The organism is Pseudomonas sp. MF08831 (genome assembly GCF_059862645.1).
This window is the reverse complement of sequence record NZ_JCBCUX010000026.1, coordinates 1-40,593: the sequence shown is the minus strand read 5'-3', so window position 1 is coordinate 40,593 and position 40,593 is coordinate 1. Positions and strand designations below refer to the sequence as shown.

Genomic DNA, 40,593 nt, shown 5'->3' with positions numbered 1-40,593 from the left:
TGAATCCGTGGGCCGCCGCGACGGGCCATCCATGGCCCAACGCGGCTAACCCGGCGTCCTGCCGGGTTACCCACGGATTCAAGCCTGCGTTCGGCCAGCGTGGTTGACGGGGCCTGTCAGATCAAGATCAAAAGCAGATCAAAAGCAGAGCACGGCGGCCTGAAAGCCGACCTGAGTGGTTGAAGCAAAAGCAGGGCAACAGCACAGCAACACACTTCTATCTGATGCACAGAGTTCTAAATGTGGGAGCGGGCTTGCTCGCGAAAGCGGTGTGTCAGTTAGCTCATGTGTAGCTGACCCACCGCCTTCGCGAGCAAGCCCGCTCCCACAAGTTGACCGAGTTCAGCTGCCAGCACCGCAGTGCTTTTGCCTTTCTGTGGGAGCTGGCTTGCCTGCGATGCAGACAACTCGGGGTGTCAGGCACAACCAGTCGATGCCATCGCAGGCAAGCCAGCTCCCACATTTGATTGAGTTCATCTTCAAGAACCAGGTCGGCTGTCAGGCCGCCTCGCCTTCGCTTTTGATCTAACCACTCAGGTCGGCTACCAGGCCGCCGTGCTCTGCTTTTGATCTTGATCTTGATCTGCTTTTGACTTTGATCTTAGGCGCCCCGTTAAACCACGCTGGCCGAACGCAGGCTTGAATCCGTGGGTAACCCGGCAGGACGCCGGGTTAGCCGTGTTGGGCCATGGATGGCCCGTCACGGCGGCCCACGGATTCAAGCCGGAGTGAGGGCACACCGAAGCGTGAGCGAGGTGCCGAGTGGTGGGGCAAGAGCCCTTTGGTTACTTTGGGGCTTTTCCAAAGTGACCCGCCGTAAGGGCGGAACCCATACCCGCCATCACCCAAATAACGGATATGGTCCCAGCCCTGCAACCACCCCAAGTCCCAGCCCTACCACCTCGCCGCAAACAATCCCGGCCCCCACGCTGAACTCACACACCACCTAAGTGGTGGCGCAAAGCTAGCATTCATCGGCCTCTGCAAATCATTCCTTTGGCTGATTTAGCTGACACATAAGCTCTCTAAAGTGCAGGTCTTCAAGCCAACACCGTGCAGTCAGATAAGGGATTCGTATGTTGCAGACCCGTGTTATCCCACCCGCCGAAGGCGCTTACCAATACCCACTGTTGATCAAACGCCTGCTGATGTCCGGGACCCGCTACGAAAAAACCCGGGAAATCATCTACCGCGACAAACTGCGTTACACCTACCCCACCCTCATCGAGCGCGTTGCGCGCCTGGCCAATGTGCTGACCGAGGCCGGGGTCAAGGCCGGTGACACCGTCGCCGTGATGGACTGGGACAGTCACCGTTACCTCGAATGCATGTTCGCCATCCCGATGATCGGCGCGGTAATCCACACCATCAACGTGCGCCTGTCGCCCGAACAGATTCTCTACACCATGAACCACGCCGAAGACCGCTTCGTGCTGGTCAACAGCGAGTTCGTGGGGCTTTACCAGGCCATCGCCGGCCACCTGACCACGGTCGACAAAACGCTGCTGCTCACCGACGGCGACGAAAAAACCGCCGAGCTGCCCAACCTGGTCGGCGAGTACGAAACCCTGCTGGCGGCCGCCAGCCCCACGTACGACTTTCAGGACTTCGACGAAAACTCCGTCGCCACCACCTTCTACACCACCGGCACCACCGGCAACCCCAAAGGCGTGTACTTCACCCACCGCCAACTGGTGCTGCACACCATGGGCGTTGCGACGATCATGGGCAGCGTCGACAGCGTGCGCCTGCTGGGCACCAACGACGTGTACATGCCGATCACGCCGATGTTCCACGTGCACGCCTGGGGCCTGCCGTACGTGGCAACCATGCTCGGTTTGAAGCAGGTCTATCCGGGCCGCTACGACCCGGAATACCTGGTGGAGTTGTGGCGCAAGGAAAAGGTCACTTTCTCCCACTGCGTGCCGACCATCCTGCAAATGGTGCTCAACGCCAAGGCGGCGCAAGGCGTGGATTTTGGCGGCTGGAAAATCGTCATCGGCGGCAGCGCACTCAATCGCACGCTGTATGAAGCCGCCAAGGCGCGCGGTATTCAACTGACTGCCGCGTACGGCATGTCCGAGACCGGGCCGTTGGTGTCGTGTGCCCACCTCAACGAAGAACTGATGGCCGGCAACGAGGACGAGCGCACCACCTACCGCATCAAGGCCGGCGTGCCCGGGCCGTTGGTGGAAGCGGCGATTGTCGACAGCGAAGGCAACTTCCTGCCCGCTGACGGCGAGTCCCAGGGTGAGCTGGTGCTGCGCGCACCGTGGCTGACCGAGGGCTATTACAACGAGCCGCGAAAGGGCGCCGAGCTGTGGGAGGGCGGCTGGATGCACACCGGCGACGTGGCCACGCTGGACGCATTTGCCGTGATCGACATTCGCGACCGCATCAAGGATGTGATCAAGACCGGCGGCGAGTGGATCTCCTCCCTGGCCCTCGAAGATCTGGTCAGCCGTCACCCGGCGGTACGCGAAGTAGCGGTGGTGGGCATCGCCGACCCGCAGTGGGGCGAGCGCCCGTTTGCGTTGCTGGTGGTGCATGATGGCCAAGTGATAGGTGCTCGCGAGCTCAAGGAACACCTCAAGCCTTTTGTCGAACTGGGCCATTTGAGCAAGTGGGCGATTCCAAGTCAGATTGCCGTTGTTACTGAAATTCCCAAGACCAGTGTCGGCAAGCTCGACAAAAAACGTATCCGTATCGACATCATTGAATGGCAGGCCAATAACAGCACGTTCCTGTCCACCCTCTGATGCCTCTCGCCGCGCCCGATCGGGCGCGGCAATGCTCTATCTCAAGCCTTCACTTGTGATTTGCCAATTTTCAGCCATCCTTGCCGCGCCGGCCTTCGTCGGCGTGGCGAAAGGACTGTGGCAGACGGGTTGGTGATGCAAATCACACTTTAGAGGGATCAAGCGGTACCCCCTGCTGGCTATAGTCCATCTCAGAGTTTTTCAAGGATGTTGCGCTTCGGGCCATGGGGGCTCGGTTGCCGTTCGGCATTGGAATCGTTGTATTCCGGCCGGTACATGCATCCAGAAGAAAGAACTCACTGCCATAACAATAATGCACATGGAGTAGCGTCGATGACCTCAGTAAACCAGTTCTGGCGCCGGGCAAGACTGCCCCTGGCCGTCAGTCTCGCTTCTACGCTCGCCGGGCCCGCATTCGGCGTCAGTTTCAACATCGGTGAAATCGAAGGTAGTTTTGACTCCTCCCTGTCGGTGGGGGCGAGCTGGTCGACTGCGGGTCGCAATAAAGACCTGATTGGCGTCAACAACGGCGGCAAGGGGCTTTCGCAAACCTCCGATGACGGCCACCTGAACTTCAACAAGGGTGATTCCTTCTCGAAGATCTTCAAGGGTATCCATGACCTTGAATTGAAATACGGCGACACCGGCATTTTTGTGCGTGGCAAATACTGGTATGACTTCGCGCTGCAAAACGAAGACCTGGACTTCAAGAACGTCAGCAACAACAACCGCAAAGAGGGCGCCAAGTCCTCTGGCGGGCAGATCCTCGATGCGTTCATTTATCACAACTACACCGTTGCCGATGAGCCAGGCAGCGTGCGCTTCGGCAAGCAGGTAGTGAGCTGGGGCGAAAGTACGTTCATTGGTGGCGGTATCAACTCGATCAACCCGATCGACGTGTCTGCATTCCGCCGTCCGGGCGCCGAGATCAAGGAAGGCTTGATTCCGGTCAACATGTTCTACGTGTCCCAGACCCTCACCGACAACCTCTCCGCAGAGGCGTTCTACCAGTTGGAGTGGGACCAGACCGTTGTGGATAACTGCGGCACGTTCTTCTCCCAGCCAGACGTGATTGCCGACGGTTGCAGCAATAACCTGCGGGTCTTGAACAAGCGTTCCACCATCCCTGGCGCGGCCTTGCCGACATTGAATGCTCTGGGTGTGGACGTTAACAATGAGGGCGTGCTGGTAAAACGTGGCGGTGACCGCGATGCGCGTGACAGCGGCCAGTTCGGCGTGGCCATGCACTACAACTTTGAACCGCTGGACACCGAGTTCGGCGCGTATTTCATGAACTACCACAGCCGTGCGCCGATCTTCAGCGCGACAGGTGCGCCCAACTCGGCCTACACCCGTCCACTGGGGCAACTGGCGGCTTTGCGTCCGTTGATCGTGGCCGGCAGTTCCCAGTACTTTGTCGAGTACCCGGAAGATATCCGCCTCTATGGCCTGAGCTTCTCCACCACGCTGCCTACCGGCACCGCCTGGAGTGGTGAATTGAGCTACCGGCCAAACGCGCCGGTACAACTGAGCACCACCGATATTCTGTATGCGGGCGTTACGCCGATTCGGGGCTATGAAAATGCATCGGTGCTCAAGGGCACGCCGGGCCAGGATCTGCACGGCTACAACCGCAAGGAAGTGACCCAGTTCCAGACCACCTTCACGCACTTCTTTGACCAGGTGATGGGCGCGACCCGCCTGACCACCGTGGGCGAAATCGGCGTGACCCATGTGGGCGGGTTGGAAAGCAAAAACACTGCGCGTTATGGCCGCGATCCGGTGTTCGGCCCTGGCACGCTGCCGGGTGGTTTCTGCAACGCGCTGAACAATTCGACCGCTCAGGGGGCGGGCCTGCCGAATGCATCCGGCCTGAACACCAACTGCAACAACGACGGCTACACCACCGCGACGTCCTGGGGTTATCGCGCCCGGGCGATCTGGGAATACCCGGATGTGTTTGCCGGTGTGAACCTCAAGCCCAACGTGGCCTGGTCCCATGACGTCAAAGGTTATTCGCCAGGCCCTGGCGGCAACTTTGAAGAAGGTCGCAAGGCCGTCAGCCTGGGCGTCGATGCCGAGTACCAGAACACCTACACCGTCGGCCTGAACTACACCAACTTCTTTGGTGGCCGGTTCACCACGGTGGATGATCGCGACTTTATCGCCTTGAGCGCCGGCGTGAACTTCTAAGACTTTCTTTTTCAGATGCATGCATTTCAGGAAGAGCCAGAACATGAAAATAACTAAAAGTCTGTTGCACGTGGGTGTGCTTGGGCTGTCGATCATGGCGGGTAGCGTCATGGCGGCAGTCTCGGCCGATGAAGCCGCCAAGCTGGGCACGACCCTGACCCCGATGGGCGCAGAGATGGCCGGTAACGCGGCCGGCACCATCCCCAAATGGTCGCCGCTGCCCACCAATGCCGGCGCCGTGGATGCCCGTGGTTTCCTCGCCAACCCCTATGCCAGCGAGCAGCCGCAATTCACGATCACCGCGCAGAACGTCGAGCAGTACAAAGACAAGCTGGCGCCGGGGCAGTACGCGATGTTCAAGCGTTACCCGGACACCTTCAAGATGCCGGTCTACCCGACCCATCGCGGCGCCACCGTGCCGGCTGATGTGTTCGCTGCCATCAAGAAGAACGCCACCAATACCAACCTCGTGTCTGGCGGCAACGGCCTGGAAAATTTCGAAACCGCGGTTCCGTTTCCGATCCCCAAAAGCGGCGTGGAAGTGATCTGGAACCACATCACCCGCTATCGCGGCGGCAGCGTGACGCGTCTGGTCACCCAGGCCACGCCGCAAACCAACGGCTCGTTCAGCCTGGTGTACTTTCGCGATCAGTTTGTGTTCCGCGACAAGATGAAGGACTACGACCCGAAAAACCCGGGCAACGTGCTGTTCTACTTCAAGCAGCAAGTGACCGCGCCGGCACGTCTGGCCGGTGGTGTGCTGTTGGTGCACGAAACCCTCGACCAGGTGAAGGAGCCGCGTTCGGCGTGGGTCTATAACGCCGGCCAACGCCGTGTTCGCCGGGCGCCGCAAGTGTCCTATGACGGGCCGGGCACCGCCGCCGATGGCCTGCGTACCTCCGACAACCTCGACATGTACAACGGCGCACCGGACCGCTACGACTGGAAACTGGAAGGCAAGAAAGAAATCTACATCGCCTCCAACAGCTACAAGATCGACGATCCGAAGCTCAAGTATGTCGACATCATCAAGGCCGGCCACATCAACCAGGACCTGGCACGTTATGAGCTGCGTCGCGTCTGGCACGTGGTCGCAACCTTGAAGGAAGGCCAGCGCCACATCTACGCCAAGCGTGACTTCTTCATCGACGAAGACACCTGGCAAGCCGCTGTGATCGACCACTACGATGGCCGTGGCCAATTGTGGCGCGTGGCTGAAGCTCACGCTGAGAACTACTACGACAAACAAGTGCCGTGGTATGCCCTCGAAACCCTCTACGACCTGCAGTCCGGCCGTTACCTGGCCCTGGGCATGAAGAACGAAGAGAAGCAGGCGTATGACTTCGGCTTTACCGCCACCACCAGCGACTTCACCCCGGCGGCCCTGCGCCAGGATGGCGTGCGCTAAGCAACACTCACTCGACAATGTGGGAGCTGGCTTGCGCAAGGCTGGCTTGTGTGGGAGTCGGGCTTGCCCGCGATGCAGGCGCCTCGGTGTATCAGTTACACCAAGTTGATGCTATCGCAGGCAAGCCAGCTCCCACACAAGCCAGCCTTGCGCAAGGCAGCTCCCACATTTTTTGTCGTAGTTCTTTTTCAGGTAAATGTTGCAAAGATCTACAACCCTGCCGCTTTTACCGCTAGTCTGCGGACATCTGCAATGCCGACAACAGCCTTCTACAAGAGCCCGGCGATGACTGATCTGTCCCGAATCCAAGGGCCTGCAAGCGCAGTAATTCCGACCCTGGAAGCGCGCTTCTACAGGCCACCTCTGCCTGACGGCTATGTGCTACGCCCGCGCCTGTGCGAACGGCTGAGTGCTGGCCTGGAGGGGCGATTGCTACTGGTCAGCGCTCCGGCGGGGTTCGGCAAGAGTTCGCTGGCGGTGGAGTTCTGCCAGAGTTTGCCGGCGCATTGGCAAAGCCTGTGGCTGGGCCTGAGCCCACGCGATAACGACCCGGGCCGTTTCCTCGAGCGCCTGCTCGACGGTTTGCAACAGTATTTCCCGCAACTCGGCGCCCAATCCCTGGGCCTGCTGAAGATGCGCCAGCGTCACCAACCCTTTGCCTTTGAAGAATGGCTCGACGGCCTGCTCGATGAGCTGACGTTGCACTTGTCCACGCGCGCGCCCTTGTTGCTGGTGCTGGATGACTACCATCTGGCTCAGGGCCCGGTGCTGGATCGTTGCCTGCAGTTTTTCCTCAATCATTTACCCGATGGGCTGGTGGTCATGGTCACCAGTCGCCAACGTCCCGACTGGCACCTGGCGCGCCTGCGGCTGTCCCGGCACCTGCTGGAGCTGCACGAACAGGACCTGCGCCTGACCCACGACGAATCGCTGGCCGTGCTGGATCGGCACAGCAGTTCGTTGCGCGGCGAGGCGCTGGACAACTTGATCCGGCGCAGTGAAGGGTGGGTCGCCGGCCTGCGTTTCTGGCTGCTGGCAATCGCCGAAGCGGGCAATGAAAGCGCGTTGCCGCACAGCTTGCACGGTGGCGAAGGGCTGATTCGTGATTACCTGCTCGAAGAGGTCATCGACTGCCTGCCGGTTGAAGTGCAGGCGTTCCTGTACGACACGGCGCCTCAGGATCGTTTCTGCAGCGAACTGTGCGACGCCGTGCGCGAGGCCCACGACAGCGCGGAAATCCTGCGCTATCTGCAGGCCCATCAGGTGTTTCTGGTGCCGCTGGACGAACAGGGCCACTGGTACCGTTACCACCATTTGTTTTCCGATTTGCTGCGCACGCGCCGCGTGAGCAATGCCACCTTGCCGATTGCCAGCCTGCACTTGCGGGCCTGTCGTTGGTTCAACGCCCAGGGTTTTATCGACGAAGCCGTAGAGCAGGCATTGCGCGCCGGCCACCTCGATGTGGCGGCAAACCTGGTGCAGAACCTCTCAGAGGAGCAACTGCTGGCCGAGCAGAATGTGGGCATGCTGCTGCGCTGGAAGATGGACTTGCCCGACAGCCTGCTGATCAGCACGCCGCGCTTGATCGTGCTCTACAGTTGGGCGCTGGGGTTGGCGTGCCAGTTGGATGCGGCAGAAGAATTGTCAGGCTACCTCAGTCGCTTCCTGCCGGCGCCGTCGGCCACTGCGCAAAAGTCGATGCTGGCCCAATGGCTGGCGCTGAGCGGGATCATCGCCCGCGGGCGAGGTGATCGTGAATTGACCCAGCGTTATTGCAGCGAGGCGTTGGAAAGCCTGCCGCACAAACGCTATGGCCAGCGCCTGATGTGCCTGTCGACCCTGTCCAACCTGGCCATTGTCGATGCCGACCTGTGGCGCGCGCGTGGCCTGAATCGCGAATCCCTGGAGCTGGCGCAGCGCGTCGGCAACCCGCTGTTCGAGGCCCTGGCCCATTACGACCGCGCGCGCGTGTTGCAGGCGCGCGGCGAAATTCTGCGTTCTCTGGACGAAGTGCGCCAGGGGCTGCAACGCCTGCAGGGCCTTGCGCCTCAACGGCTGTACGCCGTACGCGCGCGGCTATCGCTGTACGAAGGTTATCTGCTGCTGGTGCGTTATCAGTCTGACGCTGGCCTTGCTCGCTTGCGTGCCGGCCTGAGCGAAGCGCGCGCCTGCCGCGATATCAGCGTGCTCATCGGGCATTGTGTGATCGCCAATTTCGAAGGGCGGCGCGGTGATTTCGCCAAGGCCTTCGCCGAACTTGCCGAAGCCGAGCGCTTGATGCATATCTGGGACGTGCCGCCGATCTATTACCTGGCGATGATCACCCTGATCAAATGCGAATTATGGCTGGCCCAAGGCCGCACCGACCTCGCCGACGCCTGGCTGACCCGTCTGGGGCAGACCTATAACGGTGAGCACGCCGCCGCCGCACCGGAGTTTCATCCGCACCTGGCGCAACACATCGGGCTGCAGCAAGCCGCACTCGATGCGATCCGCCATCAACCGGCTGCGGCCCTGCAGCGCCTCGAAGAGCTGGCGCAGCAGGCGCATAACAGCGGGCGCCAGATGATTGCCCTGATGGCCCTGACCCAGCAGGCGCATGTATTGCTGGAGTGCGGCCAGGAAGCCAAGGCGCGGCCGATCGTGGCCCAGGCGCTCGAGGCGGGCGTTGGTGGCGCACTGCAACCGTTCCAGCGGCTGTTGGAACGTTACCCTGACTGGATGCGCGAACAACTCGGCAAGACCCCGCATGCGTTGTTGAACCAAAGCCTGTTGGCGCTGCTGCCGGTGGTTGCCGCCGCCGAGGCCCTGCCCACGCACGAAACCCTCAGCACCCGCGAGCTGGCAGTGCTGCAACTGATCGCCCAAGGTTGCTCAAACCAGGAGATCAGCAACCAGTTGTTTATCTCCCTGCACACGGTGAAAACCCACGCCAGCCATATCAACAGCAAGCTGGGCGTGGAGCGCCGAACCCAGGCGGTAGCGCGGGCGCAGGAGATGGGGTTGTTGGGGTAGGCAGCAACGCATTTGTGCCAAAATCGCTGACTTACAAATGATCGAGTTCGCTCTGATGTCTCAGCTACCAGCCCTGATTCGCGAAACCTTCCCCGTCGGCCCGTTGCAGTGCAACTGCACCATCATCGGTGACCCGATCACCAAAAAAGCCATCGTGGTCGACCCCGGCGGCAATCACGAGCTGATCCTGGCTCGCCTGGAGGCGTTGGGCCTCAAGGTAGTGAGCATCATCCATACCCATGCGCACCTCGATCACTTCCTGGCTTCCGGCCAATTGAAAGAGAAAACCGGCGCCACTTTGCATCTGCACAAGGACGATAAATTCCTGTGGGATAACCTGGAAATGCAGTGCCAGATGTTTCGCGTGCCTTATACGCCGGTGCCGTCGCCGGATCGCTGGTTGGAAGATGATGAGGCGTTGGCCTGTGGTTGCGGCGTGGCCTTGCACACGCCAGGGCATACGCCAGGTTCGATGAGCTTCTGGTTTGCCGATGCCAAGTTGTTGATTGCCGGCGACACGTTGTTCAAGCGCGGCGTAGGGCGGACCGACCTGTGGGGCGGGGACCAGGCGACCATTGTGCGTTCGATCAAGCAGCGTTTGTACACCCTGGATGAGGGCGCGACGGTGGTTACCGGGCACGGGCCGGACACCCGGTTGGGCGATGAGATGCGTGAGAATCCGTTTGTGCGGGCGTAGGGAATAACCAAGGGTGTGAGGCTGTTCTATACAAAGAATCGTCGTCGCAGCTTGCGTTCAGCCTGGGTCTGCTACGGTTTCCTTAGCGGTGATGCTGGCCAGCCTTTGTCACAGCAGGGGCGATGGCCACGGAATTTTTACCGTTTGTCGCGTTCAAAACCCGGCACAGGTCCATTGCCAATGTCCTTTGCACCACAGAATGCAAAAGTAGGAGCTCCCTTCATGTTTACTCCACGTCGTCTTCTTGTTGTTGCCACCGCCGTAGCCCTGTTGTCCGGCTGCGCCTCGCCCAATCCTTATGACGGCAGCCAGGGGCAGGCAAATGATGGTTCGCAAGGCGGTATCAGCAAAACCGCCAAGTATGGCGGCCTGGGTGCGCTGGCTGGCGCATTGGCCGGTGCAGCCATCGACCATAACAACCGTGGCAAGGGTGCACTGATCGGTGGTGCTATCGCCGGTATCGGCGCCGCCGGTTACGGCTACTACGCCGACCAGCAGGAAAAGAAACTGCGTGAAAGCATGGCCAACACCGGTGTTGAAGTGCAGCGCCAGGGCGACCAGATCAAGTTGATCATGCCGGGTAACATTACCTTTGCCACCAACTCGGACGCGATTGCCAGCAGCTTCTATACGCCACTGAACAACCTGGCGAACTCGCTGAAGCAGTTCAACCAGAACACCATCCAGATTGTCGGCTACACCGACAGTACCGGCAGCCGCCAGTTGAACATGGACCTGTCCCAGCGTCGTGCACAGAGCGTGGCCAACTACCTGACGTCGCAGGGCGTGAGCCCGACCAACCTGAGTGCGCGTGGTGCCGGCCCGGATAATCCGATTGCCAGCAACGCCGACGTGAATGGCCGTGCGCAAAACCGTCGCGTAGAGGTCAACCTCGGCCCGATCCCAGGTCAGCAATACGGCCAACCAGGTCAGCAGCAACAACAGCAACAGGCGCCACAGCAGAACAACCAGTTCCAGGGCAACCCGTACCAGCAGTACCAATAAACGCGGGCCGCAAAAAAGGGCGCCGTGCAGTCAATGCACGGCGCCCTTTTTTGTGGCTGCGAATGACATCAGTCGATGTATTCGAACACTTTTACGATCTTCTGTACGCCGGACACACCCTGAACCAGGTTGGACGCGCGGGTGGCTTCCGCCTGGGTCAGCAGGCCCATCAGGTAAACGATGCCGTTATCGGTGACGACTTTGATGCGCGAGCCCGGCACGGCGCTGTCGGTAAGCATCTGCGCCTTGATTTTGGTGGTCAGCAACGCATCGTTACTGATGGCCAGCAGCGTAATAGGGTCCATGACCTGCAGTTCATTGTGGACCTTCTTGACCCGCTGGACCGACGAGGCGGCTTGTTCTGCCTGGGCCTTGAGCTCCGCACGCGGCGTCTGGCCGGCCAGCAGTACCACGCCGTTGAAGCTGGTCACCACAATGCGTGAGGCACCATTGCCCAAGTCTGTAGCGGCCTTGGCGACGTTGACCTTGACCTTGGTTTCGATGAGCGAGTCGTCGATTGTGCTGCCGAAAGTACGTGTGCCCCGGTCATCCTGAATCGGTGTGTCACGTGTCGCGGTGATTGCCGTGCTGCAGCCGCTGATGGCAAGGCACAGCGTAATGGCCAAAAGGCTGAGGCGGTTAACGGTCATTCTTCACTCCCGAACAGTTGGCTGTCGATCAGATCGCACAGGCAGTGGATCGCCAGCAGGTGGACTTCTTGAATGCGTGCAGTGACATTGGCCGGTACGCGGATTTCAACGTCCTCCGGCAACAGCAGCGAGGCCATGCCGCCGCCGTCACGACCGGTCAATGCTACGACAATCATTTCGCGATCATGTGCGGCCTGGATCGCTTGAATAATGTTCGCCGAGTTGCCGCTGGTGGAGATCGCCAGCAGCACGTCGCCGGGTTGGCCCAGGGCGCGAATCTGTTTGGAGAAGATTTCGTTGTAGCTGTAGTCGTTGGCGATCGAGGTGATCGTCGACGTGTCGGTGGTCAAGGCAATGGCCGGCAGGCTCGGGCGCTCGCGCTCGAAGCGGTTGAGCAGCTCGGAGGAAAAGTGCTGGGCATCACCGGCCGAACCGCCGTTGCCGCACGATAGCATTTTGCCCTCGTTGAGCAAGGCATTGACCATGACCTGACTGGCTTGCTCGATGTGCGGTGCAAGTACGTCCATCGCCTGTTGCTTGGTGTCGATGCTGGCCTGGAAAAGCTGGCGAATTCGGGATTGCATGTCCATCTGTGTGACCTTAAGTAGCGCGGCTGTTTGGCACAGGAATGTGCAGCCCGCAAAGCAAAGAGCAAAAGTGTGTGGTGAAGATGTCCGGTGAATCAGCTGTCGAAGGCATCTTTAAGCCAATTCAGATCAGCGGGGCCAGACGGTGTGCTTTCTATGGCAACCACATCGAAACGGCAGGGGGAGTCAGCCCAGCGATGCTCTTTTTGCAGGAAAAACTGCGCGGCGAGTATCAGCTTCTGACGCTTGCGCCCGTCGATACTGGCGAGCGCGCCACCCCATTGTGCGTGTTTTCTGTAGCGGACTTCGACGAATACTACTGTATCGCCGTCAAGCATGACCAGATCAAGCTCACCGCGTTTACACAACCAGTTCTGCGCCAGAAGGCGCAGACCCTGTTGTTGCAGATATTGGAGGGCTTGAAGTTCGGCATCCTTGCCGCTTTGTGCGCTGGACCGCTCGGGCATCAGCGCGAGGTGTCCGGCAGGCGCTGGATGTCGCCACCAACGAATTTCGCCCACGGCATCTGGCGGTCGACACGCTGGTTGGCGCTGATGCCCAGGCTGCCCGAGAGGCCGTCGACGCGCGTATCCGGCAGCGCCTTGAGTTGACCCAGGCGCGGTGCCAGGCGGTAGGCGTCGGCGCCCATCGCGTACAGGCGGCCCAGGCTGCCATTGGCTTGTGGCCATTGCGCGGCAACCTGGTTGCGCAGCGGGTCGGTGGTGTTGAGCAGCCAAGGGGTTTCGCAGAACATGACGTTGGTCATGTCCAGGTACTGGTTTTTGTCGCCGCTGGCGCTGAACACATGGGACGTCGCATACACAGGCACGTCGCCGGCGTACTGGAAGTTCAGGGTCGGCTTGATCTGCTGAGCTAATTGCGGCGTCACAGCCAGGAAGATGAACTCGATGTCCTGGCGGCGCGACGGTTGCGCCGCTACGTCAGTGCCAACGGCGCTTTGCAGGCTCTTGGCGCGACCTTCGCTTTTGCGCAGCTGGAACAGGTCGGCAATCTGCTGGGCGAGGGCGACCGGCTGGTCAACGTACTCGACGCCGACGACGGTGCCGCCATTGGCTTCCCAATCCTGGCGGAAGGCTTTGTAGACACGCTCACCCCATTCGCCACGCGGCACCATGGCGGCGGCGCGGTGCAAGCCGTCGGCGCGGGCACGGCGCGAGACTTCGCGGGCTTCGTCTTCAGCGGCCAGGCCGAACTGGAACAGCTGTGGCGGGTTTTCATTCAATTCACTGTAGTTCAGCGCCAGCGTCGTGATCGGCAGTTGCGGGCGAGCTGCGAGTTGTTTGACCAGCGGTTTTTCCAGCGGGCCGACGACCAGTTGTACGCCGGCTGCCTGGGCCTTGGCATAGAACTCGTCGAGGGAGGTCAGGCGCGAGCTGTCATAGAACTCGATGACCGGCGGTTTCTGCCCGGCTTGTTCGGCCTGGTAGTGAGCCGCCATGAAGCCTTCGCGCAGCGCCTTGCCGACCGCAGCCAGCGGACCGTCCTGCGGCAGTAGCAGGGCGATCTTGTTCAGCGGCTGGCTGGCCAGTTCCTTGAGCTTGGTCAGCGGCGTCGGCAGTTGCACTGCGGCCGGGTGCCCAGGGTTCTGCGCGCGCCATGTGTCGATCGCGGCTTGTTGTTGCTCCAGGGTGCCGGCGCCTTTGACGGCTTTGGCCAGGCTGATCCAGCCATCAAGCGTCGGGTTACCGCTGGCTTGCAACTGGTCAGCCGGCAGCGCGGCAATCAGCGCCCAGATGGCTTCGTGGTTGCTGTTGGCAGCGTCGCCCGTCAGCAGCGCAGCCATGGCGACACGCTCACGCGCGGCGGCCAGGGTCTGCCCATCGGCCTCATAGGCGCGGGCATGCACGGTGCCGGTGCGGATCTGCTGATCGGTCGGCAGCTCCTTCAGGCTCTGCAGGCTGGGATGGTTCAGGGCTGCCAATGCAGCCTTGGGTTGATTGCGCGCCATGGCCAGTTCGGCGGCCAGGGTGCTGGCAAACACTTGCGCGGCCGGCTTCAGGACATCCAGGGGCACCTGCGCGAGAATCTGCGATGAACGCCCAGGGTTGTTCTGGTGGTAGGCCAGGTCAGCCGCACTCAGGCGCAGCATCGCGGCCTTTTCTGGCGTGTTGGCGGAGGTAGCCTGTTCGAGCAGTTGCTCGATACTGGCATCCGGGGTCCGGGGGAGGTCGCCAAGGCTGGACGAGGGCGAGCTGGCGCAGGCAGCCAATAAGGCAGCGAGGCAGAGGGCGGAGAGCAGCCGCAGGCAAGCGATCATGTAAGTGTTCCTGATACCGATCAAATTAGCGTGGAATTGTACCCAAGCACTGGCCCAGGCGCGATGTTACTGGCGTGAAACCGTCGATTTAGGTCGTGCAAATGCTGCCAACAGCCATCGAAGGCCGACCTTGAGGGCATATTATCGAGGCGCCTACGCGCTACAATGCGACTTTTCCCAACCATCGAGGTGTGCGTTTTGACTGCTCCAGGTCCTTTGAATTCCACTGCAGGCTCGCTTTTTGTCGTGGCGACGCCCATTGGCAACCTGGACGACATCAGTGCCCGGGCGCTGAAAGTGTTGCGCGACGTAAAATTGATCGCGGCGGAAGACACACGGCATTCCCAGCGGTTGATGCAGCATTTTGGTATCAGCACGCCCTTGGCCGCCTGCCACGAACATAACGAACGCGAAGAAGGCAGCCGTTTTATCACGCGCCTGCTGGCCGGCGACGATGTGGCGCTGATCTCCGATGCCGGTACGCCGCTGATTTCCGATCCCGGCTACCACTTGGTCCGCCAGGCGCGAGCCGCTGGTATCAATGTAGTGCCTGTTCCGGGAGCGTGCGCGCTGATTGCTGCATTATCGGCTGCCGGGTTGCCGTCGGATCGTTTTATTTTTGAGGGCTTCCTGCCGGCCAAGACCGTTGGGCGCCGCGCGCGGCTTCAGGCACTCAAGGAAGAACCGCGTACGTTGATCTTCTATGAAGCCCCGCACCGCATCCTTGAATGCCTGCAAGACATGGAACTGGTGTTTGGCGGCGAGCGCCTTGCGCTGCTGGCGCGTGAGCTGACCAAGACGTTCGAAACCCTCAAGGGCCTGCCGTTGGAAGCGTTGCGTGCCTTCGTCGAAGGCGACAGCAATCAACAGCGTGGCGAGTGTGTGGTGCTGGTGGCCGGTTGGGCGGCGCCGGAGGATGAGGATGCTGTGGGCAGCGAGGCCATGCGCATTCTCGATCTGCTGCTCAAGGAAATGCCCCTCAAGCGTGCTGCAGCGCTAGCCGCTGAAATTACCGGCGTGCGCAAGAATGTGCTGTATCAGGTCGCGCTGGATAAACAGAAAGCCGAATAGTTCCGGGGGCGAACCGGCATTCCGTCCGAACGTGATGGCATTGCTGCGCTTTTAATACTTGTCCTCAGCCCGCCGTGCCGTTAACCTGCGCGGCGGAGAGTCGATTGGACAGTCGCTGCCTTCTATGAAAATTAGGGGGGGGAGGAAAGTCCGGGCTCCATAGGGCGAAGTGCCAGGTAATGCCTGGGAGGCGTGAGCCTACGGAAAGTGCCACAGAAAATAACCGCCTAAGCACTTCGGTGCCGGTAAGGGTGAAAAGGTGCGGTAAGAGCGCACCGCACGACTGGCAACAGTTCGTGGCTAGGTAAACCCCACTTGGAGCAAGACCAAATAGGGTCCCAAGGCGTGGCCCGCGCTGGGACCGGGTAGGTTGCTAAAGATGTCCAGTGATGGCCATCGTAGACGAATGACTGTTCAAGACAGAACCCGGCTTACAGATCGACTCTCCACCTTTTTTCCTTCTGTCCGAATCTCGTGCAGAAACCCGGTAGTAACGCAAGAATCCCTCCCTGCCAAATCATTGGCAGATGCATCTTCGTAATACCAAAAAAATCTTACTCTTAATAAATTACTTTAACTTTAAGCCATAGCTCCATGAGCTATTTGCGGTTGTTGAGTCAAAAACATCGCCGAACTCGCGTTTCTCCTCCTTTTACACTCCTAAATCTCCGTTCTGTAAGGCTTTTCCTTGAATCCGCGCCTTGACGGTGTGGTGGGCGCATTCCTATAGTGTGCGCAAGTGGCGGAAAGTGGCACAAAGTGGGTTTTTTGAACGTAAAACGCTAAAATTTGGAGAAGCGCATCTGTGTTTCGCGGAGCTAACGCTATCAGTCTCGATGCAAAAGGCCGTCTCGCCATGCCGAGCCGGTATCGTGACGAGCTCATTTCGCGAAGTTCAGGCCAGTTAATCATCACGATTGATGCCGTTGACCCTTGTTTGTGTGTTTACCCGCTCGATGAGTGGGAGTTGATCGAAACCAAGTTGCGCGCTCTGCCTTCATTGCGTGAAGAAAACCGCCGCCTGCAGCGTTTGCTGATTGGTAACGCCGTCGACCTCGAACTCGATGGCAGCGGTCGTTTCCTGGTGCCTCCGCGTCTGCGCGAGTACGCCAAGCTGGACAAGCGCGCAATGCTGGTCGGCCAACTGAACAAGTTCCAATTGTGGGACGAAGATGCCTGGGATGCTGTTTCTGCAGCTGACCTGGCTGCTATTCAACAACCGGGCGCCATGCCTGATGAACTGCGTGATTTGATCCTGTGACTATTGATAGCGGCTTTAACCACATCACCGTACTGCTTGACGAAGCCGTTGAGGCTCTCGCCGTACGCGCGGATGGCTGCTATCTGGATGGCACTTTCGGCCGGGGCGGGCACAGTCGGTTGATACTCAGCCAGCTCGGGCCCAACGGTAAGCTCCTCGGGTTCGACAAAGACCCTCAAGCGATTGCCACCGGGCAAGCGCTAGCGGCCGAAGACGGCCGCTTTGTCGTTGTGCAGCGTAGCTTTGCCGAGCTGGGTGCCGAAGTCGCCGAGCGCGGCATGGCAGGCAAGGTGGCCGGGGTTTTGCTCGATCTGGGCGTGTCTTCGCCGCAGCTCGATGACCCGGAGCGCGGCTTCAGTTTCATGAACGACGGCCCGCTCGACATGCGCATGGACCCCACCCGTGGTGTCAGTGCCGCGCAGTTCATCGCCACCGCGCCGGTGGAAGAAATTGCCCGCGTGTTCAAGGAATACGGTGAAGAACGCTTCGCCGGGCGCATGGCCCGCGCTGTGGTCGAACGCCGTGAAATCAAGCCGTTCGAACGCACCGCTGACCTGGCCGAAGTGCTCAAAGTCGCCAACCCTGCCTGGGAAAAGGGCAAGAACCCGGCGACCCGTGCGTTTCAGGGCCTGCGCATTCACGTCAACAACGAATTGGGCGATCTGGAAGCTGGTCTCGAAGCCGCGCTGGAAGCCTTGGAAGTGGGCGGTCGCCTGGTGGTGATCAGCTTCCACTCCCTAGAAGACCGCATCGTCAAACTGTTCATGCGTCGTCTGGTCAAGGGCGAGTCCGATAACCTGCCGCGCAACTTGCCGGTGCGTTTCGAAGCCTTTGTGCCGAAAATCAAAATCCATGGCAAAGCGCAGTTCGCTTCCGAAGCCGAACTCAAGGCCAACCCTCGTTCCCGTAGCGCCGTCATGCGCGTTGCGGAGAAGTTGCGGTGAGCAAGCTTTTCGCCAAGCCCCTTCCGGGCGGCAGCTTCTTTATGTTGCTGCTGTTTATCGGCGTGCTGGTGTCCGCAATTGCGGTGTCCTACAGCGCCCACTACAACCGTCAATTGCTCAATACCCTGTACGGGGAATTGAGCGTGCGTGATAAAGCGCAGGCGGAGTGGGGCCGGTTGATCCTCGAGCAAAGCACCTGGACCGCCCATAGCCGCATCGAAGTGCTGGCGACCGAGCAGTTGAAAATGCACATTCCGGGCGCGGCCGAAGTTCGGATGGTGGCGCCATGATGAAACTTGAAGGCGCACTCTACCCTTGGCGCTTCCGCCTGATGCTGGGTTTGCTGGCGTTGATGGTGGGCGCGATTGCCTGGCGAATTATCGACCTGCAAGTGGTTGACCGTGACTTCCTGATCGGCCAGGGCGACGCCCGGAGCCTGCGGCATATCCCGATTCCTGCGCACCGCGGTCTGATCACCGACCGTAATGGCGAGCCTCTGGCCGTCAGTACTCCGGTAACCACGCTGTGGGCCAACGCCAAGGAATTGCAGGTCGCCAAGGACAAGTGGCCGGAACTGGCCGCCGCCCTGGGCCAGGACCCAAAAGCCTTGTCCGAGCGCCTGGAAGCCCAGGCCAATAAAGAATTCATCTACCTGGTTCGCGGGCTGACCCCTGAACAGGGCCAGCAGGTGCTCGACCTTAAAGTCCCCGGTGTCTATGGCATCGAGGAGTTTCGTCGTTTCTACCCGGCCGGTGAAACCACCGCGCACATGGTTGGCTTTACCGACATCGATGACCACGGCCGTGAAGGTGTGGAACTGGCCTACGACGAATGGCTGGCTGGGGTTCCCGGCAAACGGCAGGTCATCAAGGATCGACGCGGCAGACTGATCAAGGATGTCCAGGTCACCAAAAACGCCAAGGCCGGTAAGCCCTTGGCGTTGTCGATTGACCTGCGCCTGCAATACCTGGCCAACCGCGAGCTGCGTAACGCGATCATCGAGAACGGCGCCAAGGCCGGCAGCCTGGTGATCATGGACGTGAAGACCGGCGAGATCCTCGCCATGGTCAACCAGCCGACCTACAACCCGAACAACCGTCGCAACCTGCAACCGGCGATGATGCGTAACCGCGCAATGATCGACGTGTTCGAGCCGGGTTCGACCATGAAAGCCATCTCCATGAGTGCGGCCCTGGAAACCGGGCGCTGGAAGCCGAGCGACAAAGTCGAGGTTTACCCAGGCACCTTGCAGCTGGGCAAATACACCATTCGTGACGTGTCCCGCACTGAAGGTCCGGTGCTGGATTTGACAGGTATTCTGATCAACTCCAGTAACGTCGGCATGAGTAAAGTCGCCTTCGATATCGGCGGCGAAACCATCTATCACCTGGCGCAGAAAATCGGCCTGGGCCAACCCACCGGGCTGGACTTCCCAGGCGAGCGCGTGGGCAACCTGCCGAACTATCGCGACTGGAAAAAGGCCGAGACGGCCACGCTTTCCTATGGCTACGGCCTGTCGGTGACCGCGATCCAGCTGGCTCACGCTTTCTCTGTATTGGCCAACAATGGCCGCATGGTTCCACTGAGCCTGATCCATGTCGACGAAGCCCCGAAAGCCACCCAGGTGATCCCGGAAAACGTCGCCAAGACCATGCAAGGCATGCTGCAACAAGTGATCGAAGCACCGCGCGGCGTGTTCCGTGCCCAGGTGCCGGCGTATCACGTGGCAGGCAAGTCCGGTACCGCACGTAAAACGTCGGTCGGCACCAAAGGCTACGCCGAGAACTCGTACCGCTCGTTGTTCGCCGGCTTCGGCCCGATGAGCGATCCGCGTTACGCCATCGTTGTTGTGATCGATGAGCCAAGCAAGGCCGGCTACTTCGGTGGCCTGGTATCGGCGCCGGTGTTCAGCAAAGTGATGTCCGGCACCCTGCGCCTGATGAACATTACGCCGGACAACCTGCCGCCGACTCAACAAGCGAACGCCGGACCACCGGCCGCTGCTGCCAAAGCCAATGGAGGGCGCGGCTGATGTCTCTTAGCTTGAACAAGATTTTTGCCCACGCCGGACGCGATCTGCTGATTCGCGAGTTGAGCCTGGACAGCCGTAACGTACGCGCCGGTGACCTGTTCCTGGCCGTGCCTGGCGGCAAGTTCGATGGCCGTGCGCACATCGCCGATGCCCTGCAACGTGGCGCGGCAGCCGTGGCGTACGAAGTGGAAGGCGCCACCGTGCTGCCAATCACCGACGTGCCGTTGATTCCGGTCAAAGGCCTGGCTGCGCAGCTCTCGGACATCGCCGGGCGCTTTTATGGCGACCCAAGCCGTCAACTGAACCTGATCGGCGTGACCGGCACCAACGGCAAGACCAGCGTGACCCAATTGGTCGCCCAGGCGCTTGACCTGCTGGGGCAGCACTGCGGCATTGTCGGCACGCTCGGTACCGGCTTTTATGGCGCGCTGCAAAGCGGCCTGCACACCACGCCAAACCCGATTGCCGTGCAAGCGACCCTGGCCGACCTGAAAAAGGCCGGTGCCAAGGCGGTTGCCATGGAAGTCTCTTCACACGGTCTGGACCAGGGCCGTGTTACCGCTCTGGCTTTCGATGTGGCGGTGATGACCAACCTGTCCCGCGATCACCTCGACTACCACGGCACCATGGAAGCGTACGCCGCCGCCAAGGCCAAGCTGTTCGCCTGGAATGACCTGAAATGCCGTGTGGTGAATCTCGATGACGCTTTTGGCCGCCAGTTGGCAGCCGAGGACAGCGAATCGCGCCTGATCACCTACAGCCTGGAAGACTCCAGCGCGTACCTGTATTGCCGCGAAGCCCAATTCAATGACGAAGGCGTGCTCGCCACGTTGGTCACGCCGCAGGGCGAGCACCACTTGCGCAGCACCTTGCTCGGCCGTTTCAACCTGAGCAACGTGCTGGCTGCCATCGGTGCATTGCTTGGCCTGGATTACGCACTGGATGAAATCCTGCGCGTGTTGCCCAAGCTCGAAGGCCCGGCCGGTCGCATGCAGCGTTTGGGCGGTGGCTCGCAGCCGCTGGTAGTGGTCGATTACGCCCACACCCCGGACGCTTTGGAAAAAGTCCTCGAAGCCCTGCGCCCACACGCCAAGGGCAAGTTGCTGTGCCTGTTCGGCTGCGGCGGCGATCGTGACCGCGGCAAACGGCCGTTGATGGCCGAGATCGTCGAGCGTCTCGCCGATGGCGTGCTCGTCACCGACGACAACCCGCGCAGCGAAGACCCAAGCCAGATTTTCGACGATATCCGTGTCGGCTTTAAAGACGCGTCCAAGGCAACTTTCGTGGCCGGTCGCGGCGCCGCTATTGCCCAGTTGATCGCCAGCGCCAGTGCTGACGACGTGGTGGTCCTGGCCGGCAAAGGCCACGAGGACTATCAGGAAATCAACGGCGAGCGCCATGCCTTCTCCGATCTGGTCGAGGCCGATCATGCCTTGACCGCCTGGGAGGTCGCCCATGCTTAAAGCGATGACGTTCAGCGAACTGACCCAGGCCCTGTCGGCCCGCGTAGTGTCGAGCGATTGCAGCTTCGACGGCGTCAGTATCGACAGCCGTAACATCAAGTCTGGGCAATTGTTTGTCGCCTTGGCCGGCCCGCGTTTTGATGGTCACGACTACCTGAACGACGTCGCCGCCAAAGGTGCCGTGGGTGCGTTGGTGCAGCGTGAAGTGACCGATTCCAACCTGCCGCAATTGCGGGTTGCAGATACCCGTTTGGCCTTGGGCCAGTTGGGTGCATTGAACCGCGCCGCCTTCGATAAACCGGTTGCAGCCATCACCGGCTCCAGCGGCAAAACCACGGTCAAGGAACTGCTCGCCGGTGTCCTGCGTACGCGCGGGCCGGTGCTCGCCACCCGTGGCAACTTGAACAATGATTTCGGCGCGCCGCTGACCCTGCTCGAGCTGGCCCCGGAACACACGGCGGCAGTGATCGAGCTGGGCGCGTCGCGCATCGGCGAAATCGCCTACACCGTGGCGCTGACCAAGCCTCACGTGGCGATCATCAACAATGCCGGCACCGCCCACGTTGGCGAGTTCGGTGGCCCAGAGAAAATCGTCGAAGCCAAGGGCGAAATCCTTGAAGGCCTCGATGCATCCGGCACCGCAGTATTGAACCTCGACGACAAGGCCTTCGAAACCTGGCGTGTACGTGCCGCCGGTCGCAAGGTGCTGACGTTTGCCGTGGCCAATGCCGCCGCTGATTTTCACGCCTCCCACATCACCGTTGACGCCCGAGGCTGCCCGTCCTTCACCTTGCACACCCCGCAAGGCGACGAGCACGTGCAATTGAATCTGCTCGGCAACCACAACGTTGCCAACGCCTTGGCCGCCGCCGCCGCCGCGCATGCCCTGGGTGTGTCGCTGTTTGGTATCGCTACCGGCCTGGGCGCAGTGCAGCCGGTCAAGGGCCGCACCGTCGCGCAACTGGCGACTAACGGCATGCGCGTGATCGACGACACCTACAACGCCAACCCGTCCTCCATTAATGCTGCTGTTGACCTGCTGAAGGGCTTTGCCGGGCGCAAGGTTCTGGTGCTGGGTGATATCGGCGAATTGGGCGACTGGGCAGAGCAAAGCCACCGCGAAGTCGGCGCCTACGCCAGCGGGAAAGTCGACGCGCTCTATGCCGTCGGCCCGAACATGGCACACGCCGTCGACGCCTTCGGCCTCGGCGCGCGGCATTTCGCAACCCAGGCCGAGCTGATCCAGGCGCTGGGCGTGGCTGAACAAGACAAACACACAACCATTTTGATCAAGGGATCGCGCAGCGCGGTGATGGAAAACGTCGTCGCGGCCTTGTGTGGCTCAAGTACGGAGAAACATTAATGCTGCTGCTGCTGGCTGAGTATCTGCAACAGTTCCACAAAGGCTTCGCGGTCTTTCAGTACCTGACCCTGCGCGGGATTCTGGGTGTGCTGACCGCGCTGTCTCTGTCGCTGTTCCTGGGGCCGTGGATGATCCGCACCCTGCAGAACCTGCAAATTGGTCAATCGGTTCGCAATGACGGCCCGCAGTCGCACCTGTCCAAATCCGGCACCCCGACCATGGGCGGCGCGCTGATCCTCTCGTCCATCGGCATCAGCACCTTGCTCTGGGCCGACCTGCATAACCGCTACGTGTGGGTGGTGCTGTTGGTGACCTTGTTGTTCGGCGCCATCGGCTGGGTCGATGACTACCGCAAAGTGATCGAGAAAAACTCCAAGGGGCTGCCAAGCCGCTGGAAGTATTTCTGGCAGTCGGTATTCGGCCTTGCCGCCGCGATCTTCCTTTACACCACTGCACCAAGCGCAGTTGAAACCACCCTGATCATTCCGATGCTCAAGGACGCCAGCATTCCACTGGGCATCGGCTTCGTGGTGCTGACCTACTTCGTCATCGTCGGCTCCAGCAACGCGGTCAACCTGACCGACGGCCTCGACGGCCTGGCGATCATGCCGACGGTGATGGTCGGCGGCGCGCTCGGCATCTTCTGCTACCTGTCGGGTAACGTGAAATTCGCTGAATACCTGCTGATCCCGTACGTACCGGGCGCGGGTGAACTGATTGTGTTCTGCGGCGCGCTGATCGGCGCCGGCCTGGGTTTCCTGTGGTTCAACACCTACCCGGCACAAGTCTTCATGGGCGACGTCGGCGCACTGGCGCTGGGCGCAGCCTTGGGCACCATCGCGGTGATCGTTCGCCAGGAAATCGTGTTGTTCATCATGGGCGGTGTGTTCGTGATGGAAACCCTGTCGGTGGTCATCCAGGTGGCTTCCTTCAAATTGACCGGGCGCCGCGTGTTCCGCATGGCGCCGATTCACCACCACTTTGAACTCAAGGGCTGGCCCGAGCCACGCGTGATTGTCCGTTTCTGGATCATCACCGTGATTCTGGTACTGGTCGGCCTTGCCACCCTGAAACTGAGGTAGAAACGAGTGTCCCTGATCGCTTCAGACCACTTCCGCATCGTTGTCGGCCTCGGCAAGAGCGGCATGTCCCTGGTTCGCTTCCTGGCGAACCGGGGCACGTCGTTTGCCGTCGCCGATACGCGGGAAAATCCACCGGAGCTGGTCACGCTGCGCCGTGACTACCCGCACGTGGAAGTGCGTTGTGGCGAGTTGGATGTCGAGTTTCTGTGCCGCGCCGATGAGCTCTACGTGAGCCCCGGCCTGGCCCTGGCGACACCGGCTTTGCAAGCCGCTGCCGCACGTGGCGTGAAGCTCTCCGGCGATATCGACCTGTTCGCGCGCAACGCGAAAGCGCCGATTGTGGCCATCAGTGGTTCCAACGCGAAAAGCACCGTGACCACCCTGGTCGGCGAGATGGCGGTTGCGGCCGGCAAGCGCGTGGCCGTGGGCGGTAACCTCGGCACGCCGGCGTTGGACCTGCTCAGCGACGACGTCGAGCTGTACGTGATGGAACTGTCGAGCTTCCAGCTCGAAACCACTCACGACCTGGGGGCCGAAGTCGCCACCGTGTTGAATGTGAGTGAAGACCACATGGACCGCTACAGCGGCCTGCCGGCCTATCACCTGGCCAAGCACCGGATCTTCCGCGGTGCCCGGCAAGTGGTGGTCAACCGCCAGGACGCCCTGAGCCGTCCGTTGATGGGCGAGGGCCTGCCGTGCTGGACCTTCGGCCTCGGCAAACCGGACTTCAAAGCCTTCGGCATCCGCGAAGAGAACGGCGAGAAATACCTGGCCTTCGAATTCCAGAACCTGATGCCGGTGCGCGAGCTGAAAATTCGTGGCGCGCATAACCAGTCCAATGCCCTGGCGGCGCTGGCACTCGGTCACGCTGTTGGCCTGCCGTTCGACGCCATGCTCGCAAGCCTGCGCACATTCGCCGGGCTTGAGCACCGTTGCCAGTGGGTGCGCGACCTCAACGGCGTCAGCTATTACAACGATTCCAAGGCCACCAACGTCGGTGCTGCCCTGGCTGCCATCGAAGGCCTTGGCGCCGATATCGAAGGCAAGCTGGTGCTGATCGCCGGTGGCGATGGCAAAGGCGCCGACTTCAAGGACCTTAAAGGCCCGGTGGCTGCCCATTGTCGCGCCGTGGTGCTGATGGGCCGTGATGCTGACTTGATCGCCGCTGCCCTCGGTGACGCCGTGCCGCAAGTACGCGCGACGTCCCTGGACGACGCCATCGCTCAGTGCAAAGCCCTGGCCCAGCCGGGTGATGCCGTGCTGCTGTCGCCAGCGTGCGCCAGTTTCGACATGTTCAAGAACTACGAAGAGCGCGGCCAGCTGTTCGCTCGCGCCGTGGAGGCCTTGGCATGAATTTCAGAAATATCATCAAACCGTACCCGTCCCCGATCATTACCGGCCGTGGCGTCGACCTTGATTTCCCGATGCTCGCCGGTTGCCTGGCGCTGCTGGGCCTGGGCCTGGTGATGATCACCTCGGCGTCCTCCGAAGTGGCCGCCGTGCAGTCGGGCAACACCCTGTACATGATGATCCGCCACTTGGTGTACCTGGTGATCGGCCTTGGCGCGTGCATCGTCACCATGATGATCCCGATCGCCACCTGGCAGCGCCTGGGCTGGATGATGCTGATCGGTGCGTTCGGCCTGTTGATCATGGTGATCCTGCCCGGCATCGGCCGCGAGGTGAACGGTTCGATGCGCTGGATCGGCTTCGGTGCGTTCAACGTGCAGCCGTCGGAAATCGCCAAGGTGTTCGTGGTGATCTACCTCGCCGGTTACCTGGTACGCCGTCAGAAGGAAGTGCGCGAAAGCTGGATGGGCTTCTTCAAGCCATTCATCGTGCTGCTGCCAATGGCCGGCCTGTTGCTGATGGAGCCCGACTTCGGTGCCACCGTCGTGATGATGGGCGCGGCCGCCGCGATGCTGTTCCTCGGTGGCGTCGGTCTGTTCCGCTTCACCTTGATGGTGGTGCTGGCCGTGGCCGCCGTGACGGTGCTGGTGCAGGCGCAGCCCTATCGGATGGCCCGTCTGATTACCTTTACCGACCCGTGGTCCGATCAGTTCGGTTCCGGCTACCAGCTGACCCAGGCGCTGATCGCCTTTGGTCGCGGCGAGTGGCTGGGTGTGGGCCTGGGCAACAGCGTGCAGAAGCAGTTCTACCTGCCCGAAGCGCACACCGACTTCGTGTTCTCGGTACTCGCCGAAGAGCTCGGCGTGGTGGGTTCGCTGTGCACCGTCGCGCTGTTCGTGTTCGTGTGTGTACGCGGCATGTACATCGGCTTGTGGGCCGAGAAGGCCAAACAGTATTTCGCCGCCTATGTGGCGTACGGCTTGTCGTTCCTGTGGATCGGCCAGTTCCTGATCAACATCGGCGTGAACGTCGGCTTGTTGCCGACCAAGGGCCTGACCTTGCCGTTCCTCAGTTACGGCGGCAGTTCGTTGGTGATTTGCTGCGCGTGCCTGGGGTTATTGCTGCGCATCGAGTGGGAGAGTCGAACCCACCTGGGCAGCGAAGAGATGGAATTCAGCGAAAGCGATTTTGCCGAGGAGCCGAACCATGGGCGCTAACGTGCTGATCATGGCGGGCGGTACCGGGGGCCACGTGTTCCCGGCCCTGGCGTGCGCGCGTGAATTCCAGAACCGCGGCTACACCGTGCATTGGCTCGGCACGCCGCGCGGCATCGAAAATGAATTGGTGCCCAATGCCGGCTTGCCGCTGCATTTGATCAACGTCACCGGCTTGCGTGGCAAGGGCAAGTTGTCCCTGCTCAAGGCGCCGTTCGTGTTGCTCAAGGCGGTGTGGCAGGCGCGCAAAGTCATGCGTGCAGTGAAGCCGGTATGCGTGCTGGGGTTTGGCGGTTATGTGACTGGCCCTGGCGGCGTTGCCGCCAAGCTGGCTGGCGTGCCGGTGATCGTGCACGAGCAGAACGCCGTCGCCGGTACCGCGAACCGCCTGCTGGTGCCGTTGGCCTCGCGTGTGTGTGAAGCGTTCCCGAACACCTTCGCGACCTCGGACAAGTTGCGCACCACCGGCAACCCGGTGCGCACCGAACTGTTCATGGCCATTGCCCGTGAGGCGCTGGCCGGGCGCAAGGCGCATCTGCTGATCCTCGGCGGAAGCCTGGGTGCCGAGCCACTGAACAAATTGCTGCCCGAAGCGCTGGCTCAACTCCCCGTGGAGTTGCGCCCGGAGATCTTCCATCAGGCCGGCAAGAATCACGATGAAATCACCGCTGCCCGCTATCGCGAGGCCGGTGTCGAGGCGAATGTGCAGCCCTTCATCAAAGACATGGCCCACGCCTATGGCTGGGCCGACCTGGTGGTCTGTCGCGCTGGTGCGCTGACTGTCAGTGAACTGGCCGCCGCCGGTCTGCCGTCCTTGCTGGTGCCTTTGCCCCACGCGATTGACGATCACCAGACCCGCAACGCCGAATATTTGGCCGGGGAGGGCGCTGCCTTCCTGCTGCCGCAAAGAACGACTGGCGCCGCCGATTTGGCCGCACGCCTGACCGAGGTTTTGATGCAACCGGAACGACTCAACAGCATGGCGAGCACCGCAAGCCGCCTGGCCAAACCTGACGCAACCCGCACCGTGGTCGACATCTGCCTGGAGGTGGCCCATGGTTGAGAATCAGAAAGCCATGCCACAACCCGAGATGCGCCGCATCCGTCGCATCCATTTCGTCGGCATCGGCGGCGTGGGCATGTGCGGGATTGCCGAAGTCCTGCTGAACCTGGGCTACCAGGTGTCCGGCTCTGACTTGAAAGAGTCGCCGGTCACGGATCGCCTGAAGTCGTTCGGTGCGCAGATCTTTATCGGCCACCGCGCCGAAAACGCCGCCGAGGCTGATGTGCTGGTGGTTTCCAGTGCCGTGAACACCTCCAACCCGGAAGTGGCCACCGCCCTTGAGCGCCGTATTCCGGTAGTGCCGCGCGCCGAGATGCTCGCCGAGCTGATGCGCTATCGCCACGGCATTGCCGTTGCCGGTACGCACGGCAAAACCACCACCACCAGCCTGATCGCTTCGGTGTTCGCGGCCGGTGGCCTGGACCCGACCTTCGTGATCGGTGGCCGTCTGAATGCAGCTGGCACCAATGCCCAGCTCGGCACCAGCCGCTACCTGATCGCCGAAGCCGATGAAAGCGACGCGAGCTTCCTGCACCTGCAGCCGCTGGTCGCGGTGGTTACCAACATCGACGAAGACCACATGGCAACCTACGACGGTGACTTCAACAAGTTGAAGAAAACCTTCGTCGAGTTCCTGCACAACCTGCCGTTCTACGGTCTGGCTGTTGTATGCCTGGACGATCCGGTGGTGCGTGAAATCCTGCCGCAGGTCAAGCGTCCGACCGTGACCTACGGCTTCAGCGAAGACGCTGACGTGCGCGCGATCAATGTGCGCCAGGAAGGCATGCAAACCTTCTTCACTGTGCTGCGCCCTGACCGCGAGCCGCTGGATGTGTCGGTGAACATGCCGGGCAACCACAACGTGCTCAACTCCCTGGCGACCATCTGCATCGCCTCCGACGAGGGCGTCAGCGATGAAGCCATCGTTGAAGGTCTGTCACGTTTTGCCGGTGTTGGCCGTCGCTTCCAGGTCTACGGCCAACTGCCGGTAGACGGCGGCGACGTGATGCTGGTCGACGACTACGGTCACCACCCGACCGAAGTGGCCGCCGTGATCAAAGCCGTGCGCGGTGGCTGGCCGGAGCGCCGCCTGGTGATGGTTTACCAGCCGCACCGCTACAGCCGTACCCGCGATCTGTACGACGATTTTGTCAATGTATTGGCCGATGCCAACGTGCTGCTGCTGATGGAAGTCTACCCGGCCGGTGAAGAGCCGATCCCGGGCGCCGACAGCCGCAAGCTGTGCAACAGCATCCGCCAGCGTGGCCAGTTGGACCCGATCTACATCGAGCGCGGTGTGGACCTGGCGCCGATCGTCAAGCCACTGCTGCGCGCCGGCGACATCCTGCTGTGCCAGGGCGCCGGCGACATCGGTGGCCTTGCGCCTAAATTGCTTGCGAGCCCATTGTTCGCCGTGGCGCAGGGGAAGTCGAAATGACCACGAACTACGACGCCCTGTTTTCCACGATCACGCCTGCCGACTTCGGCCGCGTAGCCGTGCTGTTCGGCGGCAAGAGCGCTGAACGTGAAGTCTCGCTCAAGTCCGGCAATGCCGTGCTTGAGGCACTGCAAAACGCCGGCGTGAATGCGTTCGGTATCGACGTGGGCGATGACTTCCTTGCCCGCCTGCAGGCCGAAAAGATCGACCGTGCCTTTATCATCCTGCACGGCCGTGGCGGTGAAGACGGCAGCATGCAAGGCTTGCTTGAGTGCGCCGGCATCCCTTACACCGGCAGCGGCATTCTTGCCTCGGCACTGGCGATGGACAAGTTGCGCACCAAGCAGGTGTGGCACAGCCTGGGTATTCCAACCCCACGCCACAGCGTGCTGTGCAGCGAAGACGATTGTATTTCTGCAGCCAAGGAACTGGGCCTGCCTTTGATCGTCAAACCAGCCCATGAAGGCTCCAGTATCGGCATGGCCAAAGTGAACTCGGCCGCCGAATTGATCGACGCATGGAAAGCGGCAAGTACCTACGATTCGCAAGTGTTGGTGGAACAGTGGATTTCCGGTCCCGAGTACACCATCGCCACCCTGCGTGGCCAGGTATTGCCGCCTATCGCATTGGGCACGCCCCACACCTTTTACGATTACGACGCCAAGTACCTGGCTTCCGATACTCAGTACCGGATCCCGTGTGGCCTTGACGCAACCAAGGAACAAGAATTGATGGACCTCACGGCGAAAGCCTGTGAGGCGCTGGGTATCGCCGGTTGGGCGCGGGCAGACGTGATGCAGGATGACCAAGGGAATTTCTGGTTCCTTGAAGTCAACACTGCGCCGGGTATGACCGATCACAGCCTGGTACCTATGGCAGCCCGTGCAGCCGGTCTGGATTTCCAGCAGTTGGTGCTGGCGATCCTCGCTGACAGCATTGAGCCAAGAGGCTAAACACATGAACGGCGCATCGCTTCGTCATCAGCCCCCACCAGCACCCGGCCGCAAGCCGGTGCCACGGGGTGCCAGCCGGATGGTGGCTAAAGAGCCGATGTCGGCGCGCCTGCCGAAAGCCAACTTTGGTTTCCTCAAGGCGCTGTTCTGGCCGGTGCTGCTGGTGGCGTTGGGCTTTGGCACTTACGAAGGTGCGCAGCGCCTGTTGCCGTATGCCGACCGGCCGATCACCAAGATCAGTGTGCAGGGCGACTTGAGCTACATCAGCCAGCAAGCGGTACAGCAGCGCATCGGCCCGTACCTGGCGGCGAGCTTCTTTACCATCGACCTGGCCGGTATGCGCTCGGAGCTGGAGCAGATGCCATGGATCGCCCATGCCGAAGTCCGCCGCGTGTGGCCGGACCAGGTGACGATCCGCCTGGAAGAACAACTGCCCGTGGCCCGTTGGGGCGATGAAGCGCTGTTGAACAACCAGGGCCAGGCGTTCACCCCGCGTGAGCTGGCCAACTATGAGCACCTGCCGCAGCTGTTCGGGCCGCAGCGGGCGCAGCAGCAAGTGATGCAGCAGTATCAGGCCTTGAGCCAGATGCTGCGGCCACTGGGCTTCTCCATCGCACGCCTGGAATTGCGTGAACGGGGCAGCTGGTTTTTGACCACCGGGGCAGGCAGTTCCGGCCCGGGCATCGAGTTGTTGCTGGGACGCGACCGCTTGGTGGAAAAGATGCGCCGCTTTATTGCCATCTATGACAAGACCTTGAAAGAACAGATTACGAACATTGCGAGCGTCGACCTGCGTTACGCCAACGGCCTGGCCGTCGGCTGGCGTGAACCAGCTGCGCCGACGACAGCCAAACCCGCTGTCGCGAAGAATTAAGAAGAGGCAGGACCCATGGCAAACGTGCAAAGCGGCAAAATGATCGTCGGTCTCGATATCGGCACCTCCAAGGTGGTGGCGCTGGTCGGCGAGGTCGGGGAAGACGGTGTTATCGAAATCGTCGGTATCGGCACGCATCCGTCCCGGGGCCTGAAGAAGGGCGTGGTGGTGAACATCGAGTCCACCGTGCAATCGATCCAGCGCGCGATCGAAGAAGCGCAGCTGATGGCCGGCTGCCGGATTCACTCGGCGTTCGTCGGCGTGGCCGGCAACCATATCCGCAGCCTTAATTCCCACGGCATCGTGGCAATCCGCGACCGTGAAGTCAGCTCGGCGGACCTTGAGCGTGTACTCGACGCGGCCCAGGCCGTGGCGATCCCGGCTGACCAGCGCGTGCTGCACACCCTGCCGCAGGACTACGTGATCGACAACCAGGAAGGCGTTCGCGAGCCGCTGGGCATGTCGGGCGTACGTCTGGAAGCCAAGGTTCACGTGGTGACCTGCGCCGTCAATGCTGCACAGAACATTGAAAAATGCGTGCGCCGCTGCGGTCTGGAAATCGACGACATCATTCTCGAGCAGCTTGCTTCGGCGTATTCGGTACTGACCGACGACGAAAAAGAGCTGGGCGTGTGCCTGGTGGACATCGGCGGCGGCACCACCGACATCGCGATCTTCACCGAAGGTGCGATCCGTCACACCGCCGTGATCCCGATTGCCGGCGACCAAGTCACCAACGACATCGCCATGGCGCTGCGTACACCGACCCAGTACGCCGAAGAAATCAAGATTCGCTATGCCTGCGCCCTGGCCAAACTGGCCGGTGCCGGTGAAACCATCAAGGTTCCCAGTGTCGGCGACCGCCCACCGCGTGAGCTGTCGCGCCAGGCGCTGGCCGAAGTGGTCGAGCCGCGCTACGACGAGCTGTTCACCCTGATCCAGGCTGAGCTGCGCCGCAGCGGGTACGAAGATTTGATCCCGGCCGGCATTGTGCTGACCGGTGGCACCTCGAAGATGGAAGGCGCGGTCGAACTGGCCGAGGAAATCTTCCACATGCCTGTCCGTCTGGGCGTGCCCCATGGCGTCAAAGGCCTGGGCGACGTAGTGCGCAACCCGATTTATTCCACCGGTGTGGGCTTGCTGTTGTACGGGCTGCAAAAGCAGACCGACGGCATTTCCCTGTCGGGCCCGAGCATTCGTGACAGCTACCGCGGTGGCGACGACGAAGCCAAAGCGCCGTTGTTCGAGCGCTTGCAGGCTTGGGTGAAAGGCAATTTCTAAAGATTTACCGCAACACCGTAATAAGCAGTAGGCGAAAAAACTAGAGAAAACGAAAGGAGAGGGAACATGTTCGAACTCGTAGACAACATCCCCGCAAGCCCGGTTATCAAAGTAATCGGTGTCGGCGGTGGCGGCGGCAACGCTGTCAACCACATGGTCAAGAGCAACATTGAAGGCGTTGAATTCATCTGCGCCAACACTGATGCCCAGGCGCTGAAAAGCATCGGCGCGCGGACCATCCTGCAATTGGGCACAGCCGTGACCAAGGGCCTCGGCGCTGGCGCCAACCCGGAAGTCGGCCGTCAAGCCGCGCTGGAAGACCGCGAGCGTATTGCTGAAGTGCTGCAAGGCACCAACATGGTGTTCATCACCACCGGCATGGGCGGCGGTACCGGTACCGGTGCGGCCCCGATCATTGCCGAAGTGGCCAAGGAAATGGGCATCCTGACCGTTGCTGTCGTAACGCGTCCGTTCCCGTTCGAAGGTCGCAAGCGCATGCAGATCGCCGACGAAGGTATCCGTCTGCTGTCTGAAAGCGTTGACTCGTTGATCACCATTCCCAACGAGAAACTGCTGACCATCCTGGGCAAGGACGCAAGCCTGCTGTCCGCATTTGCCAAGGCTGACGATGTACTGGCCGGTGCCGTTCGCGGTATCTCCGACATCATCAAGCGCCCAGGCATGATCAACGTCGACTTTGCCGACGTACGTACCGTGATGAGCGAAATGGGCATGGCGATGATGGGCACTGGCTGCGCCAGCGGTCCGAACCGTGCACGTGAAGCCACTGAAGCGGCGATCCGCAACCCATTGCTTGAAGACGTGAACCTGCAAGGCGCACGCGGCATCCTGGTGAACATCACCGCCGGTCCTGACCTGTCCCTGGGTGAGTACTCCGACGTGGGTAGCATCATCGAAGCCTTCGCTTCCGAGCACGCGATGGTCAAAGTCGGTACCGTTATCGATCCGGACATGCGTGATGAACTGCACGTGACCGTGGTTGCTACCGGCCTGGGCGCAAAAATCGAGAAGCCTGTAAAGGTCATCGACAATACCGTTCACACCGGCCACAACAGTCACGCCAGCCAGCAAGCTGCCGCTCCAGCGCCTGCGCGCCAGGAACTGCCGTCGGTGAACTACCGTGATCTGGACCGTCCGACCGTGATGCGCAACCAGGCTCAGGCCGGTGCTGCGGCGTCCCGTAGCCCGAATCCGCAAGATGATCTGGACTACCTGGACATCCCGGCATTCCTGCGTCGTCAGGCCGATTAATGGAATGTATCAGGGCTATGAAGGTGATTGGTGTTCAGCAAAGGTCTGGTCTGTTATTATCGCCAGCCTTTGTTGATACCAGTTCGCAATTTGCGCTGAAGCGGTCCAAGCCATGATTAAACAACGCACCCTGAAGAATATTATCCGTGCCACAGGTGTAGGTCTGCACTCCGGGGAGAAGGTATACCTGACCCTCAAGCCCGCACCTGTCGACACCGGCATCGTGTTTGTTCGTGCCGACCTGGACCCTGTGGTGCAGATTCCTGCTCGCGCGGAAAACGTTGGCGAAACCACTATGTCGACCACTCTGGTCAACGGTGACGTCAAAGTGGACACGGTGGAGCACTTGCTCTCGGCCATGGCTGGCCTGGGCATCGATAACGCCTACGTCGAGCTCTCCGCGTCCGAAGTCCCTATCATGGATGGCAGCGCTGGACCCTTCGTATTCTTGATTCAATCTGCCGGCCTGGAAGAACAGGACGCAGCCAAGAAGTTCATTCGCATTCTGCGGGAAGTGACAGTAGAAGACGGCGACAAGCGCGCCACCTTCGTCCCGTTCGAAGGCTTTAAAGTGAGCTTTGAGATCGATTTCGATCACCCGGTATTCCGTGACCGCACACAAAGTGCAAGCGTGGATTTTTCCAGCACTTCGTTCGTAAAAGAAGTCAGCCGCGCCCGTACCTTTGGTTTCATGAGTGACATCGAGTACCTGCGCAAGCACAACCTCGCACTCGGCGGCAGCGTTGAAAACGCCATCGTGGTCGACGCGGATGGTGTACTGAACGAAGACGGCCTTCGCTATGAAGACGAATTCGTGAAGCACAAGATCCTCGATGCAATCGGTGACCTCTACCTGCTGGGCAATAGCCTCATAGGCGAGTTCAAAGGCTTCAAGTCGGGCCACGCCCTTAACAACCAGCTGCTGCGCAAGTTGATTGCACAGACGGATGCTTGGGAAGTCGTGACCTTCGAAGATGCCAGCACCGCACCGATCTCTTACATGCGTCCCGTTGCGGCGGTGTAAGTAACAACTCTCTTCTTTAGTTTTGAAAGGCCACCCTCGGGTGGCCTTTTTTTATGCTTAAAAAATAGCAAGTTGCGCGGTAATGACATTGTCGTGAAACGTGCTGCAACTTTCGACGGTGTTTTTGTAGGAACTGATACTTTTTCGTGTACCACACAGTCTTCGTGAGGCCGTTGAATAAAGACCCAACAGCTAAACGAGTTTTGAACTAACGCGAGATAAGTGAATACATACCTATTACTGTTGAAGGAATATCGATCATGAACGCTATCGCTCCAGCCGCTGTATACCGTAGCCCTGACCCTCAGCAACAAAACGTCAACAATAATCCACCCGAGCGCTCTTTTGCCGCGCCCTATACGGCGAATGTGTTCGGCGGTGTAGCGAAGTTTCAGCCGATCCCCACGGTGTCTTTTTTTCCGCGAACCTATGCCACCATCGCCGCCAGGCTCACGCCGATTCCTGGCGGCCCGAGCGCGGGTGTGAGCGCAACGGCGCGCTTTGATCCCGTCATCAGCTTACGTCCCAACGACAGCGGCGGCCTCACCGTCAGCTTCGCACCAAAGATGCAGCTGGAAGTCGGCGGCAGTTTGAGGGCCGGCATTCCAAATATTTTAGGCACGGGCGTGGGTTTCAATGTGGGCGGCAGCCTTTCACAGCGGTTTACGTTTGGCGCACCTGAATTCAGCGCCACTGTCCAACCCAGTGGTGAACTAAACTTTAACGCTAATCTGAAGCCTTCAATTGTCAGCCAGCAACTAATGAGTGTGAATGGTGGTCTGGAGGGCAGCCTTGCCAGTTCTGGCGTTAGTGTGGGCGGTGGTGTGAACCAAAGTGTGACGCATATAACCGGGCAACATATAAATGTCGGCGGGCCGGGTCTTCAATTCACACTGTCTCCCACCGGTAAACCGACGATCACGCAAAATTTCGACAACACATTATCTATCACCAATAGTTATACTTTTTCTCCCCGCACAAGTGTTAACGCAAATGTTCGAGCAGGGCAGGTTGGCGCCAATGGCGGAGGCGGCGTGTCACCGTCATTTACCCTTCAACACAAAGTTACCTTCAGCACTGACCTGACCAGCAAGTCCGCGCCAAAACACGAGTTTTCCGCTATCTCGGGCGTTTTCGTCGATGGCTCTTTCGGTTTAAGCGTGTCTCTGTTGCCCCCGCAGTTTCCATTGAGTGTGACAGCGCAAGTCGGTGCTGACCCAAGAGTCTCAGTGTCAGGAGGTGGCAGCTACACGCTGTAAAAGCTGCCCTGTGAAGCACGTACTGATTCACTGTCATCAGCAGCAGGCGCCGTCAGCATCGGGATCAAACCCGGGCTGGCGGTGCGGCGAGCGTCCTTGCTCCAACCGCACTGACTGAGTGGCCCAGGTGGCAGGCTTTTCAGGGAAGGGCTGCGGCGTCCACGATGCGATTGCGCCCGCTGTGTTTGGCCTCATACAGCGCCTGATCCGCACTCAGCAACAATGCCTCCAGCGACACGCGGCTGCGTTTGTCCCAGGTACTCATGCCGATACTCACCGTAATCGGCCGTTCGGCGCCGGCAAACCGTGGCAAGTGCTCGACGCTGCTGCGGATATGCTCGGCGATCACCCAGGCGCCCTTGGCGTCGGTGTGCGGCAGCACCACTGCAAATTCCTCCCCGCCATAACGCGCCGCCAGGTCAGCCGGGCGGCGGATGTTGTCATCGATGACCCTGGCCACCGTGCGCAGAGCCTCGTCACCACCGTGGTGACCATGGCGGTCGTTGAAGGCCTTGAAGTGGTCCACGTCGATCATCAGCAGCGTCAGCGGTTCGGTCGAGCGCTGCGCGCGGTCCCATTCAAGGCGCAGGCGCTGATCGAGGGTGCGACGGTTTGCCAGGCCGGTCAACGCATCGGTGGCTGCCAGTTCTGACAGCACTTGCTCGGCGCGATGACGGCGGCGCAGCTCATTGCTGAGCATCCAGCTGAGCCACAGCAGACCGATGCACAGCACGCCCGTCGCCAGGCTGATCAGCAAGGCTGCGCGTTTCCATTGGGCGAAAACTTCATCGCTGGACAGTGCCACTGCGACGATCAGCGGCAAATTGCCGACCGTGGAAAAGCTGTAGAGCCGCTCTCGGTGGTCAACACTGGAGACGCCGCGAAAGCTGCCGTCGCGCTCCTTGAGCATGCGCGCTACGTTCGGTCGCTGGCTCAGGTCCTGGTCGATCATGTTCAGTTCGAGCATGGGATGCTGCGCCAGCAGGATGCCCTGCTGGTTGATCAGGTTGATGGTGCTGTTGCTGCCGATATTCAGGCTGCTGAACAGCTGGTGAAAGTAAGACAAGCGCATGGAAGCCACCGCCACCCCCTGGAAGCGCCCGTCCGGCCCGGAAACGCGGCGGCTGAATGCAATGCGCCATTGGTCGTCACACACGCAGCGCGCCATGAACGGACGGCTGATGTACAGCCCGATTTCGGGGTCTTTGCGCTGCACCTGGAAATAGTCGCGATCAGCGAAGTTGCCGGACTTGGGCGTGAGCAAGGACGAGTCGGCGATCACCTCGCCATTGGCGTCCAGCAGCAGGATGTCGCCCTTGTAGGGCGCGGCGGCGGAGCGGTCGAACAGCACCAGATGGCGGATATCGGCAGAGACGCTTTGCAGGTCGTTGCGCTCGGCGGCGGCGATCAGCCCCTTGAGGGCCATGTCGTAGAGTTCGACGTTGCGCAGTACATCGGCGTCAATCAGTTGGGTGATGTTGTTCGCGGTGCGCGTGGCGGTCTGCAGGGTATTGGCGTGTTCGCGAATCAGCAGCACCGCCACGATCGCCACGATCAGCAGGGCTGTGAGGACACTGCCAAGGGTCAGCAGGCGTTCCGGGCGACGTGTAGGGCGAGAAAGGCTTGGGCTCATCGGGCGTACTTCTGCGTCGAGGATGCCATTAGCGTAGTCCGTGTATGGCGTTGCAGCAGGTCAGAGCCCGGTGGCCTCCCTAATGCGATTTCGCCCACTGTGCTTGGCCTCATACAGTGCCTGATCCGCGTGCAACAGCAGCGTCTCGAGTGACAGGCGACTGCGTTTATCCCAGGTACTCATGCCGATACTCACGGTGATCGGCTGTTCGGCGCCGGCGACGCGCGGCAGGTGCTCGACTCCGCTGCGGATATGCTCGGCGATCACCCAGGCGCCCCTGGCATCGGTGTCCGGCAACACCACCGCAAACTCTTCCCCGCCATACCGCGCGGCCAGGTCAGCGGGACGACGGATGTTGTTGCCGATCACCTGGGCGACCGTGCGCAGTGCCTCATCACCGCCGTGGTGGCCGTGGCGGTCGTTGAAAGCCTTGAAGTGGTCCACGTCGATCATCAACAGCGTCAGCGGCTTGGTGGAGCGCTGCGCGCGGTCCCACTCCAGGCGCAGGCGCTGGTCCAGGGTGCGACGGTTGGCCAGGCCGGTCAGGGCATCGGTGGCGGCCAGCTCCAACAGCACTTGCTCGGCGCGATAGCGCCGGCGCAGTTCGCGGCGCAGCATCCAGGTCAGCCATAACAGGCCAATGCAGAGCACGCCGGTGGCGCCGCTGGTGAGCAGCGCGGCGCGTTTCCACGGGGCGAACACGTCTTCGCTGGCCAGCGCCACCACCACAATCAGCGGTAATTCACCGACATTGGTGAAGGTGTACAAACGCTCGGTGCCAGTGATGGTCGAGATCGCCCGAAAGCTGCCTTCGCCTTCGCGCAGTATGCGTTTGAAGTTGGGCCGATCGCTGAGGTCCTTGTCGATCATGTCGCGCTCCAGCAACGGCTGCTGGGCGAGAAGAATCCCCTGATTGTTCAACAGGTTCACCGAACTGCCATTGCCGATGGTGAGGCGGTTGAACAATTGATCGAAATACGCCAGGCGCATCGTTGCCACCGCGACACCGGCAAACTCGCCGTGCGGCCCCGTGACGCGACGACTGAATGCGATGCGCCAGACTTGATCGCAGTTGCAGCGAATCCTGAATGGGCGGCTGATAAACAGCCCAGCCTGGGCATTCTGTCGATGCGCCTGGAAGTAATCACGGTTAGCGAAATTGCGTGGCGTTGGCCACAGCGTCGAGGAGTCGGCAATCACTGCACCGTCGGCATCGAGCAACAGCACTTCGCCTTTGAAGGGCGCGGCGGTGGATTGATCAAACTGCACCATGTGCCGAATGTCCGGCGACGCCCGCGTCAGGTCTTTGCGGGTGGTGGCCGTAATCAACCCCTGCAGCGCCAGGTCATAGAGCTCGACGTTACGCAGCACGTCGGCATTGATCAGTTGGGTGATATTGGTGGTCGCGCGCTGGGCGGCCTGGACGGTGCTGGCGTGTTCGCGGGTCAGCAGCGCCGCGACGATAATCACAATCAGGGTGACGGTCAGGCCGCTGCCCAGAATCAGCAGAAGCTCCGGGCGTGCAGGTAAGGAAGGAGGGCGGAGTTGACTCATCGCGCAGGCTTCAGCAGGGAAGATTCTGGCAGTTTAGTTCTACGCGATGAAAATTAGATCACGGGTTAAAAAGAAAGATCAGCGGGTTAGAACACGTTGATCGGGTAATCCACGATCACCCGGTATTCATCCACATCCCGATCCACCGCCGAGTAGCCCTCGCCGCCGCGGTTGGTCGCCCACTGCAGGCGCACGGCCAGGTCCTTGGCTTTGCCGCCTTGCACCACGTACTTCAAGTCGATGTCGCGCTCCCAGTGTTTGGCGTCCTTGCCGTCGGCGCTGTACCAGGCACTGTAGCCACGGCTGTTGGGGTCGACCTTGGTCAGGTCGGTCTTGCCGCTGATGTAGGACACGGCGGACGTCAGCCCCGGCATGCCCAGGCCTGCGAAGTCATAGGCGTACTTGAGTTTCCACGAGCGCTCGTTGGGGCCGTTGAAGTCCGAGTATTGCTGGGAGTTGTCCAGGTAGATGCTGTCGCCCTGGCTGATGTAGTCGAACGGCGTGTTGCCGTTAACCCGCTGGTAGGCGGCGGTGAGGCTGTGGTTGCCCACGCCTACGGTGAAATGCAGGCTGTAAGTGTTGTTGTCGATGCTGCCCAGCAGCGACCGGCCAGTGTCCTGGGTGTGGTAGTAGTGCAGGCCGGGGTTGAGGCTGACCAGGTCGTTCAGCGCGTAGGTGTAATCCAGGTCGTAGTAGTACTGGTGCCACACGTCCTTGAGTTCGGAGGCGTACAGGTTGCTGGTAACGCCCGGGATGGCGCTGAACGACACACCGGCCCAGTTCAGGTGCTGGCTGTCGGCGTGGTCCGGCAGCGCGCCGTAGCTGGTGCCGATGCGTCGGTGGCCGCTCTGGTTGTAGAGCTTGGTGAAACTGGCTTGGCCGCCTTCAAGCATCCAGCCGTCGAAGCTGTGGTTGGTCAGGCTAACGCCGCGGAAATCCTGCGGCAGCATGCGTGTCATGCCGCCGGCGATTACCGGGTTGTTGAGGAACAGGTCGCCGGCTTTCAGCTCGGTGTCGAAGGCGCGCATTTTCAAGGTGCCGCCTGCGGTGGAGAACGAGCCGGGCGCTTTGCCGTTGCCGCTGCCATACGGCAGGATGCTGGAGCCGTCGGTGCCGCCACCGCCGTCGAGCTTGAGGCCGAGCATGGCGTTGAGGTCCAGGCCGAAGCCGACCGTGCCTTGGGTGTAGCCGGATTCGAAGGTGCCGATGAAGCCTTGGCCCCATTCCTTGCTGTCATCGGTGTGGATGTCGCGACGGTCGCGGTTCATGTAGTAGTTGCGGGTGTTGATCTTGAGGCTTGCGCCGTCGACGAAACCGTCGGCGGGGGTGGTGTCTGCCGCTTGGGCCAGGGGGGCGATCGTTGTTGCAATCGCTAGGAATAGCGGGGTGAACGTCAGCGAGTTCTTCACCGGTGGAGCTCCTTTGGTCAATCGTAAGCGGCCAATGTCGTGGGGGTGTGCCTGGCCTTTTTTTACTGCAAAAAAAAGCCGCTGAAGTCAGCGGCTTTGAACAGATTCCCAGTGTAGAGCCCTGGAAATAAGTCGAGGGAAATTTGGGTGAGCGGGAAGCTGTGTTTGCCGTCGCTCAAGGGTGTGTCAAATTAACGCAGGTGAGCGGTGGGGTACAGAGTGTAACAAGATAATGACTGTTGCCCAAATCGCAACAGTCGTGGGGTGGGGTTGGTGGTTTGGTTGTCGGGGGGGTTGAGTACATATCCGTTGCTGCGGTCACGGCGGCTTAGGGTTCCGCTCTTACAGCGGGTCACTTTTGGCAAACGCCCCAAAAGTAACCAAAAGGTCTTTGCCCCACCACTCGGCACCTCGCCCAGGCTCGGTGTGCCCTCACTCCGGCTTGAATCCGTGGGCCGCCG

The 40,593-nt window shown here is 60.7% G+C and carries 31 protein-coding genes and 1 other RNA gene; 25 read left to right on the top strand and 7 right to left on the bottom strand.

Features of this window, described 5'->3' with window-relative positions:
• The first annotated feature begins 1,076 nt into the window (after positions 1-1,076).
• From AC19YS_RS31585 to AC19YS_RS31560, 6 genes are all read left to right on the top strand, one after another.
• Positions 1,077-2,759: a fatty acid--CoA ligase gene (locus AC19YS_RS31585; protein WP_500603507.1), complete on the top strand. Its 1,683-nt coding sequence runs from the start codon at positions 1,077-1,079 to the stop codon at positions 2,757-2,759.
• 333 nt (positions 2,760-3,092) lie between these two features.
• Positions 3,093-4,952, top strand: coding sequence for a DUF1302 domain-containing protein (locus AC19YS_RS31580; RefSeq protein WP_106579576.1), 1,860 nt, complete (start codon positions 3,093-3,095; stop codon positions 4,950-4,952).
• A 43-nt stretch (positions 4,953-4,995) separates the two neighbouring features.
• Positions 4,996-6,360, top strand: coding sequence for a DUF1329 domain-containing protein (locus AC19YS_RS31575; RefSeq protein ID WP_106579575.1), 1,365 nt, complete (start codon positions 4,996-4,998; stop codon positions 6,358-6,360).
• Positions 6,361-6,645: 285 nt separating this feature from the next.
• Entirely contained in the window at positions 6,646-9,375 is a 2,730-nt protein-coding gene (locus AC19YS_RS31570) for a winged helix-turn-helix domain-containing protein (RefSeq protein ID WP_119735344.1), read from the top strand.
• 55 nt (positions 9,376-9,430) lie between these two features.
• Positions 9,431-10,072: an MBL fold metallo-hydrolase gene (locus AC19YS_RS31565; RefSeq protein ID WP_106579585.1), complete on the top strand. Its 642-nt coding sequence runs from the start codon at positions 9,431-9,433 to the stop codon at positions 10,070-10,072.
• Positions 10,073-10,294: 222 nt separating this feature from the next.
• Positions 10,295-11,077 (top strand): YiaD family glycine zipper/OmpA-like lipoprotein, encoded by a 783-nt coding sequence (locus AC19YS_RS31560; RefSeq protein WP_106579573.1) that lies wholly within the window; start codon positions 10,295-10,297, stop codon positions 11,075-11,077.
• Positions 11,078-11,145: 68 nt separating this feature from the next.
• Here AC19YS_RS31560 and AC19YS_RS31555 read toward each other — a convergent pair whose 3' ends face one another.
• The 4 genes from AC19YS_RS31555 to AC19YS_RS31540 form a co-directional block, all read right to left on the bottom strand.
• Positions 11,146-11,727, bottom strand: a complete 582-nt coding sequence (locus AC19YS_RS31555) for a BON domain-containing protein (RefSeq protein ID WP_106579572.1) — start codon at positions 11,725-11,727, stop codon at positions 11,146-11,148.
• On the bottom strand, positions 11,724-12,317 hold the full coding sequence (locus AC19YS_RS31550; protein WP_003216190.1) for a phosphoheptose isomerase: 594 nt from the start codon (positions 12,315-12,317) through the stop codon (positions 11,724-11,726). The genes AC19YS_RS31555 and AC19YS_RS31550 overlap by 4 nt, the downstream gene beginning before the upstream one ends.
• A gap of 92 nt (positions 12,318-12,409) precedes the next feature.
• A complete protein-coding gene (locus tag AC19YS_RS31545; RefSeq protein WP_106579571.1) occupies positions 12,410-12,781 on the bottom strand; it encodes a YraN family protein in 372 nt (123 codons plus the stop codon).
• Positions 12,781-14,592: a penicillin-binding protein activator gene (locus AC19YS_RS31540; RefSeq protein WP_500603506.1), complete on the bottom strand. Its 1,812-nt coding sequence runs from the start codon at positions 14,590-14,592 to the stop codon at positions 12,781-12,783. The genes AC19YS_RS31545 and AC19YS_RS31540 overlap by 1 nt, the downstream gene beginning before the upstream one ends.
• 165 nt (positions 14,593-14,757) lie before the next feature.
• Here AC19YS_RS31540 and rsmI point away from each other — a divergent pair, with 165 nt between their 5' ends.
• The 19 genes from rsmI to AC19YS_RS31445 all read left to right on the top strand — a co-directional run bounded on the left by rsmI (position 14,758) and on the right by AC19YS_RS31445 (position 35,536).
• The gene (gene rsmI / locus AC19YS_RS31535; RefSeq protein WP_164487909.1) at positions 14,758-15,663 is read left to right on the top strand and encodes a 16S rRNA (cytidine(1402)-2'-O)-methyltransferase; all 906 of its coding nucleotides are present in this window, start codon (positions 14,758-14,760) and stop codon (positions 15,661-15,663) included.
• 96 nt (positions 15,664-15,759) lie between these two features.
• Positions 15,760-16,113: RNase P RNA component class A (gene rnpB / locus AC19YS_RS31530), an RNA gene on the top strand.
• Between the two features lie 355 nt (positions 16,114-16,468).
• Positions 16,469-16,924, top strand: coding sequence for a division/cell wall cluster transcriptional repressor MraZ (mraZ, locus tag AC19YS_RS31525; protein ID WP_003171868.1), 456 nt, complete (start codon positions 16,469-16,471; stop codon positions 16,922-16,924).
• Positions 16,921-17,868: a 16S rRNA (cytosine(1402)-N(4))-methyltransferase RsmH gene (gene rsmH, locus AC19YS_RS31520; protein ID WP_500603504.1), complete on the top strand. Its 948-nt coding sequence runs from the start codon at positions 16,921-16,923 to the stop codon at positions 17,866-17,868. Before mraZ ends, rsmH begins: the two co-directional genes overlap by 4 nt.
• Positions 17,865-18,158, top strand: a complete 294-nt coding sequence (ftsL, locus tag AC19YS_RS31515; protein WP_016974244.1) for a cell division protein FtsL — start codon at positions 17,865-17,867, stop codon at positions 18,156-18,158. Before rsmH ends, ftsL begins: the two co-directional genes overlap by 4 nt.
• Positions 18,158-19,900, top strand: a complete 1,743-nt coding sequence (locus AC19YS_RS31510) for a peptidoglycan D,D-transpeptidase FtsI family protein (RefSeq protein ID WP_164487968.1) — start codon at positions 18,158-18,160, stop codon at positions 19,898-19,900. Before ftsL ends, AC19YS_RS31510 begins: the two co-directional genes overlap by 1 nt.
• Entirely contained in the window at positions 19,900-21,363 is a 1,464-nt protein-coding gene (locus tag AC19YS_RS31505; protein WP_169368247.1) for a UDP-N-acetylmuramoyl-L-alanyl-D-glutamate--2,6-diaminopimelate ligase, read from the top strand. The genes AC19YS_RS31510 and AC19YS_RS31505 overlap by 1 nt, the downstream gene beginning before the upstream one ends.
• A complete protein-coding gene (locus AC19YS_RS31500) occupies positions 21,356-22,726 on the top strand; it encodes a UDP-N-acetylmuramoyl-tripeptide--D-alanyl-D-alanine ligase (RefSeq protein WP_500603503.1) in 1,371 nt (456 codons plus the stop codon). Before AC19YS_RS31505 ends, AC19YS_RS31500 begins: the two co-directional genes overlap by 8 nt.
• Positions 22,726-23,808 carry a phospho-N-acetylmuramoyl-pentapeptide-transferase gene (gene mraY / locus AC19YS_RS31495; RefSeq protein ID WP_003171875.1) on the top strand — a complete coding sequence of 361 codons (1,083 nt, stop codon included), beginning with the start codon at positions 22,726-22,728 and terminating at the stop codon, positions 23,806-23,808. The genes AC19YS_RS31500 and mraY overlap by 1 nt, the downstream gene beginning before the upstream one ends.
• Positions 23,809-23,814: 6 nt before the next feature.
• Positions 23,815-25,161, top strand: coding sequence for a UDP-N-acetylmuramoyl-L-alanine--D-glutamate ligase (murD, locus tag AC19YS_RS31490; RefSeq protein ID WP_169368248.1), 1,347 nt, complete (start codon positions 23,815-23,817; stop codon positions 25,159-25,161).
• Positions 25,158-26,375 carry a putative lipid II flippase FtsW gene (gene ftsW / locus AC19YS_RS31485; RefSeq protein ID WP_106579565.1) on the top strand — a complete coding sequence of 406 codons (1,218 nt, stop codon included), beginning with the start codon at positions 25,158-25,160 and terminating at the stop codon, positions 26,373-26,375. Before murD ends, ftsW begins: the two co-directional genes overlap by 4 nt.
• On the top strand, positions 26,365-27,435 hold the full coding sequence (murG, locus tag AC19YS_RS31480; protein ID WP_124416460.1) for an undecaprenyldiphospho-muramoylpentapeptide beta-N-acetylglucosaminyltransferase: 1,071 nt from the start codon (positions 26,365-26,367) through the stop codon (positions 27,433-27,435). Before ftsW ends, murG begins: the two co-directional genes overlap by 11 nt.
• Positions 27,428-28,873, top strand: coding sequence for a UDP-N-acetylmuramate--L-alanine ligase (gene murC / locus AC19YS_RS31475; protein ID WP_106579563.1), 1,446 nt, complete (start codon positions 27,428-27,430; stop codon positions 28,871-28,873). The genes murG and murC overlap by 8 nt, the downstream gene beginning before the upstream one ends.
• Positions 28,870-29,826 (top strand): D-alanine--D-alanine ligase, encoded by a 957-nt coding sequence (locus AC19YS_RS31470; RefSeq protein ID WP_500603502.1) that lies wholly within the window; start codon positions 28,870-28,872, stop codon positions 29,824-29,826. Before murC ends, AC19YS_RS31470 begins: the two co-directional genes overlap by 4 nt.
• 4 nt (positions 29,827-29,830) lie before the next feature.
• Positions 29,831-30,700 carry a cell division protein FtsQ/DivIB gene (locus AC19YS_RS31465; protein ID WP_106579561.1) on the top strand — a complete coding sequence of 290 codons (870 nt, stop codon included), beginning with the start codon at positions 29,831-29,833 and terminating at the stop codon, positions 30,698-30,700.
• Positions 30,701-30,715: 15 nt separating this feature from the next.
• Entirely contained in the window at positions 30,716-31,981 is a 1,266-nt protein-coding gene (ftsA, locus tag AC19YS_RS31460) for a cell division protein FtsA (protein WP_017138181.1), read from the top strand.
• Between the two features lie 66 nt (positions 31,982-32,047).
• Positions 32,048-33,253, top strand: coding sequence for a cell division protein FtsZ (ftsZ, locus tag AC19YS_RS31455; RefSeq protein ID WP_017138180.1), 1,206 nt, complete (start codon positions 32,048-32,050; stop codon positions 33,251-33,253).
• A 112-nt stretch (positions 33,254-33,365) separates the two neighbouring features.
• Entirely contained in the window at positions 33,366-34,277 is a 912-nt protein-coding gene (gene lpxC, locus AC19YS_RS31450) for a UDP-3-O-acyl-N-acetylglucosamine deacetylase (protein ID WP_003216227.1), read from the top strand.
• Positions 34,278-34,537: 260 nt separating this feature from the next.
• Positions 34,538-35,536, top strand: coding sequence for a hypothetical protein (locus tag AC19YS_RS31445; protein ID WP_200624389.1), 999 nt, complete (start codon positions 34,538-34,540; stop codon positions 35,534-35,536).
• 139 nt (positions 35,537-35,675) lie between these two features.
• On the opposite strand, the gene AC19YS_RS31440 is transcribed toward AC19YS_RS31445, so the two are convergent.
• From AC19YS_RS31440 to AC19YS_RS31430, 3 genes are all read right to left on the bottom strand, one after another.
• Entirely contained in the window at positions 35,676-37,169 is a 1,494-nt protein-coding gene (locus AC19YS_RS31440) for a sensor domain-containing diguanylate cyclase (protein ID WP_200624390.1), read from the bottom strand.
• Positions 37,170-37,229: 60 nt separating this feature from the next.
• Positions 37,230-38,723, bottom strand: a complete 1,494-nt coding sequence (locus AC19YS_RS31435; RefSeq protein WP_200624391.1) for a GGDEF domain-containing protein — start codon at positions 38,721-38,723, stop codon at positions 37,230-37,232.
• Between the two features lie 86 nt (positions 38,724-38,809).
• On the bottom strand, positions 38,810-40,132 hold the full coding sequence (locus AC19YS_RS31430) for an OprD family porin (protein WP_124416465.1): 1,323 nt from the start codon (positions 40,130-40,132) through the stop codon (positions 38,810-38,812).
• Between the last annotated feature and the right edge of the window lie 461 nt (positions 40,133-40,593).

What these genes read in the sequence shown, in the direction of transcription:
- AC19YS_RS31585 (WP_500603507.1), top strand. Translation starts at nt 1,077, where the DNA reads ATGTTGCAGACCCGTGTTATCCCACCCGCCGAAGGCGCTTACCAATAC.
- mraY (WP_003171875.1), top strand. Translation starts at nt 22,726, where the DNA reads ATGCTGCTGCTGCTGGCTGAGTATCTGCAACAGTTCCACAAAGGCTTC.
- AC19YS_RS31555 (WP_106579572.1), bottom strand. Translation starts at nt 11,727, where the DNA reads ATGACCGTTAACCGCCTCAGCCTTTTGGCCATTACGCTGTGCCTTGCC.
- rsmI (WP_164487909.1), top strand. Translation starts at nt 14,758, where the DNA reads ATGCGACTTTTCCCAACCATCGAGGTGTGCGTTTTGACTGCTCCAGGT.
- ftsA (WP_017138181.1), top strand. Translation starts at nt 30,716, where the DNA reads ATGGCAAACGTGCAAAGCGGCAAAATGATCGTCGGTCTCGATATCGGC.
- murG (WP_124416460.1), top strand. Translation starts at nt 26,365, where the DNA reads ATGGGCGCTAACGTGCTGATCATGGCGGGCGGTACCGGGGGCCACGTG.
- ftsW (WP_106579565.1), top strand. Translation starts at nt 25,158, where the DNA reads ATGAATTTCAGAAATATCATCAAACCGTACCCGTCCCCGATCATTACC.
- AC19YS_RS31545 (WP_106579571.1), bottom strand. Translation starts at nt 12,781, where the DNA reads ATGCCCGAGCGGTCCAGCGCACAAAGCGGCAAGGATGCCGAACTTCAA.
- AC19YS_RS31440 (WP_200624390.1), bottom strand. Translation starts at nt 37,169, where the DNA reads ATGAGCCCAAGCCTTTCTCGCCCTACACGTCGCCCGGAACGCCTGCTG.
- AC19YS_RS31505 (WP_169368247.1), top strand. Translation starts at nt 19,900, where the DNA reads ATGTCTCTTAGCTTGAACAAGATTTTTGCCCACGCCGGACGCGATCTG.
- AC19YS_RS31560 (WP_106579573.1), top strand. Translation starts at nt 10,295, where the DNA reads ATGTTTACTCCACGTCGTCTTCTTGTTGTTGCCACCGCCGTAGCCCTG.
- AC19YS_RS31570 (WP_119735344.1), top strand. Translation starts at nt 6,646, where the DNA reads ATGACTGATCTGTCCCGAATCCAAGGGCCTGCAAGCGCAGTAATTCCG.
- AC19YS_RS31580 (WP_106579576.1), top strand. Translation starts at nt 3,093, where the DNA reads ATGACCTCAGTAAACCAGTTCTGGCGCCGGGCAAGACTGCCCCTGGCC.
- murC (WP_106579563.1), top strand. Translation starts at nt 27,428, where the DNA reads ATGGTTGAGAATCAGAAAGCCATGCCACAACCCGAGATGCGCCGCATC.
- AC19YS_RS31465 (WP_106579561.1), top strand. Translation starts at nt 29,831, where the DNA reads ATGAACGGCGCATCGCTTCGTCATCAGCCCCCACCAGCACCCGGCCGC.
- AC19YS_RS31500 (WP_500603503.1), top strand. Translation starts at nt 21,356, where the DNA reads ATGCTTAAAGCGATGACGTTCAGCGAACTGACCCAGGCCCTGTCGGCC.
- AC19YS_RS31575 (WP_106579575.1), top strand. Translation starts at nt 4,996, where the DNA reads ATGAAAATAACTAAAAGTCTGTTGCACGTGGGTGTGCTTGGGCTGTCG.
- ftsZ (WP_017138180.1), top strand. Translation starts at nt 32,048, where the DNA reads ATGTTCGAACTCGTAGACAACATCCCCGCAAGCCCGGTTATCAAAGTA.
- AC19YS_RS31445 (WP_200624389.1), top strand. Translation starts at nt 34,538, where the DNA reads ATGAACGCTATCGCTCCAGCCGCTGTATACCGTAGCCCTGACCCTCAG.
- AC19YS_RS31435 (WP_200624391.1), bottom strand. Translation starts at nt 38,723, where the DNA reads ATGAGTCAACTCCGCCCTCCTTCCTTACCTGCACGCCCGGAGCTTCTG.
- AC19YS_RS31470 (WP_500603502.1), top strand. Translation starts at nt 28,870, where the DNA reads ATGACCACGAACTACGACGCCCTGTTTTCCACGATCACGCCTGCCGAC.
- AC19YS_RS31510 (WP_164487968.1), top strand. Translation starts at nt 18,158, where the DNA reads ATGAAACTTGAAGGCGCACTCTACCCTTGGCGCTTCCGCCTGATGCTG.
- AC19YS_RS31550 (WP_003216190.1), bottom strand. Translation starts at nt 12,317, where the DNA reads ATGGACATGCAATCCCGAATTCGCCAGCTTTTCCAGGCCAGCATCGAC.
- AC19YS_RS31540 (WP_500603506.1), bottom strand. Translation starts at nt 14,592, where the DNA reads ATGATCGCTTGCCTGCGGCTGCTCTCCGCCCTCTGCCTCGCTGCCTTA.
- lpxC (WP_003216227.1), top strand. Translation starts at nt 33,366, where the DNA reads ATGATTAAACAACGCACCCTGAAGAATATTATCCGTGCCACAGGTGTA.
- AC19YS_RS31565 (WP_106579585.1), top strand. Translation starts at nt 9,431, where the DNA reads ATGTCTCAGCTACCAGCCCTGATTCGCGAAACCTTCCCCGTCGGCCCG.